39 protein-coding genes and 1 pseudogene are annotated in these 43,535 nt (G+C 63.9%); 10 read left to right on the top strand and 30 right to left on the bottom strand.

Translation table 11 applies throughout. The features are described 5' to 3' along the window. Positions 1–235: 235 nt before the first annotated feature. The 4 genes from B7G52_RS17960 to B7G52_RS17945 all read right to left on the bottom strand — a co-directional run bounded on the left by B7G52_RS17960 (position 236) and on the right by B7G52_RS17945 (position 5,082). Positions 236–2,746 (bottom strand): YgiQ family radical SAM protein, encoded by a 2,511-nt coding sequence (locus B7G52_RS17960; RefSeq protein WP_096698896.1) that lies wholly within the window; start codon positions 2,744–2,746, stop codon positions 236–238. Positions 2,747–2,865: 119 nt separating this feature from the next. Next, a complete protein-coding gene (locus tag B7G52_RS17955) occupies positions 2,866–3,315 on the bottom strand; it encodes a MarR family winged helix-turn-helix transcriptional regulator (RefSeq protein WP_096698895.1) in 450 nt (149 codons plus the stop codon). Further along, positions 3,305–3,502, bottom strand: coding sequence for a hypothetical protein (locus tag B7G52_RS17950; RefSeq protein ID WP_096698894.1), 198 nt, complete (start codon positions 3,500–3,502; stop codon positions 3,305–3,307). The genes B7G52_RS17955 and B7G52_RS17950 overlap by 11 nt, the downstream gene beginning before the upstream one ends. After that, positions 3,499–5,082, bottom strand: a complete 1,584-nt coding sequence (locus B7G52_RS17945) for an FAD-dependent monooxygenase (protein WP_096698893.1) — start codon at positions 5,080–5,082, stop codon at positions 3,499–3,501. The genes B7G52_RS17950 and B7G52_RS17945 overlap by 4 nt, the downstream gene beginning before the upstream one ends. 147 nt (positions 5,083–5,229) lie before the next feature. Between B7G52_RS17945 and B7G52_RS17940 the strand changes: the two are divergent. After that, positions 5,230–6,138: pseudogene (locus B7G52_RS17940) on the top strand (crotonase/enoyl-CoA hydratase family protein); the annotation flags it as partial. Here B7G52_RS17940 and B7G52_RS23675 read toward each other — a convergent pair. Both B7G52_RS23675 and B7G52_RS17935 read right to left on the bottom strand, forming a co-directional pair. After that, on the bottom strand, positions 6,129–6,299 hold the full coding sequence (locus B7G52_RS23675; protein ID WP_170954798.1) for a hypothetical protein: 171 nt from the start codon (positions 6,297–6,299) through the stop codon (positions 6,129–6,131). The pseudogene B7G52_RS17940 and the gene B7G52_RS23675 sit on opposite strands and share 10 nt — an antisense overlap. Then, complete coding sequence (locus B7G52_RS17935; RefSeq protein WP_096698891.1) at positions 6,296–6,604, bottom strand: hypothetical protein; 309 nt, start codon at positions 6,602–6,604, stop codon at positions 6,296–6,298. Before B7G52_RS17935 ends, B7G52_RS23675 begins: the two co-directional genes overlap by 4 nt. Positions 6,605–6,994: 390 nt before the next feature. Here B7G52_RS17935 and B7G52_RS17930 point away from each other — a divergent pair, with 390 nt between their 5' ends. Both B7G52_RS17930 and B7G52_RS17925 read left to right on the top strand, forming a co-directional pair. Continuing rightward, positions 6,995–7,252, top strand: a complete 258-nt coding sequence (locus tag B7G52_RS17930) for a hypothetical protein (RefSeq protein ID WP_096698890.1) — start codon at positions 6,995–6,997, stop codon at positions 7,250–7,252. A gap of 75 nt (positions 7,253–7,327) precedes the next feature. After that, on the top strand, positions 7,328–9,505 hold the full coding sequence (locus B7G52_RS17925) for a catalase (RefSeq protein ID WP_096698889.1): 2,178 nt from the start codon (positions 7,328–7,330) through the stop codon (positions 9,503–9,505). 13 nt (positions 9,506–9,518) lie between these two features. Here the strand turns inward: B7G52_RS17925 and B7G52_RS17920 are convergent, their stop codons facing one another. Further along, positions 9,519–12,056: a penicillin acylase family protein gene (locus tag B7G52_RS17920; RefSeq protein WP_096698888.1), complete on the bottom strand. Its 2,538-nt coding sequence runs from the start codon at positions 12,054–12,056 to the stop codon at positions 9,519–9,521. 68 nt (positions 12,057–12,124) lie between these two features. Next, complete coding sequence (locus B7G52_RS17915) at positions 12,125–13,555, bottom strand: aldehyde dehydrogenase family protein (RefSeq protein WP_096698887.1); 1,431 nt, start codon at positions 13,553–13,555, stop codon at positions 12,125–12,127. Between the two features lie 312 nt (positions 13,556–13,867). On the opposite strand from B7G52_RS17915, the gene B7G52_RS17910 reads away from it, so the two are divergent. Next, on the top strand, positions 13,868–14,188 hold the full coding sequence (locus B7G52_RS17910) for a hypothetical protein (RefSeq protein ID WP_240523514.1): 321 nt from the start codon (positions 13,868–13,870) through the stop codon (positions 14,186–14,188). Positions 14,189–14,255: 67 nt separating this feature from the next. On the opposite strand, the gene B7G52_RS17905 is transcribed toward B7G52_RS17910, so the two are convergent. The 7 genes from B7G52_RS17905 to guaB form a co-directional block, all read right to left on the bottom strand. Continuing rightward, a complete protein-coding gene (locus B7G52_RS17905) occupies positions 14,256–15,206 on the bottom strand; it encodes an LD-carboxypeptidase (protein ID WP_240523513.1) in 951 nt (316 codons plus the stop codon). 58 nt (positions 15,207–15,264) lie between these two features. Then, positions 15,265–16,665: a tRNA adenosine(34) deaminase TadA gene (gene tadA / locus B7G52_RS17900; RefSeq protein ID WP_096698885.1), complete on the bottom strand. Its 1,401-nt coding sequence runs from the start codon at positions 16,663–16,665 to the stop codon at positions 15,265–15,267. A 66-nt stretch (positions 16,666–16,731) separates the two neighbouring features. Next, positions 16,732–16,971 carry a hypothetical protein gene (locus tag B7G52_RS17895; protein WP_096698884.1) on the bottom strand — a complete coding sequence of 80 codons (240 nt, stop codon included), beginning with the start codon at positions 16,969–16,971 and terminating at the stop codon, positions 16,732–16,734. 1 nt (position 16,972) lies between these two features. Next, positions 16,973–17,611: an FMN-binding negative transcriptional regulator gene (locus B7G52_RS17890; RefSeq protein WP_096698883.1), complete on the bottom strand. Its 639-nt coding sequence runs from the start codon at positions 17,609–17,611 to the stop codon at positions 16,973–16,975. An 89-nt stretch (positions 17,612–17,700) separates the two neighbouring features. Then, complete coding sequence (thpR, locus tag B7G52_RS17885) at positions 17,701–18,285, bottom strand: RNA 2',3'-cyclic phosphodiesterase (RefSeq protein ID WP_096698882.1); 585 nt, start codon at positions 18,283–18,285, stop codon at positions 17,701–17,703. 39 nt (positions 18,286–18,324) lie between these two features. After that, complete coding sequence (gene guaA / locus B7G52_RS17880) at positions 18,325–19,938, bottom strand: glutamine-hydrolyzing GMP synthase (RefSeq protein WP_096698881.1); 1,614 nt, start codon at positions 19,936–19,938, stop codon at positions 18,325–18,327. Between the two features lie 68 nt (positions 19,939–20,006). Beyond that, a complete protein-coding gene (gene guaB / locus B7G52_RS17875) occupies positions 20,007–21,476 on the bottom strand; it encodes an IMP dehydrogenase (RefSeq protein ID WP_096698880.1) in 1,470 nt (489 codons plus the stop codon). 143 nt (positions 21,477–21,619) lie between these two features. On the opposite strand from guaB, the gene B7G52_RS17870 reads away from it, so the two are divergent. Then, complete coding sequence (locus B7G52_RS17870) at positions 21,620–22,162, top strand: DUF4124 domain-containing protein (RefSeq protein ID WP_096698879.1); 543 nt, start codon at positions 21,620–21,622, stop codon at positions 22,160–22,162. Positions 22,163–22,176: 14 nt separating this feature from the next. Here B7G52_RS17870 and B7G52_RS17865 read toward each other — a convergent pair whose 3' ends face one another. Together B7G52_RS17865 and B7G52_RS17860 are read right to left on the bottom strand one after the other, a co-directional pair. Further along, entirely contained in the window at positions 22,177–22,515 is a 339-nt protein-coding gene (locus B7G52_RS17865; RefSeq protein ID WP_096698878.1) for an RnfH family protein, read from the bottom strand. A gap of 5 nt (positions 22,516–22,520) precedes the next feature. Further along, positions 22,521–22,973, bottom strand: coding sequence for a type II toxin-antitoxin system RatA family toxin (locus B7G52_RS17860; RefSeq protein ID WP_096698877.1), 453 nt, complete (start codon positions 22,971–22,973; stop codon positions 22,521–22,523). 55 nt (positions 22,974–23,028) lie between these two features. On the opposite strand from B7G52_RS17860, the gene smpB reads away from it, so the two are divergent. The 4 genes from smpB (at position 23,029) to B7G52_RS17840 (ending at position 25,510) form a co-directional block, all read left to right on the top strand. Further along, entirely contained in the window at positions 23,029–23,583 is a 555-nt protein-coding gene (smpB, locus tag B7G52_RS17855; protein ID WP_240523512.1) for an SsrA-binding protein SmpB, read from the top strand. Between the two features lie 148 nt (positions 23,584–23,731). Then, positions 23,732–24,103, top strand: coding sequence for a hypothetical protein (locus B7G52_RS17850; protein WP_096698876.1), 372 nt, complete (start codon positions 23,732–23,734; stop codon positions 24,101–24,103). 27 nt (positions 24,104–24,130) lie between these two features. After that, the gene (locus B7G52_RS17845) at positions 24,131–24,670 is read left to right on the top strand and encodes an RNA polymerase sigma factor (protein ID WP_096698875.1); all 540 of its coding nucleotides are present in this window, start codon (positions 24,131–24,133) and stop codon (positions 24,668–24,670) included. A 15-nt stretch (positions 24,671–24,685) separates the two neighbouring features. After that, positions 24,686–25,510 (top strand): anti-sigma factor, encoded by an 825-nt coding sequence (locus B7G52_RS17840; protein WP_096698874.1) that lies wholly within the window; start codon positions 24,686–24,688, stop codon positions 25,508–25,510. A gap of 7 nt (positions 25,511–25,517) precedes the next feature. Here the strand turns inward: B7G52_RS17840 and B7G52_RS17835 are convergent, their stop codons facing one another. From B7G52_RS17835 to B7G52_RS17780, 12 genes are all read right to left on the bottom strand, one after another. Next, a complete protein-coding gene (locus B7G52_RS17835) occupies positions 25,518–26,654 on the bottom strand; it encodes an enoyl-CoA hydratase/isomerase family protein (RefSeq protein ID WP_096698873.1) in 1,137 nt (378 codons plus the stop codon). Further along, on the bottom strand, positions 26,651–27,535 hold the full coding sequence (locus B7G52_RS17830; RefSeq protein WP_096698897.1) for a DMT family transporter: 885 nt from the start codon (positions 27,533–27,535) through the stop codon (positions 26,651–26,653). Before B7G52_RS17830 ends, B7G52_RS17835 begins: the two co-directional genes overlap by 4 nt. Positions 27,536–27,596: 61 nt before the next feature. Next, positions 27,597–29,420: a translational GTPase TypA gene (gene typA / locus B7G52_RS17825; protein ID WP_096698872.1), complete on the bottom strand. Its 1,824-nt coding sequence runs from the start codon at positions 29,418–29,420 to the stop codon at positions 27,597–27,599. A gap of 35 nt (positions 29,421–29,455) precedes the next feature. Beyond that, a complete protein-coding gene (gene truB, locus B7G52_RS17820) occupies positions 29,456–30,487 on the bottom strand; it encodes a tRNA pseudouridine(55) synthase TruB (RefSeq protein ID WP_096698871.1) in 1,032 nt (343 codons plus the stop codon). Positions 30,488–30,577: 90 nt separating this feature from the next. Then, positions 30,578–30,946 carry a 30S ribosome-binding factor RbfA gene (gene rbfA / locus B7G52_RS17815; RefSeq protein WP_077594385.1) on the bottom strand — a complete coding sequence of 123 codons (369 nt, stop codon included), beginning with the start codon at positions 30,944–30,946 and terminating at the stop codon, positions 30,578–30,580. Between the two features lie 66 nt (positions 30,947–31,012). After that, positions 31,013–33,910, bottom strand: coding sequence for a translation initiation factor IF-2 (infB, locus tag B7G52_RS17810; protein WP_096698870.1), 2,898 nt, complete (start codon positions 33,908–33,910; stop codon positions 31,013–31,015). 27 nt (positions 33,911–33,937) lie between these two features. Next, on the bottom strand, positions 33,938–35,458 hold the full coding sequence (gene nusA, locus B7G52_RS17805; protein ID WP_096698869.1) for a transcription termination factor NusA: 1,521 nt from the start codon (positions 35,456–35,458) through the stop codon (positions 33,938–33,940). 20 nt (positions 35,459–35,478) lie between these two features. Continuing rightward, positions 35,479–36,054, bottom strand: a complete 576-nt coding sequence (gene rimP / locus B7G52_RS17800; RefSeq protein WP_096662239.1) for a ribosome maturation factor RimP — start codon at positions 36,052–36,054, stop codon at positions 35,479–35,481. Positions 36,055–36,300: 246 nt separating this feature from the next. After that, the gene (locus B7G52_RS17795; RefSeq protein ID WP_096698868.1) at positions 36,301–37,929 is read right to left on the bottom strand and encodes an ABC transporter ATP-binding protein; all 1,629 of its coding nucleotides are present in this window, start codon (positions 37,927–37,929) and stop codon (positions 36,301–36,303) included. After that, complete coding sequence (locus B7G52_RS17790; protein ID WP_371329037.1) at positions 37,926–38,951, bottom strand: ABC transporter permease; 1,026 nt, start codon at positions 38,949–38,951, stop codon at positions 37,926–37,928. The genes B7G52_RS17795 and B7G52_RS17790 overlap by 4 nt, the downstream gene beginning before the upstream one ends. 88 nt (positions 38,952–39,039) lie before the next feature. Beyond that, complete coding sequence (locus B7G52_RS17785) at positions 39,040–40,074, bottom strand: microcin C ABC transporter permease YejB (RefSeq protein WP_096698866.1); 1,035 nt, start codon at positions 40,072–40,074, stop codon at positions 39,040–39,042. 224 nt (positions 40,075–40,298) lie between these two features. Then, entirely contained in the window at positions 40,299–42,113 is a 1,815-nt protein-coding gene (locus tag B7G52_RS17780) for an extracellular solute-binding protein (RefSeq protein ID WP_096698865.1), read from the bottom strand. A gap of 92 nt (positions 42,114–42,205) precedes the next feature. Here B7G52_RS17780 and fabI point away from each other — a divergent pair, with 92 nt between their 5' ends. Beyond that, the gene (gene fabI / locus B7G52_RS17775) at positions 42,206–43,012 is read left to right on the top strand and encodes an enoyl-ACP reductase FabI (protein WP_096698864.1); all 807 of its coding nucleotides are present in this window, start codon (positions 42,206–42,208) and stop codon (positions 43,010–43,012) included. Positions 43,013–43,116: 104 nt separating this feature from the next. On the opposite strand, the gene B7G52_RS24495 is transcribed toward fabI, so the two are convergent. Continuing rightward, positions 43,117–43,338, bottom strand: a complete 222-nt coding sequence (locus tag B7G52_RS24495; protein ID WP_371329038.1) for a GNAT family N-acetyltransferase — start codon at positions 43,336–43,338, stop codon at positions 43,117–43,119. Positions 43,339–43,535: the final 197 nt, after the last annotated feature.

Genomic DNA, 43,535 nt, shown 5'->3' with positions numbered 1-43,535 from the left:
TTGAGTACGTGAATTTGGTATCGTTCTTCTCGGGTCAAGTGTTTGTAGGTCATGGTGCTTCGTTGAGACTGGCTGGTCACAAAGAGCCCATCCTATTGACTCTTGGCCCACCCTATTTCTGAACGTTGCACTTCGTACTTGAATCCGCCTATTCAAAACATGAAACCACTCCTGCCCTTGCTTCACTTGTCATCCCGGGTCAGGCCCGGGATGACAAGCGGGGGAGGTATCGCGGTCAGCGCGCCTTACGCAATGGCTTACCGCCGGGCTTGCCCGAGCCGTTGTCGCGCGGCGGCAGGCCGGTGTGCTGGGTCAGGAGGCGGCCCTTGACGGGCGTCACGGGTTTCAGCGCCACGGTGGTTGAGTTCTTCTTGCGTGCACTCACGTAGCCGCCGTCGGTCAGGGGCTGGAAGGTCGGGATCAGGTGGTGCTTGCCGTTGCCGATCAGGTCGGCGCGGCCCATGGCTTTCAGTGCCTCGCGCAGCAGCGGCCAGTTGTTGGCGTCGTGGTAGCGCAAAAAGGCCTTGTGCAGGCGTCGCCGTTTGTCGCCGCGCACGATGTCCACCGTCTCGCTGTCGCGCGTGATCTTGCGCAGCGGGTTCTTGTTGGTGTGGTACATCGTCGTCGCGGTGGCCATGGGCGACGGGTAAAAGGTCTGCACCTGGTCGGCGCGGAAACCGTTTTTCTTCAGCCAGATCGCCAGGTTCATCATGTCTTCGTCGCTGGTGCCGGGGTGGGCGGCGATGAAGTAGGGAATCAGGAACTGCTTCTTGCCGGCTTCGAGGCTGTACTTCTCGAACATCTGCTTGAACTTGTCGTAGCTGCCGATGCCGGGCTTCATCATCTTGGTCAGCGGGCCCTGCTCGGTGTGCTCGGGCGCAATCTTCAAATAGCCGCCAACGTGGTGCGTGACCAGCTCCTTGACGTACTCGGGCGACTGCACGGCCAGGTCGTAACGCAGGCCGGAGCTGATGAGGATTTTCTTCACGCCCTTGAGCGCCCGCGCGCGGCGGTACATCTTGATCAGCGGGTTGTGGTCGGTGTTGAGGTTCTGGCAGATGCCCGGGTAAACGCAGCTCGGCTTGCGGCAGGCCGATTCGATCTCGGGTGACTTGCAGCCAATGCGGTACATGTTGGCGGTCGGCCCGCCCAGGTCGGAAATGGCGCCGGTGAACCCCTTGACGGTGTCGCGAATGGCCTCGATCTCGCGAATCACCGAGTCTTCCGAGCGGCTCTGGATGATGCGGCCTTCGTGCTCGGTGATGGAGCAGAAGGTGCAGCCGCCGAAGCAGCCGCGCATGATGTTCACGCTGAAGCGGATCATCTCCCAGGCCGGGATCTTGGTCGCGCCGTCGTGGCTGCCGTTGTCGTCTTGGTAGGCCGGGTGCGGGGCACGTGCGTAGGGCAGGTCGAAGACGTAGTCCATCTCGGCCGTGGTCAGCGGAATTGGCGGCGGCGTGATCCACACGTCGCGGGCGGTCGCGCCCTCGCCGTGCGCCTGCACCAGCGCGCGTGCGTTGCCGGGGTTGGTTTCCAGGTGCAGCACGCGGTTGGCGTGGGCGTAGAGCACGGCGTCGCTTTTGACCTGCTCGTAAGACGGCAGGCGGATCACCGAGCGGTCGCGCGGCGGCACCTTGATCTTGCCCTGCATGTGGGGCAAAGCGGGGTTGGGGACGAAGGTCAGTGGTTTGATGGCGGGGTTGGCTTTGCTTCCCTCCCCTTTTGTTCCCTCTCCTCTTGGGAGAGGGTTAGGGTGAGGGTTCCCCGCGTTTGTCTTTGCTGAAGACCGGGCATTGGCCACGGCCAGCAGCGGCTTCGCCGCGCCCTCACCCCTGCCCTCTCCCGGTGGGAGAGGGAGTGACACCTTGGCCTCTGCCTCGGCCTGCGCAGCCACTTCTACAGCTTCATCCTCGCGCGCGCAACTGGCGCCCTGCTCTTTCGCCTGCTCCGAAATCATCAGGTAGGGATTGACATGCGCCTCGACCCGACCCGGCGCATCAACGCTGGTGGAGTCGATCTCGAACCAGCCCTGCGCGGTTTCGTCGCCCGTGCGGCGGATGAAGGCCGTGCCGCGGATGTCGGTCATGGTTGCGACCGGCTCCTTGGCGGCGATGCGGTGGGCAATTTCGACAATCGCGCGTTCGGCGTTGCCGTACAGCAGCAGGTCGCACTTGGCGTCCACCACGATGGAGCGGCGCACCTTGTCGGACCAGTAGTCGTAATGGGCAATGCGGCGCAGCGAGCCTTCGATGCCGCCCAGGATGATGGGCACGTCCTTGTAGGCTTCGCGGCAGCGCTGCGAATAGACGATGGCGGCGCGGTCAGGCCGCTTGCCGCCGATGTCGCCGGGCGTGTAGGCGTCGTCGCTGCGGATCTTGCGGTCCGCTGTGTAGCGGTTGATCATCGAGTCCATGTTGCCGGCGGTCACGCCGAAAAACAGGTTTGGCTTGCCCAGGGCCTTGAACGGGTCGGCGCTTTGCCAGTCCGGCTGCGCGATGATGCCGACGCGAAAGCCCTGGGCTTCGAGCATGCGGCCGATGACGGCCATGCCGAAGCTCGGGTGGTCCACATAGGCGTCGCCAGTGACGATGATGATGTCGCAGCTGTCCCAGCCCAACTGGTCCATTTCGGCCCGGCTCATGGGCAAAAATTTTGACGTGCCGAAGCGGCTGGCCCAGTACTTCCGGTAGCTGGTCAGTGGTTTGGCGGCGCGCGCGAAAAAGGAGACGTCGATGGGGGCGTTCATGGAGGCTTTGAAGGGCAACCTTTAATTTTAAGGTTTTAAGCCTGCTTGTGCTCCTTACATGGGTACTTCGTGCCTCGAATCAACCCGAAACAGCCCGATTCGGCCTCAAAACGACTGTTTCAGGCCCGGGCGTGGGCGATCAGGCGGTCCAGCATACGGCCCAGTTGTTGCTGCTGCTTCGCCGACAGGCAGCCAAAAATCTCGTCATTGCGCCGCGCAATCAGTGCCATCACGCGGCTCCAGAGGGCCCTGCCCGGGCCGGTCAGCGTCAGCACCACGCCGCGGCCGTCGGAGGTGCTGGCCGCCTTGCGCACCAGGCCGCGGTCCACCAGCGACTGCGCCGCGCGGCTGGCCTGGCCCTTGTTCAGGTTGGCCTTGGCGGCCAGTTCCATCACCGAAAGCGGCGCAAAGTTGCCGATGGCCGCCAGGCAGCGCGCCTCGCCGACAGGCAGGCCGAACTCGTCGGCATAGGCGTCGCTGCTGAACTTGTCGGTCAGCTTGTTGACCAGGTGCAGCCGGTAGCTCAGGAACTCGTCCAGCCGCGGGGTGCCAGGGGGATTACGCGGCATCACCGGCCTCGGCGGCGCACTGTTTCTTCGCGTTGGCGATCAGGGGCAAGACCTGGTCGGCACGTTCGAAGCGGCTCATCAGCGACAGGCTCAGCATGGCCAGCAAGAGCGGCGCCCTGGCCTCGCCCACCTGCGCAAGGGCTTCGCACAGGGCGGAATAACTCCGGTCAAGATCGGCATCGGTCATACGGCGAATCCTTTCTGTTCGAGGGCGGCCAGCAACGGCGCCGGGTCCAGGCCGCGCCAGCGGCCCATCACATAACCGTCGGGGCGTACCAGCACCAGGGCCTCGGCGCTCGCCTCTAGCAGGCCGTAACGCTGGCGCGCCTGGCCCAGGGTGTCGGCCTCAGGTTCTACCTCCAGCACCGCCACGCCGTGGTCGGGCAGGTCCCGCAGCGCATCGGGCATGGCGCCGTCGGCGAACACCAGGCACAGCATGTCGCGGCCAAAACATTGCGTCAGGTGCAGCGGGCCGTGCGGGCCGGCCAGCAGGGCCTCGGGCGCGGGCGCACCTGGCGCGGCCAGATCATTAGCCCACGCACCGGCTTGCGGCACGTTGAGCGGTGAATCGACATAGGTGATGGGCGAGGACTGGCGCGGGTTGATCAGCGAGCGCACCTTGTCGTCGCTGAGCGCGAGCCGCAAGGTGGCCTCACGCATCAGCTTGAAGGCAAAGTTGGGCGGCGCCATGAACTCGGTGCTTTTGGCGCCGTAGGCGATGTTTTCACGCGCGGCGTGCACCCGCTCGGTGGAATATGAATCGAGCAGGTTTTCAGCCGCCCTGCCCTCGATCACGGCGGCCAGCTTCCACGCCAGGTTGCCGGCATCGTCCAGCCCGGAATTAAGACCGCGCACGCCGAAGATGGGCACCAGGTGCGCGGCGTCACCAGCAAACAACACGCGGCCGTGGCGGTAGCTGTCCAGGCTCAGGCATTTGGCGTTGTAGATCGAGATCCACAGCGGTTCCCACGGCTCGTCCTCGCCGATCATGCGCAAATGGCTTAACACGCGCGGCAAGACGTTTTCGGGCTTGACCGCCTCGACCGGGTCTTCGTCGTCACGGATCTGGTAATCGATGCGCCAGACATCGTCGGGCTGGCGGTGCATCAGGATGGTGGAGCCGGGGTTGGACGGCGGGTCGAACCAGGCCAGGCGCTCGACCGCCCTTTTTGTTTTTTGCACGATGTCGACGATCACGTATTTGCCGTCGTACTGCGTGCCCTGCAACTGCAGGCCGAGCTGCTCGCGCACGGTGCTGCGCCCGCCGTCGCAGGCGACCACCCAGTCGGCGCGAACCTTGTGTATTCCCGAGGGGCTTTGGACTTCGACCTCGGCGCCATCGTCAAGCGGTCGCAGCGCCGTCACGCGGCTGGACCAGCGCACGTCCATGGCTGCGGTGCCGGCGCGGTGCGCAAACTCCTCCACATAAAACTGCTGGATGTTGACCATGGGCGCAAAGCGCTGGGTCGGCTCGCTGGGCATCCGGAAATGCAGCACCTCGGCGTCGCGCCAGTAGCTGCGCCCGCCGACCCAGGACAGGCCCTTGTCCACCAGCGGCTTGTCGGCGCCGACCCAGCCGAGGATTTCCTGCGAGCGGCGCGACATGCAGATGGCGCGGCTGCCACTGCAATAAGCCTCATCGGCTTCCACCACCAGGCAGTCGATGCCGTAGCGCGAGAGCAAAGCGGCCAGGGTGAGACCGACCGGTCCGCCGCCGGCAATCAGCACCGGAATACGGTCCGGGAAGGAGGATTCAAGGGTAGTCATGGGCAGGCGCCAGGTTGGTTGCGGACACAACTATAAGGCGAACTGGTTGCAGGCGCAACCAGATTGGGAAAGCAGACCCGCCCTTGCCCGCCACGGTGCCTGCCCCGCCCTTGGCTATGATGGTTTTCATCAACCCACCGGAGACAAGACATGCCCGAATTCAGCACCCTGCGCATCGACAAGGACGCCGCCCACCCGCGCATCGCGCGCCTGCTGCTCAACCGTCCGGAACGGCTCAACGCCATCAATGACGCCATGCCGCGCGAGATCCGGGCCGCCATCGACTGGGCGGCGGCCGAGGATGAGGTCCACGTGATCATTGTCGAAGGCGCGGGCAAGGGGTTTTGTGGCGGTTACGACCTCAATCACTTCGGCGAAGGCAACATCGACCACCCCTGCCAGCAGGAGCAGTTCCCCTGGGACCCGATGGTTGACTACGCCTACATGAAACGCAACACCGAAGACTTCATGAGCCTGTGGCGCAGTCCGAAACCGACGATTGCGAAGGTCCACGGTTACGCCGCCGCCGGTGGCAGCGACATTGCCCTGTGCTGCGACTTGCTGGTGATGGCCGACGATGCCCGCATCGGCTACATGCCGACCCGCGTCTGGGGCTGCCCCACCACCGCGATGTGGACCTATCGCCTGGGCGCCACCCGCGCCAAGCAGCTGATGTTCACCGGCGACACCATCGACGGAAAAAAGGCCGCCGACTGGGGCCTGGCCAACGAGAGTGTGCCGTCCGATCAGCTGGAAGCGGCCACCCTGAAACTCGCGCAGCGCATCGCCGGGGTGCCGCGCTCGCATCTGGCCATGCACAAGATGGTGGTCAACCAGGTGATGCTGACCATGGGGCTGGAGCAGACGCAGATGATGGCCACCGTGTTTGACGGCATCACGCGCCACAACCCCGAGGGCATGTGGTTTCGCCGTTATGCCCAGGCCGAAGGCTTCAAGGCCGCCGTGCAGTGGCGTGACAGCGGCGAGCCGATTCCCGAAGGCGACGAGGCGCGAAACGCCATTCGTGACCTGTCGTCGCGACCGCCTCAGGCCTGAGCCGGACTCACCTGGCCCGGCTCGCGCACCGGCTGGACGGGCTCGGCGGGCGGCAAGTCGATCACCTCGGGCGGTGGCTCCGGTGAGGGCGGCATCACCGGCGGCGGACTGCCGGGAGGCACATGGGCCTTCCAGGAACGAGGCGTGGCATGAAGGATCATGACCGTTGGTGGCGCCTGCGGCGGCTGACCAGCGTCCGCAACAGCGCGGCGCCCAGGGCGCCCGCCGCCAGGGCGAGCAGCGCGGACTGCCCCGGCTTGCGCGCCACCTGGTCGGCCAGCGAATCTCGGTAGCGCGTCAGCACACCCGGTGCTGCCGCGTCATGGCCGACGGCGGCCAGAAGAAGCCCGTCCGAAGCGGGGTTGCTCAGCACCGCCTGTTCGGCCGATTGCAGCACGTCCTCGGTCAGCGGCCGCGATGGCGCGGGTGGCAATGCGTTCTCTTCTTCAATGCGGGGCGTGATCATCAGGACGCTTTCTCCGGGTCAGTACCGGTTCAGTAAAAAATGGCGGGCCCACACCGGGCCGCGTGCTTTTCTCGCAGTCCTGAAACCTTAAAAGGATTGGCCGGCCCGTCATGCGGGAAAGCCCACTGTCGCCCTGTAGGAGGAAGTCTCGGCGCGGCCGCGCCTGCGGCGGGGCCCGGCACAACGTTTGTGCGGCCCACGCGGCGGTCAGGCAGTGCGACGCATTGAAGTAAGACAGGTCTTACAAGGGCTCGCGACTGGCCTTACAGCCACTGGCGCCTGGCAACTACGGCCCCCAGCCGCCCCGGCTTGTAAGGTGGGAACTGCTCTTCCCCGCAGTGTTTCCCGCAGTGTGTTTCTTCCACCGCCCCCTTCCCATGAGGACATCCGATGGCACTCGCAGCATCCTCCCCCACCGACGCCCCCGGCACAGAGGGCACGCGCCAGCGGCACGCCCCTTTCGGACCTGCGGCCTGGCTGGTGGCCGCCTTGGTCGGACTGGGCGCCCTGCTGGCCATCTTGCCCGAAGGCACGGCCGAGTCGCTGCAAACCGTCATTGCCTGGCTGATGGTCGCCATGGTGGCGACCCTGGCCGTGATCCTTGTCGCCAAGGGGCTGGAGCGCCTGCTCGACTGCGAGTCCAGTTAGAGCCCCTGCAGCCGCCACGGCCGCCTGTCCGGTCGGCACCTTCCTCACTTTTTGAACCGTTTTCAAGGAACCCAGATGACGCAACCCAAGCGCAGTACAGCCAGTGCCCCCAAGCTTTCCAACGGGGTCTCCGAAAAGCAAAAACAGCTTCAGGCTTTTACTGCCGACGCCGCCAGCACGCTGACGACCAACCAGGGTCTGCACATTCCGGACAACCACAATTCGCTCAAGGCCGGCGTCCGCGGTCCGACGCTGATGGAGGACTTCATCCTCCGCGAAAAAATCACCCACTTCGACCATGAGCGCATTCCCGAGCGCGTTGTGCATGCACGCGGCTCCGCGGCGCACGGGGTTTTCAAGCTCTACAAGCCAATGACGCAGTTCACCAGCGCCGGCTTTTTGCAGAATCCCGAACTGGAGACCCCGGTGTTCGTGCGTTTCTCCACCGTCGCCGGATCGCGGGGGTCGGCCGACACGGTGCGCGACGTGCGCGGTTTTGCCGTCAAGTTCTACACCGACGAAGGCAACTACGACCTGGTGGGCAACAACATCCCGGTCTTCTTCGTCCAGGACGCAATCAAGTTCCCCGACCTCGTCCATGCCCTCAAGCCCGAGCCCCACAACGAGATGCCGCAGGCCGCGAGCGCGCACGACACCTTCTGGGACTTTGTCTCGCTGATGCCCGAATCGACCCACATGCTGATGTGGGCGATGTCGGACCGCGCCATTCCGCGCAGCTACCGCATGATGGAAGGTTTTGGCGTGCACACCTTCCGTTTCATCAATGCGCACGGCGACGCGCATTTTGTGAAATTCCACTGGAAGCCCAAACTCGGCGTGCACGGCCTGGCCTGGGACGAAGCCCAGAAAATCGCAGGAAAAGACGCGGACTACCACCGCCGGGACCTCTGGGAAGCCATCGACAGGGGCGACTTTCCGGAGTGGGAACTCGGCGTCCAGATCATCGAGGAAGGCCAGGAAGACAAGCTCGGCTTTGACATCCTGGACCCGACCAAGCTGATCCCCGAATCGGTCGTTCCGGTGCAGCTCATCGGCAAGATGGTGCTCAACCGCAATCCGGACAACTTCTTTGCCGAGACCGAACAGGTGGCGTTTCACCCCGGCCATCTGGTGCCGGGCATCGACCTCACCGACGACCCGCTGTTGCAAGGGCGCCTGTTTTCCTACACGGACACCCAGCTGTCACGCCTGGGCGGGGCGAATTTTCACGAGATCCCGATCAACAAGGCGGTCTGCCCTTTCCACAATTTCCAGCGCGACGGCATGCACCGGCAAGCCATCAGCAAGGGTCGGGTCGCTTACGAGCCCAACACCCTGGCGACAGGCGCGGAATTTCGCGTCGATGGCGGCGCGCAGGGCTTTCACACCCACCCGCAGGCGCTGGAATCCCCGAAAATCCGCCGGCGCAGCCCTTCGTTCGACGACCATTTTTCCCATGCCACGCTGTTCTGGAACAGCCAGAGCCCGGCCGAAAAAGACCACATCGTGGCCGCCTTCCGGTTTGAACTGTCCAAGGTCGAGGTGCCCGACATCCGCCAGCGCATGGTCGACAACCTGGCCCATGTGGATGCCAAGCTGGCCGCCCGAGTGGCGGCGCCGCTGGGCATCAACGCCCCCGATGCCAAGGCCGCAGCCGGGCGGCTGGGCTTTCGTGACTACCGGATCGCGCAGACCGTCGATGAAGATGCGGCCTTGAGCATGGCCGGCCGGCCGGCCGCCGACAACATCCGGACACGCAAGGTCGCCATTCTGGTCGCCGACGGCGTGGACCTGCTGAGCTTCAAGCGCCTGCAACAGGAACTGCTGGACGCCGGCGCCCAGTGCAAGGTTGTCGCCCCCCAGCTCGGTCCGGTCACCACTTCGTCAGGCAAGCAGCTTCCCGCGAACCACACGTTTTCCAACACCTCGTCCATCATGTTTGATGCGGTCGTGATACCGGGCGGCGCAGCCAGTGCCGCCACGCTGGCACAGCTGGGCGACGCCGTCCATTTCGTGCTGGAGGCCTACAAACATTGCAAGACCGTCTGCGCCCTCAACGAAGGAGCGCAGTTGCTCGGCACGCTGGGCTTTGCGCTCGATACCAAGGATGGCGCGCTGATGGAACCCACCGCGGGCATCCTGCTGGGCGACTCGCGCAAGGCGGCCGACGGCCAGGTTGCGCAGGCCTTGATAGCAGCGATGGCCCGCCACCGCCATTGGGACCGGCTCAATGTGGACGCCGTCCCTGCCTGAAGCCCGCGCGGGCTCAGGGCTTGAGCTGAAGTTCGTGGGTGAACCCGGCCGGGTTCATCTGTAGCGGCCGGTAGCTGACGCCGACCCAGGTCCGGCTCATGTCGCGGTAGCGGCTGGAAAACACCAGTCCGCTTTGCCCGGTCTGATAAATGAACTGCGATTTTTCAAGATCTGCCAGGTCATAGACCGCGCGCAGCGAGGCGGCATGCCGGTTGGCAAACGGGAATTTCGCATCATTGGGCCAGTACTGGCCAACGTTGACCGTGAACGAGTCCCCGCCGGTCGGCACGCTGACGTCAAACAGCCGCGCCAGCGCGGCCACGTTGCTGAAGGGCCGGTGCGCCGACAGCGCCTGATGCGCATCGCCCCACTTCCAGTGCGCAGGCTCGCCGCCCCGCGTGGCCTGCAAGGCCGTCAGTGCGCGGTCCAGCGCGGCGGTGGACTGGACGGCACAGCCGGCCGCCCCGCACCAGGCCTTGTCATCGCGCGCCACCATCTCTTCGATCGCGCTGCGGAAATGGCGCTTGCCGTACATGCTTTTGAGGCGGGCCTCGCCCAGCTTGCTGCCGATCACGCCGCGTGTCAGTTCGTCGACCCAGACCGAAAAAATCAGCGGCGCCGCGCTGTCGGGCCGCATCACGCCGTCGAAGCTGGTCAGCGCCGCCTGCGCTTGCGCGGCCAACGGGTGCTGCGACACCGTTTTCTGCAACAACGGCAGCAGGCGCAGGGTGGCCGACGACAACTGGTCGGACTGGATGGCCTGCATGGATGCGGCGTCATGCCGGGGCTGGGCGGCCAGCAGTTTTTCAATGCGGTCAAAGCGGTAAGGCACGACCCAGTCCTGCCCGAGGAAGAGGTCGGAACCCGGTGGCACCACACTCTGGTTGGCATTGGAAAACCAGCCTTTTTTGCCTATCGCGACCGCATCGGCCTGCGGTGTCTGCGCGTAGGGCAGCCAGCCGGCCCAGTCGTAACGCGCCTGCCAGCCCGGCGACGGTGCGATGCCGAGAATGTCATTGTCGGCCTTGCGCAGCGGCACCTTGCCGATGGCCTTGTACGCGACCTTGCCGGCCACATCGGCCATCACCACATTCTGCATCGGCGAGTGGTGGTCGGCATAGGCGGCGATCAGCTCGTCCACCGACTGCGCCTGGTTGGCGCGCAAGGCCGCCAGGGTCGTCAGGTTGTCGGTTTCCAGCGCGCTCCAGCGCAGCGCGATCACGTACTTGCCGGTGTCCAGCAACTCGCCATGGGTTTTCTGCGCGTCGCTGAGCACAGGCCCATGGCGGCTGGTGCGCACCTTCAGGCTGACGTCGGGCTTGCCCTTGATCTTGATGGTTTCGCTGCGGGTGCTGAAATCTGCCCACTGCGCCGGGCCGCTGCCGGGCACGCGGTATTGCTGCGGGTTGGCCGGGTTGATCTGCTCCAGGTAGAGGTCCTGCACGTCAGGACCGGTATTGGTAAAGCCCCAAGCCACTTTGGCGGTGCGGCCCAGCACCACAAACGGCAGGCCCGGCAGGGTTGCGCCGATGACATCCAGCGCCGGTGCCGCCTTCCCGTCGGCCCCCTGGCCTGCGGGCGCCTGAAGCCGGGCGAAATACCAGATGGCAGGCGCCGACAAACCCAGATGCGGGTCGTTGGCCAGCAGGGGCTTGCCGCTGACGGTATGGCTGCCGGCCAGCACCCAGTTGTTCGAGCCCTTGCCTTCCACGTTGCCGATGTTGGCAGCCCAGTCGTTGATGTCGAGCGCCAGCAGGTCCGGCCTCGTGGCCAGGGCTTGTATGCCAAAACGGTCTCCAGCCCTTTCCGGAATCGGCTCTGCAGCTCCTGTCTTGATAGCGTCTGGGCGAAAGACTCCGAGTTCGGCATAGAGCTTGGCGAAGTCGGTTTTGGAGGCCGGCGCCTCGCCCGGGTAAGGCGTGAACAGCTGCCACAGTTGTTCGGTCGTCAGCACCTTGGCCGCCGACAGGCGCGCAAATTCATTGCCCCAGTTGCCGCCCAGGTCCAGCGCCATCATCAGCGCCCAGCCCACGCTGTCCTGCGGAGTCCAGGGCTGGCCGGCGCCGCCCGGCTTGACGCCGAGGACGTGGAATTCGGGCGACAGCGCCTGGGCGCTGCCGGCATAAAACGCGTTGATGCCGTCGCTGTAGGCTTGCAGCGCCTGTTTTGCCTCGGCCGGCAGCACCTGCCACTGGCGCTGCGCCGCCTCCATGATGCCCAGCGTGCGCATGAGCTTGTCGGTGTCCAGCGTGGCCTCGCCCAGCACCTCGGACAGCTCGCCGCGCATGACCCGACGGTTGAACTCCAGTTGCCAGCCGCGCTCCTGCGCGTGCACATAACCGAGCGCCATCCAGGCGTCGCGCGGGGACTGGGCCTTGATGTGGGTGACGTCGGCGCCGTCGCGCGCCACGGTCACCGGCGCTGCCAGGGCGGGCAGCTTGAGTTCGCCGTCCAGTGCAGGAAAGGCGCGCGTAGCGTAGACAGCCAGCGCAGCCGCGAGCAGCGCGACCAGCACCAGCGCCCCCCAGAAAAACCGTTTGACCCAGACCATGATCGCCTCCTCCTTGTTGTGGGCGATAGCCTAACCGAATCAGGCCACCCGCGATCAAGTGCAGGTGATCAGGCGGCTGCGACCGGCTTGAGTTGCAGCGACTTGATCTCCAGAAACTCCTCAAACCCGTAGACACCTGCCTCGCGGCCGTTACCCGACTGCTTGTATCCGCCAAAAGGCGCATTGGCGTTGAAGGGGCCGCCGTTGATGTCGACCTGCCCGGTGCGGATGCGGCGCGCGACTTTCATCGCATGATCGTCGCTGCCGCTCCACACGCCGCCGCCCAGACCGTAAATGGTGCTGTTGGCGATCGCCACGGCCTCTTCTTCGTCCTTGTACGGAATCACCACCAGCACGGGTCCGAAAATTTCTTCCTGGGCCAGGGTGTCGGTGGCTTTGATGCCCAGGATGGTGGGCTGCACAAAGTAGCCCTTCTCAAAGGCGGGCGGCTGGTCCCCGCCGGCAATCACGTCCGCGCCCTCTTCGATGCCGGTGCGGATGAATCCCAGCACGCGATCGCGCTGGTTCGCGCTGACCAGCGGTCCGAGCTTGCTGGTTTCCTCGAGGCTGGGGCCGACGCTGAACCTGGCGATCGCGGTTTTGGCCAGCGCCTTGACCTCGTCGTAACGGCCGGCCGGCACCAGCATGCGGGTGTGGGCCGAGCAGGTCTGGCCGCTGTTGAGCATGCAGGCCGAGATCGTGCCCTTGACCGCGGCTTCCATGTCGGCATCGTCGAGGATGACGCTGGCCGACTTGCCGCCGAGTTCCAGCGCCACGCGTTTGACCGACTGGCTGGCGAGTTCGCTGACACGTTTGCCGGCTCGCGTGGACCCGGTGAAACTGACCATGTCCACCTCGGGGTGGGTCGCCAGCACCTCGCCGACCACCGGCCCCATGCCGTTGACCAGGTTGAACACGCCAGGCGGCAGGCCGGCTTCGTGAATGATTTCAGCCAGGATCATGGCATTGACAGGCGCAATCTCGCTGGGCTTGAGCACCACGGTGCAGCCGGCGGCCAGCGCCGGCGCGATTTTCAGCGTGATCTGGCTGAGCGGGAAATTCCAGGGCGTGATGCAGCCCACCACGCCGATCGGCTCGCGCACCACCAGCGAGTTGCCGACTTTCTTTTCCCATTCGAAATCGCGCGCGATCCTGGCAAAGTTGCCCCAATGCCAGGTGGGTCCGCCCACCTGCACCGCGCGTGCCATTTTCAGCGGCATGCCCACTTCGCGGGCGATGGTCAGCGCCATCTCGTCGGTGCGGGCCTTCAGGCCGGCCGTGACCTTGTCGAGGTAGCCAGCGCGGGTTTCGACGGGCAAGGCGGCCCAGGCGTCAAAAGCCGCACGGGCGGCCAGCACGGCGCGTTCGGCTTCCTGCGCCGTGCCGGCCGGCACGGTCGCCATGACTTCCTCGGTGCTCGAGTCGTACACCGGCAGGGTCTCTGCCGATTGCGCCTTGACCCACTGGCCATTGATGTAGTGCGAAGGGTATGTAGTCATAACAAGCTCAAAAAAGGGAAATTTTGCGAAAAAACAGCGAAACGAGAGGTAAATAAATCGCAAAGAAAATCTTGATGATTTTCCATGCCTGGCCAAACCAGGGAGACTTGAAAAGTACTACCTTTGTTTACAAATCAAGAATTAACATGACATTTGCTTACTAACGCATTGATTTAGTTGTTGTTTTACGTTAACCATCTCACGTGATAGAACTTGCATCTGTAACCGTGGAGGCTTAATCTACCAGACTGCACGGTTAAGCACCGTCCTACTATCGAAAGCACAAACTCTATGCGCTGGATTAAACCTGACTTGAAAAGCAGTCTGCTGGGTCTGCTCAATGGTGGCGAAGTGACGCCTTCCAGCCTGGAAAAGCGTACCGAAGGCATTCGGCAATTGATGCTCAACGAACTCGGCGAGTTTGGCGAGAAACATTACCCCAAAATCGCGCTGCGGGTACGCTACGCCCAGGATGCGCAAGGCCTGTGGTATGCACGGGGCGACGTCATGGCCGTGCTGTCGGCCATGCAGGGCGAAACCATTGCCCGCCAGAAGGTCAGCGGCATCACCAAAATGTTTGAAGGCCTGTTGCCCGGCAGCCTTGGCTCGCGGCGCAGTTCCCTGACCAACTAGGCTGCCCTCCACCGGGCAAGGTGGCAGGCGGTCGACAAAACCGCCGGCCGGCCCGGTGTATTCCCCTTTAATGGCTGTGACCCCAGAGCAGGAAAGCATCCCTGTCCTCGACGGCCAGCGTCACTTTCGCCCCCACCGGCAACACGACCTTGGTCGGCACATGGCCAAACGGCAGGCCGCTCAACACCGGTGCCTTGATCTGGCGCTGCAGCCACGCCACCACCGTGGCCAGCTTGAAGCCCTTGTCGTGCGGTACAAGCTTGTAGTTGGTGAACTGCCCCAGCACCACCGCCTTCTGCTGGGCCAGCACGCCGGCGTGCAACAGCTGCGTCAACATGCGCTCCAGCCGGTACGGGTGTTCATGCACCTCTTCCAGAAACAAAATGCCGCCTTTCACCTGGGGCAGGTAAGGGGTGCCCACCAGCGAACTCAGCACCGCAAGGTTGCCGCCCCACAAAACCGCATTTTTGACACCAAAGGGGCCCTCGGCCCCGGGCTGCCAGGCGCCCCCCGCCACTGACTCAGCAGCCATTTTCGGCAGACGCCAGCCGGCGCCCTCGCCCTGCCCCGTGATCAGGTCGTCAAAGCAGGCTTCCATGATGTCGTCGGGCTGGCCTTCGGTCCCAAAGTCCTCGCCGAGTGCCGGACCGGCCCAGCTCACCGCCCCGGTTTTGGCCAGCAGCGCGTTTTGCAGGGCCGTGAAGTCGCTCAAGCCGACGAAACGCGTGCCCCGGGATGCGGCCTTGTCCAGCGCCTTGTAATTGATATGCGGCAGCAGGCGGGTCAGTCCGTAGCCGCCCCGGGAAATCAGCGCGACGTCGGCGCCGCTGGCGGCCGCCCGGGCGATCGCGGCGAGCCGGGTCTCGTCGTCGCCGGCAAAACGCTGGTGGCTGCTCAGTGCGGCCTCGTCAAGCTCGACCTCGTAACCCAGCGCGGTCAGGCGCCGCACGCCGCGCTTGAAGGCAGGCTTGTCGCGCACGGCGCTGGAAGGAGAGTAGATGTAGATATGTTTTTTCACGAGACGGAGTATCCCACTGCCCGGACCAGGTGCTGCCAAACCGGCGGTCAATCGCCGGTCAACTGCCCAGAGAGCGGAGCGCCTGCCGGGCAATGACTTCCCCATGCTCCTGCACAAAATGCCCCGCCTGCGGCAACACCACGGCCTCGGGGCAGCCGCGGATCATGGCCTGCAATTGCTGCATGACCGGCAGGCCGAGCACCGGGTCCTGCGCACCGACGGCCATCAAGGTCCGGCCTTGCCAGCGTTCGCGCCAGAAACTGCGGGCCTCGCGTGAAAGGGCGGAACCGTCCGAGTTCTCGAACTCCGGCACCATGGCCGGAAAAGCACGCAAGGCGGCGCGGTGGCCCCGGTCGGGGAAAGGCGCGTTGTAGGCGGCGCATTCTTCGGCGCTCATCTGCGGGTTGCCGCGCGCGAACAGCCGCGCCACATCGAACTCGGGGTTTTTCGCGCACATCTCGCGCCAGGCCAGAAAGCCCGGCGACAAGGGCACATCGCCGGTCGCCAGCGTTGTGTTCATGACCAGCAGACCCCGGTAGCGCTCGGGCGCGGCCAGCGGCAGGGTCAGGCCCAGCAGGCCACCCCAGTCCTGCACCACCAGAACGATGTTCTTCAGGTCCAGGCGTTCGACGAACTCCAGCAGGTTCTGCCGGTGTCCGGTGAAGCTGTGAAAGCTGTCCTTTTTGGGCTTGTCGCTTTTGCCGAAACCGATCAGGTCGGGCGCCACCACCCGGTGCCCGGCCGCCAGGAACACCGGGATCATCTTGCGGTACAGGTAGCTCCAGGCCGGATTGCCGTGCAGGCACAGCCAGGTCAAGTTCCGATTGCCCTGAGCCTGTTGAAGGGGCGCCCCCTCGTCGAGGTAATGCAGGCGCAGGCCGGCCAGCGAAGGCAGGTCGCTGAGGTAACGGGGTGCCCAGGGGTAGTCCGGCAGATTGGCAAACGCGCTGTCGGGCGTGCGGAGTGCGTCATCGCGCAGGGGATGGTTCAGTTGTGTCTCCTGGCGCTGTTCGCTGCGCCGCTGCTGGAAAAAATCCTGCAGCACCGCGCCACATTCCCCGGCCAGCACCCCGCCCTGCACCTGCGTTTGGTGGTTGAGCTGCGGGTTGGCGAACAGGTCGATGACGGAACCGGCGGCCCCGGTTTTCGGATCCGGCGCGCCGAACACCACGCGCTTGAGCCGCGCATGCAGCATGGCGCCGGCGCACATGGCGCAGGGCTCCAGCGTGACAAACAGTTCGCACTCGTCGAGCCGGTAGTTGCCCGCGGCCTGGGCGGCAAATCGCAGGGCCTGCATTTCGGCATGGGCCGTCGGGTCATGCCCGCTGATGGGTTGGTTGCAGCCAGTGGCGATCACCTGTCCGCCCCGAACCAGCACGGCACCGACCGGCACCTCGCCCGCTTCGGACGCTTGCCTGGCCTGCGCCAGCGCCAGTTGCATGTAGTCGGCATCGCTCATGTTTGCTTCGTTTCTTATAGCGGCTTGCGTAAGTAACACGGGGGATGAAGCCCGATTTGATGCAAATTATTTGTCTTCCGGCATGGGCCGGGCCTGCTGCATCGTGTTTTCAATCGACTCGCGCACCTGATTCTGGATCTGCTGGCTTTGCTGCTGCGGTGTGGCGCCGGCCGCTGGCGCGGGCAAAACCAGGCCGGCGTCAGCCGGTGCCAGCTTCACCGGCGCCGGGGAGAGCTGTTTTTTCGCCAGCACACCGATGATGGCGACAACCATCAGCAGGCTCAGGACGCCAAAGATGGCTCGCATGTCAGGTCTCCTTGCGGGGGTCGGCGGCGGCCCCCATGCCCAGCCGGTCCATCCAGCCGGCCAGCGCCTGTTCGTCGGGCGTGCCGGCGGCATACATGGCTTTCATCGCCGCGTGCGACTCGGTCCGGTGCTGGTTGAGCTTGAGCTTGCACTGCAGGTCGGTGACCCGCAACTCAAAGGCCACAATGCCGGCCAGCATCTTGTGGGCAAACTCCTCGCCCAGGCCGCGCCACTGCTCGGCATAAGGCGGCTCATGGTCGCCAATCAGCTTTTTGAGCAGCCGGTCCTTGGCCTGCGGGTCTTCGATCAGGCTGGCCTGCACGGTGCAATGCACGGCCAGGTAATTCCAGGTCGGCACCCGCGCCAGGTCGGGGTAGACCTTGGGCGACAGGTAGGCGTGCGGCCCCAGAAAGGTCGCCACGGCCTGCGGCCTGGCTTGCAGGTAACGCCAGTGCGGGTTGGGTTTGGCCACGTGACCGAGCAGCACCAGCTGGTCGCCCCTGGCTTCCAGGTGCAGCGGCAGGTGCGTCACGTAAGGCAGCCCCGCGTCGTCCATGCTGATCAGGCTGGCGAAGGGATGGTCGGTGATCAGCGCCTGGGCCTGCGCGCGATCACCCTTGAATTGGGGTGGCAAATACATAGGCTGAGTATCCGACAAAAAACCCGACTCCCGGACTCCCGGACGCCTGGCACGGCAAAGCGCGTTCGCGCTACGGAGCCATGGGCAACTCAGGCGTGCAAAGGCCAGCGCGCAAGGGGCACATGCAAAGTCTGGCCGATCAGGCTGTGCACGAGAACCAACTCGCGCGCGGTCCAGGAAACCGGCGTCACGGCCTGCTCGGGAACGCTGCGATCGTCGTAAAGAAGCGTCACATGCGGCGTGAAGCCCGGCTTGGCCCAGCGGCCGAGCACGGTTTTCTTCATCGCTTCACCGAGGCTTTGCTGGAAGGCCATCAGCGCCGCCAGGCCGTCGGCGCCGCGCAGGACAAACGGCCGGTTGCGCGGCGCACTGGTGAAGCTGGCGACACGGTCGAAGGTGATGTCAAACGGTGCAGCCGCCAGGCTTGCCGCCGCCCCGCAGGCTGCGGCGACCAGGTCTTGCGGCAGCCCGGCATGGTCGCCCAGGTGATGCAGCGTGACATGAAAGCGCTCCGGTTTCAGCGGCTTGCCCTGCAGGCCGTGTTCCGCACGCAGTTGCTGCGCAAGCTGGGCAATCCGTGCAGCGGTGGCCGCGTCGGGATAGATGGCGAAAAACAGCCTGTCGGTGGGTCGGGGCGCGGCCTCAAAGCCCGGCAAGAAAGACTGCTCAGGCATGGTGCTGGCGGGTCGCTGCGTACAGGGCGGGATTGCGCCCTATTCCCACTCGATCGTGGCCGGGGGCTTGCTGCTGACATCGTAGGTCACGCGGTTGATGCCGCGCACTTCGTTGATGATGCGGCTGGAGACCTTTTTGAGCAGCGCATAGGGCAGCTCGGCCCAGTCGGCGGTCATGAAGTCGCTGGTCTGGACCGCGCGCAGGGCCACGACGTAATCGTAGGTGCGGCCGTCGCCCATGACGCCCACGCTTTTCACCGGCAGAAACACCGCAAACGCCTGGCTGGTCAGGTCGTACCAGCTTTTACCGGTGGCATCGTCGGTGAAGTTGCGCAGCTCTTCGATGAAGATGGCGTCGGCGCGGCGCAGCAAGTCAGCGTATTCCTTTTTGACTTCGCCCAGAATCCGCACCCCCAGGCCCGGGCCCGGGAAGGGGTGGCGGTACACCATGTGAAAAGGCAGGCCCAGCGCCACGCCCAGCTCGCGCACTTCGTCCTTGAACAGCTCGCGCAGGGGTTCGAGCAGCTTCAGGCCGAGCTGCTCGGGCAGGCCGCCCACGTTGTGGTGGCTCTTGATCGTGATGGCCTTTTTGTTCTTGGAGCCGCCACTCTCGATCACGTCCGGATAAATCGTGCCCTGGGCCAGCCAGGCCACATGGCGCGAATGGTCGTTCTTGAGCTTGCCGGCTTCGGCCTTGAACACTTCCACGAATTCGCGGCCAATGATCTTGCGCTTGGCTTCGGGATCGCTGACGCCCTTGAGATGGCCGAGGAACTGGTCGGCAGCGTCAACGCGAATGACTTTCGCGTGCAGCTTGCCGACAAACATGTCCATCACCATGTCGCCTTCGTCCAGGCGCAGCAGGCCGTGGTCGACAAACACGCAGGTCAGCTGGTCGCCGATGGCGCGGTGAATCAAGGCGGCCGCAACCGACGAATCGACACCGCCGGACAGGCCAAGGATCACTTCCTCGCTGCCCACCTGGGTGCGGATTTTTTCCACCGCCTCACTGATGTAGTCGCCCATGATCCAGTCGGCCCGGGTGCCGCAGATATCCAGGACAAAACGCTCCAGGATGGCCGCACCACGCTTGGTGTGCGTGACTTCGGGGTGGAACTGCACGCCGTAAAACCGGCGCTCCTCGTCGGCCATGCCGGCGATCGGGCAGCTGTCGGTACTGGCCATCAGCTTGAAGCCGGGCGGCAACTCGGTGACCTTGTCGCCATGGCTCATCCACACCTGCAGCATGCCGTGGCCTTCGGAGGTCGCGTAATCCTGGATGCCTTCGAGCAGCTGGGTATGACCATGCGCCCGCACATCGGCGGGGCCGAATTCGCGCTTGTGGCCGCTTTGCACGATGCCGCCGAGCTGGTGCGCCATGGTCTGCATGCCGTAACAGATGCCCAGCACGGGCACGCCCAGGTCGAACACCGCCTGCGGCGCCTTGTCGGTGCTGTCCTCGTAGACGCTGGCGTGGCTGCCCGACAGGATGATGCCCTTGAGCTTGCCATCCTGGGCGTAGTCGCGGACCCAGTCGCTGGTCACATCGCAGGGATGGACTTCGCAGAACACGTGGGCTTCACGGATGCGCCGTGCAATCAGCTGGGTGACCTGGGAGCCGAAATCGAGAATGAGAATTTTTTGGTGCTGCATGAAAGAGTGTCTTCAAGGCAAAAAAAGAAAAAGGCGTCTATGAAGACGCCCCTGACAAGCCAAAACGGTCAGTCTGCCCTGTAATTGGGGGCTTCCTTGGTGATCTGCACGTCATGGACATGGCTTTCGCGAATGCCGGCCGTCGTGATCTCGACAAACTCGGCCTGGTTGCGCATGTCCTCGATGGTGGCGCAACCGCAATAACCCATGCTGGCGCGCAGGCCGCCGGCCATCTGGTAAATGATGGCGACCATGGAACCCTTGTAGGGCACCCGGCCTTCGATGCCCTCGGGCACCAGCTTGTCTGCGTTCGGGTTGCCGGTGGTGGCTTCCTGGAAATAGCGGTCGGCACTGCCCTGCTGCATCGCGCCAATGCTGCCCATGCCGCGGTAGCTCTTGTAGCTGCGGCCCTGGAACAGAATCACTTCGCCGGGGGCTTCCTCGGTGCCGGCAAACATGCCGCCCATCATCACGGTGCCTGCGCCGGCTGCGATGGCCTTGGCGATGTCGCCGCTGTAACGGATGCCACCGTCGGCAATCAGCGGCACGCCGGTGCCGCGCAGCGCCATGGCCACGCTGTCAATCGCCATGATCTGCGGCACGCCCACGCCCGCGACAATGCGGGTGGTGCAGATGGAGCCGGGACCAATGCCGACCTTGACCGCATCGGCGCCGGCCTCCACCAGGGCCAGCGCGGCGGCGCCGGTGGCAATGTTGCCGCCGATCACATCGATCTGCGGATAGTTCTTCTTGACCCAGCGCACGCGCTCGATCACGCCGTGGCTGTGGCCGTGGGCGGTGTCGACCACGATGGCATCGACCCCGGCCCGGACCAGCGCTTCAACCCGCTCTTCCGTGCCTTCGCCGACACCAACGGCCGCACCCACGCGCAGGCGGCCCGAGGCGTCGCGTGCGGCATTGGGGAAATTGGTCTGTTTGGTGATGTCCTTGACCGTGATCAGACCCTTGAGCTCAAAGTCGTCGTTGACCACCAGCAGGCGTTCAAGCTTGTATTTGTTGAGCAGGGCCTTGGCCTCGGCGGCAGACGTGCCTTCCTTGACCGTGATCAGTTTCTCGCGCGGCGTCATGATCTGGTGCGCCTTGACGTCGTAGCGGGTCTCAAAGCGCAGGTCGCGGCTCGTCACGATACCCACCACCTTGCCGCCGTCGCACACCGGAAAGCCCGAGATGCCGAGCTGCTCGGACAGTTCCAGTATCTGCAGCACGGTGTGTTCCGGCGTGATGACCACCGGGTCGCGCACGACGCCCGACTCATAACGCTTGACCTTGGCCACATGGGCGGCCTGCTCCTGCGCTGTCAGGTTTTTATGAACGATGCCGATTCCGCCCTCCTGCGCAATGGCAATGGCCAGCCGGGCTTCGGTGACCGTGTCCATCGCAGCCGAAACCAGAGGCAGGTTCAGGCGGATGTTTCTTGAGAACTGGGTGGAAAGCGAGGTGTCCTTGGGCAGGACCTGGGAGAACGCTGGCACCAACAATACGTCGTCGAAGGTGAGCGCTTTGCCGAGTAGGCGCATAGGGATGGCTCCAAAAACACGATTGTACCCGCGCCGGTCCGTACAAACCCTAGCGCTGGAAGTCTTGCCTGCCGCGTTACAAAAAGGCCACGCCAAACAGCGTTCGTCTTCGCCTGCAGGAGCGCTACCAGTACACTGATCCCATGCATCTGAAAATCACTCCCAAACACCTTCTTCTGCTACTGGCCGGCTGGACTTTTGCGCTGTCGGCCGCCGCCCAGTGGCAGTGGATAGGCAAAGACGGACGCAAGGTGTTCAGTGACCGACCACCGCCAGCCGACATTCAGGACAAGGACATCCTCAAGCAGCCCGGCGGCCGGGGACGCGCCAAGGCGCCTGTAGCCGCTACCGAGCCAACCGAGGGCGCCGCACCCGTTACAGCAGCAACAGCAGCACCGGCCGCGAAAGCCAATACCCCGAAAATTTCCGGCAAGGATGCGGAGCTGGAAGCCAAGAAGAAAAAACTGGAAGAGGAAGAAGCAGCCAAGAAAAAGGTGGACGAGGAAAAAGTCGCCAAAGCCAGAGCCGACAACTGCGAACGCGCCAAAAAGGCCATGGTGACCATCCAGTCGGGCGCGCGGATATCGACCACCAACACCAAGGGCGAGCGCGAAATCATGGACGACAACGCACGTGCAGCGGAAAACAAGCGCCTGCAAGCCATCATGGACAGCGACTGCAAATAGGCAGCCGTTCGCGTTCAGTACCCGGCCTTGGCCCCTGCCCTTTTGTTGGCAAACAGACCTGATTTCTTCACGCCCTGCTTGTTGAAGCGCTCGCGCCGCGCGATCTTGGGGTCCACCCTCAGCGGGCGATAGATCTCCAGCCGATCCTGCTGGTGCAGCTCATGGCGCAAACTGGTTTTGCGCCCCCAAATGCCCACCGACAGACGGCCTGCCGCCAGTTCCGGAAACTCGTCCAAGATGCCGCTGGCTGCAATGGCCTGCGCCACGGTGCTGCCGGTCGGCAGTGTCAGATGCCACTCGCGCACCTGGCGCGGCCCGGGCGAATACAGCAGGAAAATGTCCAGCGCCACCATGGCGTTCAGACCGCGGCCTCGCCGTACACCTGGGCGGCCCTTTTGACAAAGGCATCGACCAGGCTACCGGCGATCTTGTCAAACACCGGCCCCACCAGCGCCGCGAGTGCCGCGTTGTCAAAGTCGTAGCGCAGCGTCAGGTCCACCTTGCAGGCGCGCTGGCTACCGTCGCCCAGGGGTGTGAAGTCCCAGTCGCCGTCGAGCTTTGAAAAAGGACCGTTCACCAGCTTGAGCGAGACCTGACGGTCCGGCACGTGGGTGTTGCGGGTGGTGAAACTCTGATGAATGCCGGCAAAGGCGATGCCCACGTTGGCCATCATGCCCTGCGCATCTTCTTCGATCACTCTGGCCTGGTCGCACCAGGGCAAAAACTGCGGGTAGCTGGCGACATCGGTGACCAGGGCAAACATTTCGGCTGCGCTGTACCAGATCAAAACGGACTTGTGAACGGTTTTCATACAATCATGGGCTGCGCTCGATTGTATTAGCCGATGCCGCCCCTACCTTTTACCCATGGCCACCAAAGAAGCATCCTCCAAAAAACCGGCCGCCGCGTCATCCGGAAAGTCCACGGGCAAGCCCGCGATCAACCTGACACCCAAGGCTGCCGCTGCTGCCGTGCGTATTGCCGACAACAAGAAAGCCACGTTCAACTATCACATTGAAGAGCGCTTCGAGGCCGGCATGGTGCTCGAGGGCTGGGAGGTGAAGTCGCTGCGCGAGGGCAAGGTGCAATTGACCGACGGTTATGTGGTGATCCGCAACGGCGAGCTGTTCCTGATCGGCTGCCAGATCAACCCGCTCGGAACGGCATCCACCCATGTCCGGCCGGACTCGGTGCGTACCAAGAAGCTGCTGATGCACAAGGACGAGATCCGCCGCCTGATCGGCAAGATCGAGCAAAAGGGTTTCACGCTGGTGCCGCTGAACCTGCACTGGAAGGCCGGCAAGGTCAAATGCGAGGTGGGTCTGGCCAAGGGCAAGGGCGAACACGACAAGCGCGACACCATCAAGGACCGCGAAGGCAAGCGCGAAGTCGAACGCGCAATGAAGTCGCGCAGCCGCTGACTTCCCTGCCCGGCCTAACCCTGTCTTTCCCTGTCTTTCCCTGTCTTTCAGAAATATTCTGCAAGGCCGGGAATAAACTGGCCGTCAAAGGTGTTTGTGGGGTGGCAGAGCTGCTCTGCCCAACCCACTTCACCTACCGGAGCTCACCATGAAATTCCTGACCATCGCCGTCCTCACCGCCGCCCTTCTCGGCGGCTGCGCCTCCATGAGCAACCCGCCCGCCAAAGTGGCCGATGGCATGCTGGTCGGTCCGAACGGCATGACGCTTTACACCTTTGACCGCGATATCACGGGTAGTGGCAAGTCCGTCTGCAATGGCCCTTGCGCCACCAACTGGCCACCGCTGCTGGCCGCCGAGACGGACAAGGCCTCGGGCGACTACACGGTCATCACGCGCGACGACGGCAAAAAACAGTGGTCCATGAAAGGCAAGCCGCTGTACTACTGGATCAAGGACACCAAGGCCGGCGACAAGACCGGTGACGGCGTGCAGAACGTCTGGCACATCGTCAAGCCCTGAATTTGCATGCCGGCTTGACCGCAGTCCATGGACCGTTCCGAGCTGATTGCCCAGATTCCCGGTTTGCGGCGTTACGCCCGCGCGCTGACCGGCAATGCCTGGGCCGCCGACGACCTGGTGCAGGACACGCTGGAGCGGGCCTGCAGCAAATGGCGTCTGTGGACAGCCGGGTCCGATCTGCGGGCCTGGCTGTTCACCCTGATGCACAACCTGTTCATGAACCAGCGGCGCAGTGCGGCGCGGCAATTACAGGCGGGCCCGCCGCTGGATGTGGATGAACTGGCCGGCACGCTGGCCGCACCCGACGCCAGGCAGGACCAGGCCCTGGACCTGCAGCGTTGCCTGCTCCGGCTGCCGGACGACCAGCGTGCCGTGCTGCTGCTCGTCAGCCTGGAAGACATGAGTTACGAGCAGGTCGCCCGCGTGGTTGGCGTGCCGCTGGGCACCGTGATGTCGCGCCTGTCGCGGGCACGCAGCCGCCTGCGTGAACTGATGGACAAACCGGCGCAGCCTCAGGCGGCGACGGACAACACCAGGAACGTTTCCGCCTTGCGGCGCCTCCCCTAACAAGCCCACACCACCATGGATGCTTCAAGAACATCGCCCCTGACCCACGACGAGCTGAATGCGCTGGTCGATGGGCAACTGACGGCCGGGCAGCGGGCAGCCGCCTTGGCGCACATTGCGGACGACCCGCTGACTGGCGAGACCTTGAAGGCCTGGCAGGACCAGCGCGAAGCGCTGCGCGGCCTGCACCAGAAGCTGCTGGATGAACCCATTCCTGAAACCTTGCTGGCAACCGTGCACCGCAGCACGCATGAGCGGCAGGCGCTGGACCCGTGGTGGCGCTGGGGCGGCCTGGCCGCCGGTGTGCTGCTGGCCTTTGCCGTCGGCTGGACGGCGCACGGTCAATTCGGCAACGGCCCCCTTCCCTACGCTGCAGGCCAGGGTTTGCGCGCCGGCCAGGCGTTTGCACACCAGGCCACCCTGGCCCATGCGGCGTTTGCGCCGGAAGTGCGGCATCCGGTGGAAGTCGGCGCGGCGCAGCAGGAACACCTGGTGCAATGGCTGTCCAAACGCCTGGGCAAGCCGCTCAAGGTGCCCCTGCTGTCCAGCCAGGGGTATGAACTGGTGGGCGGCCGGCTGTTGCCCGGCGATGGCGGCGCCCGCGCGCAGTTCATGTTCCAGAACGCTGCCGGCGTGCGTGTGACCCTGTACCTCGGTGCGCTCGACGGCAGCCCTGCGGCAGGCAAGCCGGCCAGCGCGGAAACCACTTTCCGCTACAGCAACGACGGCCCGGTGCCGGCGTTTTACTGGATGGACCAGGGCTTTGGTTATGCCATGAGCGGCCCGGTCGCGCGCGAGGAACTGATGCGGCTGGCCGGGCTGGTCTACCAGCAGCTTTAGAGCTGGCTCACTGAAGATCGCGCAGCGGATGCGCTTCGGCCGCCCAGGGACTGGCGAAAAACGCCTGCACCATCTGCGGCTTGACCTCTTCAATGCGGGCGGGGTTCCACTTCGGCGTGTAGTCCTTGTCGACGGCCAGCGCACGTATGCCCTCGACCGTCTCGCTGGCCGCGCCTGGCCTGAGGTGAAAGCAATGGTGCACCATGTCGCGCTCCATGCGCAGATCGTCGGCCAGGCTCATGCTGCGGGCGCGGCGGATCTGCTCCAGGGTCACATGCAGCATCAGCGGTGAACGTTTGCGCAGCACAACAGCGGTTTTTTGTGCCCAGTCGTCGTCCTTCGCGGCTTCCAGGGCATCGACGATGTGTTTCACCCGGGCCAGCGAAAAATAAGCATCAAATCTGCTCTCAGCGCTTTCAGGACGGGCGCCATCAGCTATCAAATGAGTAGCAATCCATTGCTCGGCCGCGGAAACATCGGAAAAGGCCTGATCGCCCAGCTGCTGCCACAGACCCGGCAGGCTGGCAGCAGGCCGCTCGATGTCGGCCAGGCCGTACGCCAGCGCCTCGCCGGCACCGATCACCGCCCCGGTCAACGCCAGGTACTCCCCCGCACTGCCCGGGCAGCGGCTCAGGAAGTGGCCGCCACCGACATCGGGAAACAGCCCGATGTTGGTTTCCGGCATGGCCATCTTGGTGTGTTCGGTCACGATGCGGACCGTCGCTCCGACACTGATTCCCATGCCGCCGCCCATCACCACACCGTCCATGAAGGCGATGTAGGGTTTGGGATAGTTGTGAATCAGGTGGTTGAGGCGGTATTCCTCGGTGAAAAACGCGTCCAGGTCCGTGTCACCGGCCAGTGCGGCCTGGTGGAAAAAGCGGATATCGCCGCCGGCGCAAAAGCCGCCGAACAGGCTTTCCGGCGTGCCGGGACGTCCCGCCTTGTTGGTGCCCCGAATGGCCACGGCGACCACGGCCGCATCATCGCGCCATGCCGTCAGCGCCGCCGACAGGTCGCGCACCATGGACAGCGAGAGCGCATTGAGCGCCTTGGGCCGGTTCAGCGTGATGAAGCCGACCCGCCCGCGCACCTCGGTCAGGATGTCGCTGTGGGCCGGTGCGTGTGTTGTTGTCTGGTTCATGCTCTCTGTCTCCATCCCATCAATTCATTGGCGACCAGCGCCGCGATGACCAGCAGCCCGCCGGTCAGCACACTGGCAGCCGGCACCTCGCCCGCGCCGGCCCAGGCCAGCAGAATGCCGAAAATGATCTCCAGCAGCGCCAGCAAGGCCATCTCGGGCGCTTTCAGCACGCGGGCGCAGACCACCGACAACACGCAGGGGATCGCCAGCTGGACCAGGCCCAGCAGGGCCAGCAGGCCGATGTCATGCGGCGTCGCGACAAACGGAAACGCCAGCGGCAGCGTGAGCAGCGAGGAAATCGCAGCGCCCACCAGCACGGCCGGCACCAGGTCGATTTTTTCGCCATGCGCCTGGCTGCGCTGCACCACGGTCCAGTTCACGGCCGCGGCCATGGGCACCAGCAAGGCCACCAGCGTACCGGCGAGCTGGCCCGCGCTGGCGCCCAGGCTCACCTGGCTGCCGTGCATCCAGGCAATGCCCACACCCGCCACGGCAATGGCCCCCCAGGTCCGGGGCGGAATGCGGTGACCGATGAAGACCCGAGCCACCAGGGCCGTGATGAAGGGCCCGACCGCCATGGTGACCAGCACATTGGCCACGCTGGTCATGGTCAGCGCCAGCATGAAGGCGGTGAACATGATGCTCCAGCAGACGCCTGACAGCCACAGGAAGCGGCCTGCATGGCGGATCCTGGAGAACACCGCGCGCCCCTGGAACAGCGGCAGGATGACCAGCAGCGACAGCAGCGTGAAAAAACTGCGCCAGAAGGTCACTTCAAAACTGCGGGCCGATTCAAGATGGCGCGTCACCACGCCGGCGATCGACCACATCAGCGTGATCGCGATCATCAGGAGTACGGCGCGGCTGTGCGTCAGTTTCATGGTGTCCAAAAAAAGAAAAAAGGCGGGCAGGCACCCAGGTGCCGGCACCGCCTTTTGGTTTTTAGCGGCCGGAGCGCTTGCGCTCGCTCTCTTTGAGGTAACGCTTGCGCAGGCGGACCGACTTGGGCGTGATCTCGACCAGCTCGTCGTCCTCGATGAACTCGACGCCGTATTCCAGCGTCAATTCGATAGGCGGCGTGATCTTGATCGCGTCTTCCTTGCCGGACACGCGGAAGTTGGTCAACTGCTTGGTACGCGTGGCATTCACCACCAGGTCGTTGTCCCTGGAGTGGATGCCGACGATCATGCCTTCGTACACCGGATCGTTGGCCTTGACGAACATGCGGCCGCGGTCGTCCAGCTTGCCCAGGGCGTAGGTGAAGATTTCACCGTCGTCCATGGAAATCAGCACGCCGTTCTTGCGGCCGCCGATCTCGCCCTTGTGCGGCTCGTAGCTGTCGAAGATGTTGGAGATCAGGCCGGAACCGCGCGTCAGGTTCAGGAACTCGTTGGTGAAACCGATCAGGCCACGCGCCGGAATGCGGTACTCGAGGCGCACGCGGCCACGGCCGTCCGACTCCATGTTGACCAGATCGCCCTTGCGCTCGCCGAGGGCCTGCATCACGCCGCCCTGGTGGGTTTCCTCGATGTCGGCCGTCACCAGCTCGATCGGCTCGTGGCGCACGCCATCGACATCCTTGTAGACCACGCGCGGCTTGGACACCGCCAGCTCGAAGCCTTCGCGGCGCATGTTTTCCAGCAGGATGGTCAGGTGCAGCTCGCCGCGGCCCATGACTTCAAAAATGCCTTCCTCGTCGGTTTCCTTGACGCGCAGGGCCACGTTGTGCTGCAGCTCTTTCTGCAGGCGGTCCCAGATCTGGCGGCTGGTGACGAACTTGCCTTCACGGCCAGCCAGCGGGCTGGTGTTGACGCAGAAGTTCATGGTCAGGGTCGGCTCATCGACCTTGAGCATGGGCAGCGGCATCGGCGTGACCGGGTCGGTGATGGTCACGCCAATGCCGATGTCGGTCAGGCCGTTGATCAGCACGATTTCGCCGGGGCCGGCTTCCGTGGTCTGCACACGCTCCAGGCCCTGAAAAGTCAACACCTGGTTGATGCGGCCCTTGACGGCCTTGCCGTCCGGACCTTCCATCACCACCACGTCCATCATGGGCCTGATCGTGCCCTGGCTGATACGGCCCACACCGATACGACCGACAAAGGTCGAGAAGTCGAGCGCGGAAATCTGCAGCTGCAGCGGCGCTGCCGGATCACCTTCCTGATGCGGCACATGCTTGAGCACGGTATTGAACAGGGCCGACATGTCGGGACCCCACTGCTCACCGGGCGCGCCCTCTTCCATCGACGACCAGCCGTTGATGCCGGAGGCGTAAACCACGGGGAAATCGAGCTGTTCGTCGGTGGCACCGAGCTTGTCGAACAGGTCGAAAGCGGCGTTGACCACGTAGTCGGGGCGCGCACCGGGCTTGTCCACCTTGTTGACCACCAGGATGGGCTTGAGGCCCAGCGCCAGCGCCTTCTTGGTCACGAAGCGCGTCTGTGGCATCGGGCCTTCCTGCGCGTCGATCAGCAGCACCACGCCGTCAACCATGGACAGGGCGCGCTCGACTTCACCGCCGAAGTCGGCGTGGCCGGGGGTATCGACGATGTTGATGTGCGTGCCTTCCCAGGTCACGGCGCAGTTCTTGGCCAGGATGGTGATGCCGCGCTCTTTTTCGATGGCGTTGTTGTCCATCACCGTGTCGACCACTTTTTCGTGTTCGGCAAAGGTGCCGGACTGACGCAGCAGCTGGTCGACCATGGTGGTCTTGCCGTGGTCAACGTGGGCGATGATGGCGATGTTTCGGATTTGCTTGTGGCTCATGGTTCGCTTTCTAAAAACTTCAATTCGGTGGCTGGTTAATGGGCCAATGCGGCAGGTGCCGCAGGGCTGGAAGCAAGGGACGGGCTGGCAAGCAGCATGTCCTGGATTTCAATCGGGCTGAGCAGGCGCCCGGGGATTAACTCATCGGCGGTGACATGGGCCGAGCCCAGAAAAGCCGGCGGGTCAGCGCCGTAGACCTGCACCATCGCGCTGTCCGGCCCCCACTGGCCCGGGCTGCCGCGGCGACGCAGGCCGCTCAGGAACCGCCCTGCATCATCGGCGCCCAATGTGACAGACGGAAAGGCGGCCACCAGCGACTGCACCGGCAACAAACAGGCCTCGCGTTCGGCCTCGCTCATGGCTTCAAGCGCCGGCAGGCTCACACACTGGCGGTCGGTATAACCGCCGGTCTCCAGGCGCCGCAGCGAGCCGAGGTGGGCGCCGCAACCAATGGCCTCGCCGATGTCTTCCCCGAGCGTGCGGATGTAGGTACCCTTGCTGCACGACACTATTATTTTGATAGCTGCCGGCGCCCGTGGGTCCTGGTCTGGAGCCATTTCCAGCTTGTAAATGGTGACGTGGCGCGCGTCCCGTTCGACTTCCTCGCCCTTGCGCGCGTATTCGTAAAGCGCCTTGCCGTCTTTTTTCAGGGCCGAATACATGGGCGGCACCTGGCTTTGCGCACCGGTGAAGCGGCGTGTCAGCTCGGCCAGCAGTTCGGGCGTGATGGCCGGCACCGGGCGTGTCTCGATGACATCGCCTTCGGCGTCAGCGGTGCTGGTTTTCTGACCCAGCAGCAGCACGGCTTCGTAGGTCTTGTCGGCGTCGAGCTGCAGCTGGCTGAACTTGGTGGCCGCCCCGAAACACAGGGGCAACACGCCGGTGGCCAGCGGGTCCAGCGTGCCGGTGTGGCCGGCCTTGTCGGCACGCAGCAGCCATTTGGCCTTCTGCAAGGCCTGATTGCTCGACAGGCCTAGCGGCTTGTCGAGCAGCAGCACGCCGTGCACGGGACGTCGCTGTATCTTTTGGCCCCGCGGGGCCTGGCGATGAGAAGTTGTTTGCGTCATAAATTCCGACAGGCTCGGCGCACGGGCTGGCCCGCGCACTCTGTTGGCACCGTTGTCCCTGAACCTGTCATCAAGGGAAACGGCGCGAACTCAGTCGTCCTGGGCGCGGGAAGAAACCGCCTTGGCAATCAGGGCGTTCATGTCGGCCGCACGCTCCGTGGTGCGGTCAAACTGGAAATGCAGGGTCGGCACCGTGTGGATCATCAGCTTCTTGAACAAGCCGTTGCGCAGAAAGCCCGCGGCCTGGTTCAGCGCTGTTTCGCATTCTTTCGGGTCGCCGATCAGCACGCTGAAAAACACCTTGGCATGCGCATAGTCCGGCGTCACCTCGACGGCCTGGATCGTCACCATCCCGACCCGCGGGTCTTTCAGTTCGCGCGCGATCAGCTCCGTCAGATCGCGCTGGATCTGGTCGGCGACGCGAAAACCGCGATTCGGGGTGGATGATTTTTTACGCATACAAAATGTTGGGACTTGTGGCGGCCGGCACCGTGAGGCGCCAGCCGCAAGGCAGTCTTAAGGTCTTCAGGCTTCCAGTGTCCTGGCCACTTCACGGATTTCAAAGAATTCAAGCATGTCGCCGACCTGGATGTCGTTGTAGCCCTTCACGTTCAAACCGCACTCGAAGCCTTCCTTGACCTCTTTCGCATCGTCCTTGAAACGCTTGAGCGAGTCGAGTTCACCCGTGAAGATGACGATGTTTTCGCGCAGCAGGCGCAGGCGCGCGCTGCGGCGAACCACACCGGCGGTGACCATACAGCCGGCGATCGAACCGATCTTGCTGACCTTGAACACCTGGCGAATCTCGGCCGTACCGATGACTTCTTCCTTCTTGTCCGGCGTCAGCATGCCCGACATCGCGGCGCGCAATTCGTCCACCGCATCGTAAATGATGTTGTAGTAGCGAAGGTCCACGCCGTTGTTTTCGGCCAGCTTGCGGGCCTGGGCATCGGCGCGGGTGTTGAACCCGATCACCACGGCCTTGGAAGCGATCGCCAGATTGACGTCGGACTCGGAAATGCCGCCGACACCGGAGTACACCAGCTGCACCTTGACCTCGTCGGTCGACAGCTTGAGCAGCGACTGGGCCAGGGCTTCCTGCGAACCCTGCACATCGGCCTTGATGATGATGGGCAGCATCTTGACTTCACCGGCGCCGATGTCGGAGAACATGTTCTCCAGCTTGGCAGCCTGCTGCTTGGCCAGCTTGGTGTTGCGGAATTTGCCGGCACGGTAGGTGGCGATTTCACGGGCGCGACGTTCGTCGAGCATGACCATGAACTCATCACCGGCCTGCGGCACTTCCGTCAGACCCTGGATTTCCACCGGAATCGACGGACCGGCCGTCTTGATGGTCTTGCCGTTCTCATCGAGCATGGCACGCACGCGGCCAAAGGTCGAACCCGCCAGCACCACGTCGCCAGCCTTGAGCGTGCCGGACTGAATCAACACGGTGGCCACCGGGCCGCGGCCCTTGTCAAGCCGGGCTTCAATCACCAGGCCTTTGGCCAGCGCATCCACCGGCGCCTTGAGTTCCAGCACTTCGGCCTGCAGCAGCACCTGCTCGAGCAGGGCATCGATGCCGGCGCCGGTATGGGCCGACACGCCGACAAAGGGCACGTCGCCGCCGAACTCTTCGGGAATCACTTCTTCGGTAACCAGTTCGCCCTTGACGCGCTCCATGTTGATACCCGGCTTGTCGATCTTGTTGATCGCCACCACGATGGGTACCCCGGCCGCTTTCGCATGCTTGATGGCTTCCTTGGTCTGCGGCATGACGCCGTCGTCGGCCGCCACCACCAAAATCACGATGTCGGTCGCCTGCGCGCCTCGGGCACGCATGGCGGTAAACGCCTCGTGACCCGGCGTGTCCAGGAAGGACACCATGCCGCGCGGAGTTTCCACGTGGTAGGCGCCAATGTGCTGGGTGATGCCGCCGGCTTCGCCGGACGCCACCTTGGCGCGGCGGATGTAGTCGAGCAGCGAGGTCTTGCCGTGGTCGACGTGACCCATGACGGTCACGACCGGTGCGCGCGGCAGCAACTCGGCCTGCTGGCCCTGGACGTCCTCGTCGGCAAAAGCCTCCGGATCGTCCAGCGAAGCCGTCACCGCCTTGTGGCCCATTTCTTCCACGACAATCATCGCGGTGTCCTGGTCCAGCGGCTGGTTGATGGTGACCATCTGGCCCAGCTTCATCAGGTGTTTGATGACCTCGGAGGACTTCACGCTCATCTTGTGGGCGAGTTCGGCCACCGTGATGGTCTCCGGCACATGCACCTCGATGACCTTGAACTCGGTCGGCGCCACAAAGGTGGACTCGGAACGCGAATCGCGGTCCGAACTGCGACGGCCGCGCGGGCCGCCACGGAAATTGCCGCGACCCGGCACGACAGGCGCGCCGCGGGTCTTGATCTCGCCTTTTTTCTTGGCTGCGTCGTCTTTCCAGGTCGAAGACAGGTTTTCCGACTTGACTTCCTTCTTGCCCGCGGCACCTGCCACGGCGCCCGGCGCTGCGGGTTTTGCGGCGCCCGGCACGACGGCCGGCTTGTGCAGCGTGCCCTTGATGACGGCTTTGGGGTCAACGTGGGGCACCAGAACACGCTTGGGCGCATTCATCATGGCGCGAATGCCGGCGGCTTCCGCCTCGGCTTTCTTGCGGCGGTCCTGCAGGTCCTGCGCCTTCACGGCATCGGCCTGGAACTCTGCCGTGGCCTTGGCCTTGGCCGCCGCTTGGGCGGCACTGGCGTCAGCAGCTTTCGAAGCCGCCAGCGCGACGGCAGCGCTGTCCGGCACCGCCGGCGCTTGCGCAGCCACGTCCTTGGCGGGCATGATTTTGCCTATCGTCGGTTTTTCCAGCTTCCTGGCAGCCTCGGCGGCTTGCGCAGCAACCAGCGCACTTTGCTCGGCGGCCTGGCGCTCGTTTTCAAGGGCCTGGTCCCTGGCATCCTGCTCTTCACGCAGGCGGCGTTTTTCCGACAGCTCTTCTTCCTGCCGGCGCAGCAGTTCGGCATGGCGGCTGGCTTCTTCCTCGCGGCGAACCAGTTCGGCATTGTCAATTGACGGCACCTCAGGTGCTGCAACCGGCACGGCGACCTCTTCGACAGGCTGCTCAGAGCCTTCGTCGCGCTTGATGAAGGTGCGCTTTTTGCGAACCTCGACCTGGATGGTCCGGGCGCGGCCGGTGGCATCGGCCTGCTTGATTTCGGTGGTCGATTTCTTGACCAGCGTGATTTTCTTGCGCTCGGCACTGGCCGTGCCGTGGGCCGCCTGCAGATAGCTCAGCAGTTTCTGCTTGTCGGCCTCTGACAGGGGATCCGTGGCCTGCGCCTTGGCAACACCGGCACTGGTCAATTGCTCGATCAGGGTGGCGGTGGGTTTATTCAGTTCAGCTGCGAATTCAGCGACGGTAGTGGTACTGGACATATGTTTTTTTCCTGCTGGCCTCCATGATCATTGCTCTTGGGCCGTTGCCGGCGCGGCGGGCTCTGCAGCCTCATCGGTAAACCAATGCGCGCGCGCGGTCATGATCAGGGCTTTGGCCTCGTCCGCAGACTGGCCGGTGATATCGGTTAATTCGTCGACGGCCAGATCGGCCAGGTCGTCACGGGTGTTCACACCCGCAGCGGTCAATTTGGCAATCAGTTCGGGCGTCAGGCCTTCGACATCGCGCAGGTTCTGCGAAACGCCTTCGACATCTTCTTCCCTGGCGATTTCCATCGTCAGCAAGGCATCCTTGGCACGTGTACGCAGTTCGTTGACCGTGTCTTCATCGAAGGACTCGATCTCCAGCATCTCCTGCAGCGGCACATAGGCGACTTCTTCCAGGCTGGTGAAGCCTTCGGAGATCAGGATGTCGGCGATTTCCTCGTCCACATCGAGTTTTTCCATGAACAGCTTGCGGCTGGTGTCGGTCTCGGTAGCCTGCTTTTCAGCAGACTCGTCGGCCGTCATGATGTTGATCTTCCAGCCGGTCAGCTCGGCGGCAAGGCGCACGTTCTGACCGCCACGGCCGATCGAGATGGCGAGGTTTTCCTCGTCCACCACAACATCCATGGCGTGGCGCTCTTCGTCCACAACGATGGACGACACGTTGGCCGGAGCCAGCGCGCCGATCACGAACTGGGCCGGATCCTCGCTCCACAGCACGATGTCGACGCGTTCGCCGGCGAGTTCGTTGGTCACGCCGTTGACACGGGTGCCGCGCACACCGACGCAGGTGCCGATCGGGTCCACGCGTTTGTCATGCGACAGCACGGCGATCTTGGCGCGCGAACCAGGGTCGCGGGCGCAGGATTTGATCTCCAGCAGACCCTGCTCGATCTCGGGCACTTCCTGGCGGAACAGCTCGATCATGAACTCGGGCGCGGTGCGCGACAGGATGATGGGCGCGCCACGCAGGGTGTTGTCGACTTCCATGATCATGGCGCGAACGCGGTCACCGGAGCGCAGGTTTTCCTTCGGGATCATGTCGCTGCGGCGCAGGCGGCCCTCGACGCGGCCGGATTCGACAATGATGTCGCCCTTGTCCATGCGCTTGACGGTGCCGACAAAAATCTTCTCGCCACGCGACATGAAGTCGTTGAGCAGCATCTCGCGCTCGGCGTCGCGGATTTTCTGCAGGATGACCTGTTTGGCCGCTTGCGCGCCAATACGGCCGATAGGCAGGCTTTCGACCGGCTTTTCGATGTAGTCGCCTTCTTCGATGTCGGCAATCTCGTCGCGCGCATCGCTGACCAGCTCTTCGGCTTCGGGATTTTGCAGGCCGGCTTCGTCAGGCACCACCAGCCAGCGGCGGAAGGTTTCGTAGTTGCCGCTATCGCGGTCCACCACCACGCGGATGTCTACACCGTCTGCGTACACCTTTTTGGTGGCCGAGGCGAGCGCGAGCTCGACCGCGCCAAAGACGACGTCACGTTCAACATTTTTCTCACGCGATATGGCATCAACCAACATCAACAGTTCGCGATTCATTTCACAAGCCTGCCTTTCTTTTATATCTCTGTGGCGGGTGCGCTTTTCGGCCGGCGCCCCTTGAAGTCAACAACGGGCGCCAGACGCGCCTGCACTATTTCATCCAGCGTGAAACCCAGCGCCTGCAGCGGTGCGGGAATCCTCTTCTTGCTTACCTTTTGCCCGGGTTTGACGGCGGGCTCTTCGCTCCACACGATCTGCCATCCGGATGCCGCACGTTCAAGCGTGCCGCGGAATTTTTTTCGGCTGGCCGACACCCCGGACCCGGCCGCAGCCGCCGCCCCGATGGGCGCCTTCAGCGTGAGGTCGATCAACTCGCCTGCAAACCGTTCGAAATCCTTTTCACTGCGCAAGGGCCGATCGATGCCCGGCGAGCTCACCTCGAGCCGGGAATACGCCGCGCCTTCCACTTCCAGCACAAACTGCAGCTGGCGCGTGACTTTTTCGCAGTCTTCCGCATTGATGAACTGCTCGGCACCCTGAACATAGGGCTGGTCAATCGTCACGCGCAGCAAACCACCGGCGGTGCGCTCGATGTCCACCAGCTCGTAACCCAGTCCCGTGACTGTTTGCTCAATCGTCTCGTGTAATGCCATTCAGTTCTAAAAAAGCAGCTTCGTAAAAATCAGGGTTGCAAAAACAAACGCCCAAAAAAAATGGGCGGTGAAAACCCGCCCATTTGGTCGTGAAGCGCATATTGTAACCTGCTGCTGACGCCTGTGCAAGCAGTTTACATGCCGGAATGCAGCGCGCCCTGCGCAGGCTCCCCCGGGCCAGCATCCGCCATTTTCGGAAAAAGTGCCGAAATCAGCAACAAAGGGCCTGGATTGGCCAAATCCGCGTCAGCCTTGTGCCGCCACCAGCGTCTGGGTGTAAGGATGCTGCGGCCGCTCCAGCACCTCGTCCACGCTGCCGGCTTCCAGCACCTCGCCGTCCTTGAGCACCATGACCTGGTGCGCCATGGCCCGGATCACGTCCACGTCATGGGTGATCAGCAGGTAGCTCAGGCCATGCTCGCGCTGGAGTTTTTGCAGCAGCTGGAGCACCTGTTTCTGGATGGTCACATCCAGGGCGCTGGTCGGTTCGTCCAGCACCAGCAACTGGGGCTGGATGATCAGGGCCCGGGCAATGGCCAGCCGCTGGCGCTGCCCGCCCGAAAACTCATGCGGGTAACGCTGCAGCAGGCCGGGGAACTGCGCTTCGCTCATCCCCACTTCCACCAGGGACTGCAGCACCTGCGCGCGCCGCTGGCTGGCGGACAGCCCCGGCTCATGGACGCGCAGGCCTTCACCGACGATTTCCTCGACCGTCATGCGCGGCGACAGCGAGGAAAACGGATCCTGAAACACCACCTGCACCGCGCGGCGGATACGTTTGTTGCTGGCGGCATCGCGGCTCCATGCCTGGCCCGCCGCCAGCAACTGCCCCTGGTGCGGGTACAGGCCCAACGCGGCCAGGGCCAGCGTGGATTTGCCCGACCCGGACTCCCCGATCACCCCCAGGGTCTGGCCGGCGGGCACCTGAAAACTGGCGCCCTGGAGCGCCACAAACTCGCCCTTGCGAAACCAGCCACGCACCCCGGGAATCGGCAGCGGGTACGTCACCCGCAGGTCCCGGGCCTGCAGCACCGCAGCGGCGGCGGGATCGGCCCGTCCCTCCGCCACGTCGCGTGCCGGCCGGCTGTCTATCAGCTTGCGGGTGTAGGCATGCTGCGGCTTGTCGAACACCTGCGCCACCGGCCCGGTCTCCACAATGCGTCCGTCCTCCATCACCGCAATGCGGTCGGCAAAGCGCCGCACCAGGTTCAGGTCGTGGGTGATCAGGAGCACCGCCATGCCGTTGCGCTGCTGCAGCCCGGTCAGCAGATCCAGGATCTGCGTGCGCAGCGTGACGTCCAGGGCCGTCGTCGGCTCGTCGGCCAGCAGCAGTTTGGGCTGGCAGGCCAGCGCCATGGCAATCATGGCGCGCTGGCGCTGCCCTCCCGACAGCTGGTGCGGGTAGGAGCCCGCCCGCCGGGCGGCCTCGGGGATGCCGGTATCCGCTAGCAATTTAATAGCTTCCTGCGCAGATTCGGCGGGGGTCAGGGCCTTTTTCAGCTGCAAGACTTCGGCAATCTGTTCACCCACGGTGAACAGCGGGTTCAGGGCCGTCATCGGCTCCTGAAAGATCATCGCAATGTCCTGGCCGCGGATGCCGCGCAAGACCCGCTCGGGAAGGGACAGCAGATCCACCGCCCCCTCTTGCGCGGCGAAGGTCGCCTTGCCGCTGATGGCAGCGTTCTGCACGAGGCGCAACAGGCTCAGTGCGGTGACGGTTTTTCCGGAGCCCGACTCACCGACCAGCGCAAGTTTTTCACCGGGTGCAATGAAAAAATCGATGCCGCGTACGACCTCCTTGCCGGCGAAGGACACGCGCAGGTTTTTGACGTCAAGAAGACCGGACACGTTCGCGCCGGGCGTGGGGGCCGTCATTTGTCCGCCTTCCGTGGGTCCAGCGCATCCCGCAGCGCATCGCCCATGAAGGTCAGCAGCAACAGAGTCATCACCAGCACCGCGAAGGTCGACAGGGAGATCCACCAGGCGTCGATGTTGGCCTTGCCCTGGTTCAGCAACTCGCCCAGCGACGGTGTGCCGGGCGGCACGCCCAGGCCCAGAAAATCGAGCGAGGTCAGCGCCAGAATCGCCGCGCTCATGCGAAAAGGCAGAAAGGTGACCACCGGCGTCAGGCTGTTGGGCAGGATGTGGCGCCACATGATCTGCAGGTTGCCGACGCCCAGCGCGCGCGCCGCGCGCACGTAGTCCATCTGGCGGTTGCGCAGAAACTCGGCGCGCACATAGTCGGACAGACCCATCCAGCCGAACAGGCTGAGCAGCAGCAGCAGCACGGCCACGCTGGGCGCAAAAATCGCGCTGAAAATGATCAGCAGGTACAGCTCGGGCATGGAACCCCAGATTTCGATGAAACGCTGGAAGGCCAGGTCGGTCTTGCCGCCCACATAACCCTGCACCGCCCCGGTGATGATGCCGACCACCACGCCAATCAGCGTCAGCGCCAGACCGAACAGCACGCTGAGGCGGAAACCGTAGATCAGCTGGGCCAGCAGGTCGCGCCCGCGGTCGTCGGTGCCGAACAGGTTGTCGCGCGATGGCGCGGACGGGTTGGGCTCTTTCGCAAAATAGTTGATGGTGCGCGGGCCATAGGGATTGAGCGGATAAACCGACCAGTTGTCCCCTTCCCTGAGTTTGGCGCGAACAAAGGGATCGAGGTAATCGGTCGGTGTGTCGAAATCCCCGCCAAAGGTTTTCTCCGAATAGTCCCGGACCAGCGGGAAGTAGAACGCCCCCTCGTAACGCACCAGCAGCGGCCGGTCGTTGGACAAGACCTCGGCAAACAGGCTGAGCAGCACCAGCACGCAGAAAATCACCAGGCTGCGGTAGCCCAGCTTGTTGCGCCGGAAGCGCTGCCAGGCGCGACGGGAAGGTGAAGCCCCCACGCTTGTCACTGCGTGTACTGCGCTGCCCCCCGAGGGGGCTAATTTTCCTAGGGGCGGCCCGTCGGAAAATTGTTCGCTGTGTGTACCGTCAGTCAAACTTCACCCTTGGGTCGACCCAGACATAACAGAGATCGGAGACCAGCTTGGTCAGCAGGCCGATCAGTGTGAACAGGTACAGCGTGCCCAGCACCACCGGGTAGTCGCGCCGGATCACGCTTTCGTAGCTGAGCAGGCCCAGGCCGTCGAGCGAAAACAGGGTTTCGATCAGCAGCGAGCCGGTGAAAAAGGCGCCGATGAAGGCCGACGGAAAACCGGTGATGATGGGAATCAACGCATTGCGGAACACGTGTTTCCAGAGCACCTGGCGCTCGGACAGGCCTTTGGCCCGCGCCGTCAGCACGTACTGCTTGCGGATTTCCTCGAGAAAGGAGTTTTTGGTCAGCACCGCCGTGACCGCAAAACTGCCCAGAACCATGGCCGTGACCGGCAAGGTGATGTGCCACAGGTAGTCGGTGATGCGCGCGCCCCAGCTCAGGGTTTCCCAGTTCGACGAGGTCAGCCCGCGCAAGGGAAACCACTGCAGCTGCCCGCCAAAAATCACGAGCAGCGCCACGCCCAGCACAAAGCCGGGAATGGCATAACCGACCAGCACGATCAGCGTGGTGACGAAGTCAAAACGCGAGCCGGCGCGCACCGCCTTGGCCACACCGAGCGGCACGGCGATCAGGTAGCTGATGAAAAAGGTCCACAGCCCGAGGCTGATGGACACCGGCAATTTTTCCTTGACCAGTTGCCAGACGTCCTTGTGCTGGTAAAAACTTTTGCCCAAGTCAAACCGCGCGAACTGCCCGAGCATCTGGAAAAAACGCTCGTGCACGGGTTTGTCAAAACCGTACAGGGCCCGGATTTCCTCGATGCGCTGCGCGTCCAGGCCCTGGCGCCCGCGGTAGCCGGAGCCGGTGGCCGCCGCCCGTTCGCCGCCGGAATCACGCCCCTGCAGCTGCGCCACCATCTGCTCCACCGGGCCGCCGGGCACAAACTGCACCATGGCGAAGGTCAGCAGCAGCACCCCCAGCAAGGTGGGAATCATCAGCAGCAGGCGTTTGAGGATGTAGCTGGCCATGGGTCAAACCTGCGAGCGTGGGTGAAGTGAGCGCGCGAACGATCCCTTCAAGCAGGGGCCGAGGAACCGGCTCTGCCGGGCCTCAGGCGCAGCGGCCCCCGAGGGGCTGAAGCCCGCGGCTCCAAAGCTGCCTGCGCAGCTTTGGACGGGCGACAGAGGTGAAGCGTCTCGCGAGCCGCGGCCTGCAAGGCCTCGCGCAGTACACGAAGTGACAAGCGTGGGGGTCATTTGTTGGAGCTTGAAGCCCACCAGGTGCTCATGGCCCAGGTGTCGGCCTGGTAATACGGCGGAATTGTCGCCGGCAACACAAACGGCGCGGGCCGGTAACCGATCAGGAAGGCGTCGCCATAATACTGCGGCACCGAGTAAAAGCCGTGCGTCAGAACCCGGTCCAGCGCGCGCATGGCGGCGCCCAGTTCGGGCCGGGTTTTGGCTGTCACCACCTTTTGCAGCAAGGCATCGACCGCCGGGTCGGCAATGCCCCAGACATTGGACGAACCCGGTGTCTTTGCCGCCTCGGAGCCGAAACGCTCCAGCAACTCGCTGCCGGGTGCGGTCGAGCCCGGCAGCCGCAGCGTCGTGACCTCGAAGTCGAACGCGTCCATTTTCTGCTTGGACAGGGAGAAATCGACCACCCGGTAAGTCATGGTGATGCCTAGCTTTTCCAGCGCCTTCTGGAAAGGCCCGACGATGCGCACCAGCGACGGCTGGTCATTGAGAAACTCCATCGTGAAGGCCTCGCCTTTGGCATTGCGCAGCGCGCCATCGCGGTAAGTCCAGCCGGCCTCGCGCAGCAGCGCCTGGGCCTGCCGCAGGTTCTGCCGCAGGCTGCCCGGCGGCGTGGTGGCGGGCGCCACTGGCACGGCGCCAAACACCGCGGGGCTGAGCCTGGCGCGCAGCGGCTCCAGCAGCGCCAGTTCGTCGGGCTGGGGCAGCCCCTCGGCATGAAACTCGCTGTTCGGGAAATAGCCGTTGACACGTTTGTAGATGCCGTAGAACAGCTGGCGGTTCATCCATTCGAAGTCCATGGCCAGCCCGATGGCGCGCCGCACACGCACGTCCTGGAATTTTTCCCTGCGCAGGTTGAACACATAACCCTGGAAATCGCCGGGGTTGCGGTTTTCGAAGGCACGCTTGACGAGTTCGCCCGAGGTGAACTGCTTGCCGGTGTACTGGCGCGCCCAGTTGCGCGAGATGAACTCGCGCATGAAGTCGTATTCACCGGCTTTCAGGCCTTCAAAACGCGAGGTTTCGTCGAGGTAAATCTTGAAGGTGATGCGGTCAAAGTTGAACTGCCCCTTGCGGCTGGGCAGCTCGGTGCCCCAGTAGGCCGGGTCGCGGACATAGGTGATGTCGCGCCCCATCGCCGTGCTGGCGGGCTTGTAGGGGCCGGAGCCTATCGGCAGGTCGGACACGATACGGTCAAACGGCTTGCCGCCGCCCCAGGCACGGCTGAACACCGGCATGCCGCCGACGACCAGCGGCAACTCGGGGTTGGGCACCGCAAAATCGAAACGCAGCACACGTTCGGAGAGCACCTGCACGCCCTTGACCTCGGCATAAATGCTGCGGTATTGCGGCGCGGCCAGCTTGCCGGTCAGCTGGGTGAACGAGTGCAGCACATCGGCGGCCAACACCGGCGAGCCGTCCTGAAAACGCGCCTTGGGATGCAGGCGGAAGGTGGCCGACAGCCGGTCCGGCGCCACCGCGACGTCGTCGGCCAGCAGCCCGTAGGCGGTGGTCGGCTCCTCGGCGTTGCCGGTCAACAGGCTCTCGATCATCAGCATGCCAATACCGTAGGGCGCCGTGCCGCGCAGCGTGAAGGGGTTGAACTTGTCGAAGTTGGTGGGCCGGGTCGGCGGCACCATGCGGATCTCGCCGCCCTTGGGCGCGGCGGGGTTGACGTAGTCGAAGTGGGTGAAGCCCGGCGGGTACTTGATGTCGCCAAACTGCGCATAGGCGTGGGCAGCCCAGGACGCCGGGGCCAGGCAGACCAGAACGGCCATCATCAAGGCCCGCAAAAACGACAAATCCCGCATGCGACAATTCTGCACTACTTAAGTTGGCAAAGAGCGCCATGCAACGCAGCGCGCCCTTGGCCAGTTCACCCGCACACACTGGAGCACAACGCATGGGCACACCCACGGGATTTCTCACCGGAAAAAAACTGTTGATCACGGGCGTACTGTCCAACCGGTCCATCGCTTACGGCATTGCCAAGGCCTGTCACGCCCAGGGCGCCGAACTGGCCTTCAGCTACGTGGGTGAACGTTTCAAGGAGCGCATCACCGAATTTGCCGCCGACTTCGGCTCCAAGCTGATTTTTGACTGCGATGTCGGCGACGATGCCCAGATTGCCGCCCTGTTTGCTGACCTGACCAAGACCTGGCCGACCTTTGACGGTTTTGTGCACAGCATCGGCTACGCGCCGCGCGAGGCGATCGCGGGGGACTTCCTCGAAGGCCTGACACGCGAGGGTTTCAAGATTGCCCACGACATCAGCGCCTACAGTTTTCCTGCTATGGCCAAGGCCGCCCTGCCCCACCTCAACCCCAAGTCGGCCCTGCTGACGCTGACCTACCTGGGCGCCCAGCGCACCATCCCCAACTACAACACCATGGGCCTGGCCAAGGCCAGCCTGGAAGCCAGCGTGCGTTACCTCGCCGAATCGCTGGGCCCCAAGGGCATGCGCGTCAACGGCATCAGCGCCGGCCCGATCAAGACACTGGCGGCCAGCGGCATCAAGGACTTCGGCAAGCTGCTGGGCATGGTGGCCGCCGCCTCGCCGCTGCGGCGCAACGTCACCATTGAGGATGTGGGCAATGTGGCCGCCTTCCTGCTGTCCGACCTGGCTTCCGGCGTCACCGCCGAAATCACCTATGTGGATGGCGGCTTCAGCCACACGGCCGGCATCGGCCGCGAGCCCGAGGCGAGCTGAACCGGCTCAGGGTCCCATCCTGGGCTTGGAGTCAAATATGGCTTCAGCCCTTGATAAACGGGCGATGTCAGCTATTAAAATGTGAGCATAGCCGCGCCGGCTACTCAGGCGTGGCGCCAGTACACATAAGACCGCGCGGTTTCGAAACCCGCGCGCCGGTACAAGGCCTGCGCGGCGGTGTTGCCGGCTTCCACCTGCAAAAAGACCCGCGCCATGCCCCGCGCGAGCGCGGCATCGGCCAGCCTTCCCGCTCCTCCACGGTGTCGGGGGCCACGGCGGCCAGGGTGGCCGGTTCTATGGAAGCAACATCTTTGGCGTTCATGAATGGCGTTTGTACCGGTTCAGACTTGCACCAAGCCCGTCCCCGACCGCACAATCGTCAGCCGCAGGCCGGGAAAATAAAAAAACGGGAAAGACCAATACTACTGTTTTGATAGCTGACTCCGCCCTTTCTTCGGGCGCTTGCGGCATGAATCATGCAATAAATCCAGCGACATGACGGCACCTCCACCACCTACCCTCC

The organism is Polaromonas sp. AER18D-145, assembly GCF_002379095.1.
In the GTDB taxonomy this organism is placed as follows: Bacteria; Pseudomonadota; Gammaproteobacteria; order Burkholderiales; family Burkholderiaceae_C; genus Polaromonas.
The sequence above is the reverse complement of the archived record's forward strand: the minus strand, read 5'-3'. Positions and strand labels throughout refer to the sequence as shown.

Excerpts from the sequence above, each read along its gene's own strand:
- B7G52_RS17960 (WP_096698896.1), bottom strand. The coding sequence starts at position 2,746 with ATGAACGCCCCCATCGACGTCTCCTTTTTCGCGCGCGCCGCCAAACCA.
- B7G52_RS17955 (WP_096698895.1), bottom strand. The coding sequence starts at position 3,315 with ATGCCGCGTAATCCCCCTGGCACCCCGCGGCTGGACGAGTTCCTGAGC.
- B7G52_RS17950 (WP_096698894.1), bottom strand. The coding sequence starts at position 3,502 with ATGACCGATGCCGATCTTGACCGGAGTTATTCCGCCCTGTGCGAAGCC.
- B7G52_RS17945 (WP_096698893.1), bottom strand. The coding sequence starts at position 5,082 with ATGACTACCCTTGAATCCTCCTTCCCGGACCGTATTCCGGTGCTGATT.
- B7G52_RS23675 (WP_170954798.1), bottom strand. The coding sequence starts at position 6,299 with ATGATCCTTCATGCCACGCCTCGTTCCTGGAAGGCCCATGTGCCTCCC.
- B7G52_RS17935 (WP_096698891.1), bottom strand. The coding sequence starts at position 6,604 with ATGATCACGCCCCGCATTGAAGAAGAGAACGCATTGCCACCCGCGCCA.
- B7G52_RS17930 (WP_096698890.1), top strand. The coding sequence starts at position 6,995 with ATGGCACTCGCAGCATCCTCCCCCACCGACGCCCCCGGCACAGAGGGC.
- B7G52_RS17925 (WP_096698889.1), top strand. The coding sequence starts at position 7,328 with ATGACGCAACCCAAGCGCAGTACAGCCAGTGCCCCCAAGCTTTCCAAC.
- B7G52_RS17920 (WP_096698888.1), bottom strand. The coding sequence starts at position 12,056 with ATGGTCTGGGTCAAACGGTTTTTCTGGGGGGCGCTGGTGCTGGTCGCG.
- B7G52_RS17915 (WP_096698887.1), bottom strand. The coding sequence starts at position 13,555 with ATGACTACATACCCTTCGCACTACATCAATGGCCAGTGGGTCAAGGCG.
- tadA (WP_096698885.1), bottom strand. The coding sequence starts at position 16,665 with ATGAGCGATGCCGACTACATGCAACTGGCGCTGGCGCAGGCCAGGCAA.
- B7G52_RS17895 (WP_096698884.1), bottom strand. The coding sequence starts at position 16,971 with ATGCGAGCCATCTTTGGCGTCCTGAGCCTGCTGATGGTTGTCGCCATC.
- B7G52_RS17890 (WP_096698883.1), bottom strand. The coding sequence starts at position 17,611 with ATGTATTTGCCACCCCAATTCAAGGGTGATCGCGCGCAGGCCCAGGCG.
- thpR (WP_096698882.1), bottom strand. The coding sequence starts at position 18,285 with ATGCCTGAGCAGTCTTTCTTGCCGGGCTTTGAGGCCGCGCCCCGACCC.
- guaA (WP_096698881.1), bottom strand. The coding sequence starts at position 19,938 with ATGCAGCACCAAAAAATTCTCATTCTCGATTTCGGCTCCCAGGTCACC.
- guaB (WP_096698880.1), bottom strand. The coding sequence starts at position 21,476 with ATGCGCCTACTCGGCAAAGCGCTCACCTTCGACGACGTATTGTTGGTG.
- B7G52_RS17870 (WP_096698879.1), top strand. The coding sequence starts at position 21,620 with ATGCATCTGAAAATCACTCCCAAACACCTTCTTCTGCTACTGGCCGGC.
- B7G52_RS17865 (WP_096698878.1), bottom strand. The coding sequence starts at position 22,515 with ATGGTGGCGCTGGACATTTTCCTGCTGTATTCGCCCGGGCCGCGCCAG.
- B7G52_RS17860 (WP_096698877.1), bottom strand. The coding sequence starts at position 22,973 with ATGAAAACCGTTCACAAGTCCGTTTTGATCTGGTACAGCGCAGCCGAA.
- smpB (WP_240523512.1), top strand. The coding sequence starts at position 23,029 with ATGGCCACCAAAGAAGCATCCTCCAAAAAACCGGCCGCCGCGTCATCC.
- B7G52_RS17850 (WP_096698876.1), top strand. The coding sequence starts at position 23,732 with ATGAAATTCCTGACCATCGCCGTCCTCACCGCCGCCCTTCTCGGCGGC.
- B7G52_RS17845 (WP_096698875.1), top strand. The coding sequence starts at position 24,131 with ATGGACCGTTCCGAGCTGATTGCCCAGATTCCCGGTTTGCGGCGTTAC.
- B7G52_RS17840 (WP_096698874.1), top strand. The coding sequence starts at position 24,686 with ATGGATGCTTCAAGAACATCGCCCCTGACCCACGACGAGCTGAATGCG.
- B7G52_RS17835 (WP_096698873.1), bottom strand. The coding sequence starts at position 26,654 with ATGAACCAGACAACAACACACGCACCGGCCCACAGCGACATCCTGACC.
- B7G52_RS17830 (WP_096698897.1), bottom strand. The coding sequence starts at position 27,535 with ATGAAACTGACGCACAGCCGCGCCGTACTCCTGATGATCGCGATCACG.
- typA (WP_096698872.1), bottom strand. The coding sequence starts at position 29,420 with ATGAGCCACAAGCAAATCCGAAACATCGCCATCATCGCCCACGTTGAC.
- truB (WP_096698871.1), bottom strand. The coding sequence starts at position 30,487 with ATGACGCAAACAACTTCTCATCGCCAGGCCCCGCGGGGCCAAAAGATA.
- rbfA (WP_077594385.1), bottom strand. The coding sequence starts at position 30,946 with ATGCGTAAAAAATCATCCACCCCGAATCGCGGTTTTCGCGTCGCCGAC.
- infB (WP_096698870.1), bottom strand. The coding sequence starts at position 33,910 with ATGTCCAGTACCACTACCGTCGCTGAATTCGCAGCTGAACTGAATAAA.
- nusA (WP_096698869.1), bottom strand. The coding sequence starts at position 35,458 with ATGAATCGCGAACTGTTGATGTTGGTTGATGCCATATCGCGTGAGAAA.
- rimP (WP_096662239.1), bottom strand. The coding sequence starts at position 36,054 with ATGGCATTACACGAGACGATTGAGCAAACAGTCACGGGACTGGGTTAC.
- B7G52_RS17795 (WP_096698868.1), bottom strand. The coding sequence starts at position 37,929 with ATGACGGCCCCCACGCCCGGCGCGAACGTGTCCGGTCTTCTTGACGTC.
- B7G52_RS17785 (WP_096698866.1), bottom strand. The coding sequence starts at position 40,074 with ATGGCCAGCTACATCCTCAAACGCCTGCTGCTGATGATTCCCACCTTG.
- B7G52_RS17780 (WP_096698865.1), bottom strand. The coding sequence starts at position 42,113 with ATGCGGGATTTGTCGTTTTTGCGGGCCTTGATGATGGCCGTTCTGGTC.
- fabI (WP_096698864.1), top strand. The coding sequence starts at position 42,206 with ATGGGCACACCCACGGGATTTCTCACCGGAAAAAAACTGTTGATCACG.